The organism is Acinetobacter sp. PFS20 (assembly GCF_052261015.1).
In the GTDB taxonomy this organism is placed as follows: Bacteria; Pseudomonadota; Gammaproteobacteria; order Pseudomonadales; family Moraxellaceae; genus Acinetobacter.
Window position 1 is genome coordinate 3,342,816 of record NZ_JBPVZE010000001.1, and the last position, 57,671, is coordinate 3,400,486.

Genomic DNA, 57,671 nt, shown 5'->3' on the forward strand with positions numbered 1-57,671 from the left:
TGCTTATGTGATATCGGGTGATTTTGCTGGCTGGAACTTCGGCATAGCCCAAGGTGGTTGGGGTGGCATGTTTATTGCCACTGCACTCGCTGCAATCATGTATCTATGCCTATGTCTTTCTATGTCAGAAATGTCTACCATGATGCCAACAGCAGGTGGCGGTTATAGTTTTGCCCGTGCTGCCTTTGGACCTTTTGGGGGCTATTTAACAGGAACAGCCATTTTAATTGAATACGCAATTGCCCCTGCGGCGATTGCCGTATTTATTGGCGGTTATTGCGAATCTTTATTTGGCATTAATGGCTGGATGATTTACCTCGCCTGCTACGCCATTTTTATGGGCATACATCTAAAAGGTGCCGGCGAAGCCTTAAAAATTATGTTCGCAATTACACTTGTCGCAGCTGTTGCTTTGGTTGTGTTTATTGTGGCAATGATTCCACATTTTAATACACAAAACCTGTTAGATATTCCTGTTGGCACAGCAGCTGGTGCAAGTCGTTTTCTACCTCATGGCTATTTAGGCATCTGGGCCGCAGTTCCCTTTGCAATCTGGTTTTTCCTTGCAGTTGAAGGTGTGCCATTAGCCGCCGAAGAAGCAAAAGATCCAGCAAAATCTCTCCCACGCGGTTTAATCGGTGCAATGCTCATCTTAACGGCGTTTGCCATGCTCATTTTATTCTTGGGTGCAGGCGCAGCAGGTGCAAGTACTTTGCAAAACTCAGGCGCTCCCCTCGTCGATGCTCTGGTTAAAGTTTATGGTACCAATACTTGGCTTGCGACTTTTGTTAACTTTGTTGGTTTAGCAGGTTTAATCGCGAGTTTCTTTTCAATTATCTATGCCTATTCACGTCAAATTTTTGCACTCTCTCGTGCTGGCTACTTACCTACTTCACTCTCTTTAACCAATAAAAATAAAGCCCCTTATCTTGCGATTATTATTCCGGGCATTATTGGCTTCTTGCTTTCACTGACCAAAGAAGGCGATTCACTCATTTTAATCGCGGTTTTTGGTGCCACTATTTCCTATGTGTTGATTCTTTTATCCCACATCAAACTACGCCTATCTAAACCCGACATGCCTCGTCCTTATAAAACTCCTGGAGGAATCGTTACTTCAAGTATTGCCTTAGTTCTAGCAGTCGCTGCTGTGGTCGCAGGCTTTGTTGTTAATCCAAAAGTTTGGTTTATTGCTGCCGCTATTTATGTCGTATTTATTGCTTACTTTTTACTCTATAGCCGTTATCATTTAGTGAAAGGTACACCAGAAGAAGAGTTTGCAAATATTAAAGCCGCAGAACAAGAACTATAAAAAAGGATGCAACTATGAGTTATCGCAATATTGTCGCCAATCAACAGTATCACTTTGCTGACTTGAAGGCCTTGATGGCAAAAGCAACGCCGTTACGTTCTGGCGATGAATTAGCAGGTGTAGCGGCCAGAGACGCAACCGAACATGTTGCGGCACAAATGACTTTGGCCGATGTACCGCTTAAAACCTTTTTGAACGAAGTTGTGGTCGATTACGAAACTGATGAAATTACACGACTAATTATTGATGAACATGATCTGGCAGCTTTTGCCCCTATTTCACACTTTACAGTTGGCGATTTTCGAAATTGGTTACTTGGAGACGAAGCAACTGCCCAAAGCTTAAAAGCATTAGCATCGGGTTTAACTCCAGAAATGGTGGCTGCTGTCAGCAAAATTATGCGCAATCAAGATTTGATTTATGTCGCCAGCAAATGTGAGGTAATTACCCAGTTTCGCAACACGATTGGTTTAAAAGGCCATCTTTCTACCCGTTTACAACCGAACCACCCCACCGATGATGTGCTTGGTATTTCTGCGAGTATTTTAGATGGTTTAATGTATGGCAATGGTGATGCTGTGATTGGCATTAACCCTGCAACAGATAACCTGCATAATTTGTCAGAGCTACTGAAACTACTTGATCATGTCATTCAGGAATATCAAATTCCAACACAATCTTGTGTACTTACCCATATCAGCTCAGGCATTCAACTTGCTGAAAAAAATGTGCCAATTGATTTAATGTTTCAGTCAATCGCTGGCACCCAACTGGCTAATGAAGGTTTTGGAATTTCACTCGATTTACTACAAGAAGGATATGAAGCCACGCTCGCACTTAAACGCGGAACCATTGGACAAAATGTTATGTACTTTGAAACGGGTCAAGGCAGTGCATTATCCAGCAATGCACATCACGGCGTTGATCAGCAAACATTAGAAACACGTGCTTATGCAGTGGCCCGTAAATACAATCCGCTTTTAGTGAATACAGTCGTTGGCTTTATTGGTCCCGAATATCTTTTTAACGGTAAACAAATTATACGTGCAGGACTAGAAGACCACTTCTGTGGCAAGCTACTCGGAGTACCAATGGGCTGCGACATTTGTTACACCAACCATGCCGATGCGGACCAAAATGATATGGATGTTCTCCTCACTTTATTTGGCGCCGCGGGCATTAATTTTATTATGGGAATTCCAGGTTCAGATGATGTCATGCTCAATTATCAAACGACCTCGTTCCATGATGCCCTCTATTTAAGACAACTCCTCGGTTTAAAACCCGCTCCTGAGTTTTCAGCTTGGCTTGAACAGCAAGGTATTTTTAAACAACAAAACTCTCAAATCTGTTGGGCAGACCACATGCCCGACCAATTCTCTCGTCTGCTCATGAACTAGGGAGAACACCATGAAACTGAACCGTGATATTCAATATCCATCTTCTACTCATCAAGACCAGTGGGAAAAACTTAAACAGTTTACTGATGCCCGTATTGCTCTGGGCCGTGCAGGTTGTAGTATCCCAACACGAGCCTTACTTGAGTTTCAGTTGTCGCATGCACAAGCAAAAGATGCGGTTTATCAAGACATGGATGTTACCTATTTATCTGAACAATTAGCGCAAAGACAGCTGCAAAGTCTTCATGTCCAAAGTAATGCTCCTAATAAGGAAATTTATCTTAAACGTCCTGATTTAGGACGTCAGCTTTCAGATCAATCAAAAGATGTCTTAATTAAGAAGTATGCAGAAGACATTCAACAATACGATGTTTGTATTGTGGTCGGTGATGGACTCTCTGCAAGAGCTATTGAAGCGAATGCTATTCCATTCATTACCGCGCTAACTGAGCAAGTTCAGCAAGAAAACTGGACTCTTGCGCCTATTGCACTGGCAACAGGCAGTCGGGTTGCTTTAGGTGATGAGGTTGCTGAGATCTTTAAGGCACCCATGCTAGTGATGCTCATCGGTGAGCGCCCTGGTCTAAGCTCTCCTGACAGTATGGGAATTTACTACACATGGAATGCATATTCAGGCTGCCTTGATGCTAAACGTAATTGTATTTCTAATGTCCGCTCTGCAGGCTTAAGTATTCCAGTTGCGGTACAACGCTTAATGACATTAATGAAAAAATCAAAACAGCTCGGCTTTTCAGGCGTTAATTTAAAAGATGAACATCAACTTTCAGATTTAGGTCTTGAGGGAACTCAAAAGCTATTATTTTAAACAGTAGAATATGTTTAGGGATTTATTGATAAATAGATAATCCTTTGCATAACAACATCATTTTAACGAAAAATATCAATTTTCAGGTATTGACGATTTATACAGATATTTTCTTCTTTATATTTATCGCTATACTCCACCTATTGATCTTCTATGAATCATTTGTATGAGCACAACAAACGCCTTCCCAAAAACTATTTATGCCATTCAGCATCTTGCTTTCGAAGACTTAGGTTCATTAGAAGATGTCTTTTATCAACTCGGATTTCGCGTCCGTTATTTTGAGGCAGGTGTTGATGATTTAACCCCTGCTTTTTCACATGAAGGTTTAACTATTATTTTAGGCGGTCCAATCGGAGTTTATGAAACTGACGATTATCCATTCTTAAAAGATGAAATCGCTTTACTCAAACAACGTTTAGCGGCTGACAAGCCTACACTTGGTATTTGCCTAGGTGCACAGCTTATTGCTTATGCACTTGGCGCAAAAGTATATGCAGGACATCAAAAAGAAATTGGCTGGGGTCCACTCAGCTTAAGCTTACGTGCTAATCAGGTTTTATCTGGTTTGCTTAACAATGTTCATGTTCTACATTGGCACGGTGACACTTTCGATCTTCCTGAAAATGCGGTGCTATTAGCCAGTTCCGATGTTTATACCAATCAGGCATTTGAAGTCGGTAATAATATTCTTGCCTTGCAGTTCCACATTGAAACGACTGAAGAACATTTTGAAAAATGGCTCATTGGCCATACATGTGAACTTCGCCATGCAAATATTTCAATTCCAAAACTTCGCGAAGAAAATCAGCAATATGCTCAAAATCTCGAACATGCTGCTTTTGATGTTATTCAAAAATTTCTTAAACGAATTGGATATAGTGGTTAATCTTTAATTCAATATATTAGTTAAATTATACTTAGAAAGCCAAATGCTCATTTTTTACCCAGAGATGGATTATTAATCCGTCTTTGGGAACCTTTATAATTAATTTCCGTGTATTATTAATTTATTAACTTTGTAACATAAAATAAACGCTGATTTACTATGGAAATCCTGAAATTTATTAAAAGCTTTAATACAGTGAACACTTATTTATTGCTAGCATCTATTCTTCTTATCATCATTGTTCTTTATTTCTACGTGGTTAATCCAGCTTAGCTTATTTGCCAAAGCACTATAAAGCATAATATATGTAAGAAAATAGATATAAAAAAGCCCAACTGAGTTGGGCTTTTTTATATCTGCTATTTGATCAAAAACATTTTACGCGTCTTACTTTTTCTCAGGCTTAAAACTATCTTTTAAATCGAGAATACGGTTAAACACTGGTTTTTCAGGAGTGTGATCGTGTTGATCAGCAACAAAATAACCTTCGCGTTCAAACTGGAAACGATCTTCTGGATTCGCTTGTGCCAAAGCAGGTTCAATTACAGCTTCTAACACTTGTAATGAATCCGGATTTAAGTTCGCCAAGAAATCATCACCTGTTTCAGGATCTGCTTCCGTGAACAAACGATCATAAATACGTACTTCAGCAGGAATACCTTTTGTTGCAGATACCCAGTGAATTACGCCTTTCACTTTACGGCCTTCAGGGTTTTTACCTAAGGTTTCTGGGTCAATTGAACATTTAAGCTCAATGACTTCACCATTAGCATCCTTAATAACTTCATCACATTTAATGACATAAGCATGGCGTAAACGCACTTCGCCATCCGGAACTAAACGCTTGAAGCCTTTTGGTGGTACTTCTTCAAAGTCTTTACGATCAATATAGATTTCCTTAGTTAAAGGAATTACACGGTCACCCATATCCACGTTTGGATGGCGAGCATGTGTAAGATCCATATCTTCAGGTAAATTAGTTAAAGTCACTTTAAGTGGACTTAAAACAGCCATTCCACGCGCAGCTGTATTTTCCAAAGATTGACGAATACAGAACTCAAGCATTGCAACATCTACAATACCGTCAGTTTTTGATACACCTACACGCTTACAAAACTCACGTAAGCCTTCTGGTGTGAAACCACGACGACGCATACCTACTACAGTCGGCATACGCGGGTCATCCCAACCATTCACATGGCCACCTTCCACCAATTTACGTAATTTACGTTTTGATGTAATGGTGTAGTCCACATTTAAGCGTGAAGATTCATATTGATGTGGAACCGCTTGAGATTTTACCTTTTCTACAATCCAGTCATAAAACGGACGGTGATCTTGGAACTCTAATGTACAAAGCGAATGAGTAATCCCCTCGATCGCATCAGACAATGGATGAGCATAGTCATACATTGGATAGATTTTCCATTTATCACCTGTTTGGTGATGTTCTGAATGCAATACACGGTATAAAATTGGATCACGCATGTGTACGTTTGGACTTGCCATATCAATTTTGGCACGTAAAACAGCTTCACCCTCTTTAAATTCGCCACTACGCATTTTTTCAAAACGCGCAAGATTCTCTTCAACAGATGCATCACGGTATGGTGAGTTTTTACCCGGTTCAACAAAACTACCGCGGTTTAACTTAATTTCTTCTGGAGATTGTAAATCAACATAAGCATCGCCTTGTTCAATAAGTTGAACAGCCCATGCATATAATTGATCAAAATAACCCGATGCATAACGCGGCTCACCATTCCAGTTAAAACCGAGCCACTTCACATCATTAGCAATACCGTCAACATACTCTTGTTCTTCAGCATCAGGGTTCGTATCGTCAAAACGTAAATTACATAACCCATCAAATTCTTCAGCCACACCAAAGTTTAGGCAAATTGCTTTTACATGACCAATATGTAAATAGCCATTTGGTTCTGGTGGAAAACGCGTTACGATCTGCTTTGCACGCCCAGCAGCCAAGTCTTCTGTAATGACTTGGCGAACGAAATCTAAGCCAGCCTGTTGTTCTTGCTGCGCAGAATCGACAGAGGCATGAGTATTCGGTGTCGGGTTATTTGGCAGGCTCGAGACAACATCATTAGGCTTCATAGTGTATCAATCACTTCTTTGTAGATAAAATTTCGAAAAATTTAAACGCTATCTTCATTTTTCACAAAGATTTTAACGTTTTTTACTTGCCTTGTAGTTTACAGTTTGCTTATGCTTCTCTCAACCAAAAACCCATGGTCATAAGCCCATGTTTAGGAGATTAATGTAATGAGTTTTCCTCAAGTCGAATTAAACACCAATAAAGGTCGTATTGTTCTTGAACTGAATGCTGAAAAAGCACCTAAAACAGTAGCAAACTTTTTAGAATATGTACGTGACGGTTTTTATGACGGCGTTATTTTCCACCGCGTCATTGATGGTTTCATGATCCAAGGTGGCGGTATGGATGAAAACTTCAAAGAAAAAGCGACACGCGATTCAATTGAAAACGAAGCTGATAACGGTTTAAGCAACGACGAAGGTACGATTGCAATGGCGCGTACTCAAGCTCCTCACTCAGCGTCTGCTCAATTCTTCATCAATGTAAAAAATAACTCTTTCTTGAACCATACTTCTAAAACTGCTCAAGGTTGGGGTTATGCTGTATTTGGTAAAGTTGTTGAAGGTTTAGATGTTGTTGAAGCGATCAAAGGTGTTCGCACTGGCAACCGCGGTTATCACGCTGACGTTCCTTTAGAAAATGTAGTAATCGAATCTGCTAAAATTATTTCTGAATAATTTTAGGATAAAGCTGTGACTTATCTGTTTATCTCAGATTTACATTTGTCACCTGAACACCCTCGACTCGTTCGAGGGTTTTTAGACTTATTGGTGCATTACCAACATAAAAATACTCAACTCTACATCTTAGGCGATTGGTTTAATGCCTGGATTGGAGATGACTATTCAGCACCATGGCTTGATGAAATTGTTGAGGCCTTAAAAGATTTTAATCAAAAAGGGAATCGGGTTTACTTTCAAGTCGGTAATCGTGATTTTGCGCTTAATCAAGTTTTCCTCAATAAATTTAATGGCGTCTTACTCCCTGACATTTATTCTCTCAATATCGCAGGACATCAATATCGTCTAGAACACGGCGATGCATTATGTACAGATGATATTTCTTATCAAAGATTTAAAAAGATTATTCGAAATCCGCTCTTAGTTGCTCTTTTACGCCGGACTCCTCTCAGTTTTCGCACTAAACTAGTAAATGGCTTTCGCAAAAGAAGTTCCGCTGATAAACAGCAAAAAAGCTATGAAATTATGGATGTAAATGAACAAGCTGTTATTTCTGCTTTAGAAGATGTAGATATACTGATTCATGGGCATACTCACCGCCCTTCAATTCATCAGGTAAAAGCGAAACAACGAATTGTTCTTGGCGATTGGCGTGAAGATCAGGCTTATATTTTGGAAATTGATCCATCCTCAAATACGCAACAGCTCGAATTGATTGTCTGGAATTATTAACTAGTAATTAGTCATTTTTTATTTCAACTTTCAATTCTTTAATTTTTTTATTTAAATCAGAATCGTAAATCACACACATGCTGGCAATAAATATAAATCTCCAGCTTATTTGTGCATGATCGTGATAATCAATGTATAAAATAAGAAGACTCAATACAAATGCAAAAATTAGAAAGGCTTTAACAATTCTAATTTCTCGTAACTTACTCTTTGCATTTGTTGGCATTAAATCAATCATTTTCAATAAATTACTAAACTTTTATATAAACATTATATTTCTTTATCAAATTACATAGGAAATGTTTTTGAATAAAATAGCGTATGATGGCAAAGATTAAATTCTCTCAATTGCCATAAGATTGATATGGAGCACACCTATGGACCTATTGAATTCTGTTAAAAGTCGCTATACAACAAAAGCGTATGATTCTGAAAAGAAAATTCCTCAAGAAAAATTTAATAAATTATTAGAAATTTTACGTTTTACCCCTTCTTCAGTAAATATTCAGCCTTGGCATTTCGTAGTTGCAGATAATGAGGCAGCTAAAGAACGAATTGCGAAAGCCTTAACAGGTAAATATGCCTACAACGCTCCAAAAGTACTCGAGTCATCACACACACTTATCTTTTGCACAAGAACAGATATTTCAGCTGAATACTTAAATCAATTGCTTGAACAAGATGATTTGAGCGGTCGTTTTAAAGATGAAAAAGCAAAGCTCGGCCAAAAAGATACTCGCCATGGCTATGTTGAATTCTATCGAAATGAGCAGAAAAATTTATTTGGTTGGATGGAAAATCAAACATTCATTGCTTTAGGGCAACTACTTTTTGCTGCGGGTTTAGAAGGAATTGATGCTACGCCAATGGGCGGCTTTGATGAAGATATTTTAAATACTGAGCTTGGGTTAACTGAAAAAGGCCTGCGTAGTTCAGTCATTGTTTCTCTAGGTTATCGCAGTGAAAACGATTTCAATGCAAAACTTCCTAAATCGCGTCTCCCAGATGAAGTTATTTTTACCTATTTATAAAATGAAAATAGTTCAAGAGATTCAACTCTCTTGAACTATAAACTCATTGCCCTAGCTAAACAAAGTACGCCACTGATCCCCAATAAAATACCCAAAGTGGTAGGCCATTTTAATTTTTCTTTATATAAAATAACGCCACTTGCAATTCCTAATAACACAACGAGTATATTCATACTTGCAAAAACAATTGCAGGTGAATCCTTTAAAAAGATATGAGCCTTCACATATAAAGCAATATTTGAAAAATTAAGCACACCTAATACTAATCCAGCTATAGCACTTTTAAGCTGCCATTTTTGGGTTTTCTGCACCAATAAATATGAAATTGATAATATAAAAGATGTAATAAAAATAAGATTCAACGTGAGTGTAAATTGAAGACCTAAACTACTCGTATATTTTAAGAGAATGTCTACCGCGGCATACCCACACCAAACACTTAATAGAGCAACAATTGCTTTTCGAGATTGATGATTCGAAGAAGTATTCATTTGTCCCAATAAGACGAGTAAGACTGCAAAAACTCCTAAACCTATTCCCCACAGCTTTAATGCATTAAATTGCTCATTAAAAATGAAATAAGCTGCGAGTAAAGAAAGTACCACGGAAAGACGTTGTGCAACCTCAGTTTTAACAATTCCTGCATATTCTAATGATTTAGCTAAACATAGAAAAATACTGGGCAAAATCATTCCTAATGCAACAATTAACCACCAAGGCGTCTTTTCTATTGAAATATGTTGAATATCCGGCTGAAACCACCAAAAGCAAAGAAGACTCGCACTCGCATAATTCCATGCAATCATTTGTAGCGGCTGGTAACCTTTTTTCTTTAAGTTTTTTAATAGGATGGACACCAAAACACTGCTTAAAGCAGCAGCTAATATTAATAGCATCGATTAAAACTCTATTTATTTAGATATATCAGCCATAATGATCAAATTACGACTACTGTTGAATCAAATATTTTAAATTAATTTATAAATAAACATAAAAAAAGCCAGTCATTATCTGACTGGCTTCTTTTTAGATTTCAATTAACGATTATTTTCGTCTTCTTGACCATCTTCAAATTTAGTATCGTTGTCAAAACCACCTTGATGACCACCGAAACCGCCTTGACCACCGAAACCGCCTTGACCACCGAAGCCACCTTGACCACCGAAGCCGCCGCCTTGACCACCGAAGCCGCCTTGACCGCCGAAGCCGCCTTGACTACCACCAAAGCCACCGCCTTGACCGCCACCAAAGCCACCGCCTTGACCGCCACCGAAACCACCAGTAGGTTGACCACCGAAGCCGCCTTGTGTACCACCTTGTGCTGGGAAGCCTGTACCTTGCGCGCCTGCTGGGCGTGGGTTACGAGCTGGAACAACAGTTGAAATAGCGTGTTTGTAAACCATTTGACTTACTGTATTTTTTAATAAAACAACATATTGGTCAAAAGATTCAATATGACCCTGTAATTTAATACCGTTCACAAGGAAAATAGAAACAGGGATACGTTCTTTACGGAGAGAATTTAAGAACGGATCTTGTAAAGTTTGACCTTTAGACATTTTTAACTCCAAAAAAAAATTTTTAAATCAGCGCAAAAAAACTATCTTTATTTTTCAACTAAAAATTATAAAAAGACAGTGTGCAAATTTTGCTTTATCCATAAGAGTTTCGCAAGTCTTCTTTCGCCTGCTTTATCGTCAAGTAAGTTTTAAAATCGTGTATTTCTTGCAAAGAACGTAACCACGTATATTGACGTTTGGCAAGTTGTCGTGTTGCAAATAAAGCTTTATCCTCCATTTCACGTTTACTTTTGAGACTTAAGTCACTTTTTAATAGAAATTCTAGTGCTTGTCGATAACCCACTGAACGCATTGAGGGTAAATTTTCATCTAAATCGTATTTTTCAATTAGAGCTTCAACTTCACTCAAAAAACCGATATCCCACATTTTGCTTAATCTTTGCTCAATGCGTTGATGTAATTCTACCCGATCTGGAAGTAAAGCATAATTATGAAATATGTATCGATATGGTACGTTTTTTGGTTGTTCTGCCTGCAATTTAGTAATTGGTTCACCCGTAATCTTATAAACTTCTAATGCTCGAATAATCCTTTGCTTATCAGTCACATTAAATTTTATAGCTGCAGCAGGATCTACAGAAACCAACTCATCATAAACGGCTTGCCAGCCTTCATTTAAACCTTTTTCTTCAATTGCTGCGCGAACTTGAGCATCAGCACTCGGCAAATTACCAGACAACCCTTCTAATAATGCCTTAAAGTACAACATCGTGCCTCCTACCAAAATAGGAGTCTTACCACGTGAATGCATATCATCAATTAACTTACATGCATCTTCAACAAACTGAGCAGCTGAATAAACTTCAAGAGGCGTAATAATATCAATCAGATGATGAGGATAGAGCGCTTGCTCTTCACGCGTTGGTTTAGCGGTGCCAATATCCATATCTTTATAGACGAGTGCAGAATCAACAGAAATTAGTTCAAAATTTCCACGCTCATATAATTCACATGCCAAAGCGGTTTTTCCGCTCGCAGTTGGTCCCATTAAATTGATGACGGGCAATTGATTTGACATGTAAAACTACTCTCCTCGAGCAAATAATTTATCTAATTGAGATAATGGAAATGCACGCCAAGTTGGCCGCCCATGGTTACATTGGCTCGCAAATTCAGTTTGTTCCATTTGACGGAGTAAAGCATTCATTTCTGACAGGCTGAGTTGTCGATGTGCACGCACTGCTCCATGACATGCCATTCCAGCTAATAACTCGTCTCTCTTTTGAAGTAACCCTTGGGCTTCATCATTTGGATCTAAATCATTTAAAAGTTCTGGAATAAGATTTTCAAAATCTGCTTTTTGTAATATGGCAGGCACACCGCGAACAATAACTTGCTCATCACCACATAAATCAATTTCCAAACCTAAGCGCTCAAGTTGAGGTTTTAACTCCTCTACCCTGACGGCCTGCATACGGCTAATAGAAATGACTTTAGGTATAAGTAACTGCTGAGATGTCCAAAATTCAGGTTTATCCCAAGCATTTTTCATTTGTTGTAATAAAATACGCTCATGTGCCGCATGCATATCAACAATAATAAGGCCTTCGGTATTCTGCGCTAGAATATAAATTCCATGAAGTTGAGCAATTGCGATACCTAAAGGAAACTCATCAACTTTAGTTACTGGTTCAATATTTTCATTTACTGAAAAAGTAGCAGGTTGGTCACGTAGAGGCGCCAAGTATGTCTTTAACGCATTATTTAATTGAGCAGAACCATTATATTTTGGTGCTTGATCTGCATAGTGAACAGCTTGCGGACGACTAGCATTAAAATCAGTTAATAATTCAGTGGGTGCATGCTGAGTTCGTACTTCACTATCTGCATTTAAAGTTTCATTTGCTCTGTGCAATGAAAATTGTTCTTGATATTTCGGCTGCGGCTGTACTGAATAATCTGATTGTTCATCTACCTTCATCGCTTGAGCTAAATCAGCACTCGCTGTCTGAAATTGCGATAGAGTTTCTTTTGCATAATGCCTTACAAACTCATGCACTTCTCTTTGATTTAAAAAGCGAATTTCATGTTTTGTAGGATGAACATTGACATCAATATTTTCAGGATCGACTTCTAAGAAAAGTAGATAAGATGAATGTTGATGGCCATGTAAAATACCGTCATATGCCATACGTAATGCATGTGAAATTGTTTTATCTTTGACAATACGTCCATTTACATAGACATATTGCATATCAGCCTGCGCACGTGCATCAGAAGGATGACCAAGCCAACCCGATAAACGCATGCTAATACTTTCAGCATCCATCCAATATGCATTTTGTACGAATTGCGAACCTAATAATTGCTGTACTCGCTGAAAACGCAGCTCGCCGCTATCCGCTATAGGTAGATTAATTCTAATATTATCATTATGCTCAAGCACAAAACGTATATCGAAATGTGTTAGAGCTAGACGGCGAACAATCTCTTCGATATGGCCAAATTCAGTGGTTGGTTTTTTTAAGAATTTACGTCGTGCAGGGACATTAAAAAATAAGTCCTGAACACGTATATGGGTTCCTTTTTGAGCAGCAACAGCTTGTACTTGTTGGTGGTCAAAGGCTGTACCATTCACTTCAACCTGATGACCAATTCCGCTTTCATCTTGGCTACTCGTCAATGTCAATCTTGAAACAGCAGCAATCGAAGCAAGTGCCTCTCCACGAAATCCTAAACTTACAATAGCGTGTAAATCTTCTGCCGTTTTAATTTTACTTGTGGCATGACGCATAACAGCTAATGCTAAATCTTCAGAATGAATGCCATGCCCATTATCAATAATTTCTATTAGGGTCGAACCACCTTGAGCAATTCGCACAATGAGTTCAGTTGCACCGGCATCGATAGAGTTTTCTAATAATTCTTTAACAACAGATGAAGGACGCTCAATCACCTCACCAGCAGCAATCTGGTTGGCTAACGCTGCGTCTAATGTATGGATACGACGTTGTGTTAGCTTTTCATCAGTCATGAAGCTGTTCCTGCAAAGTCTGATACAAATGTTCTGTAGGTAAAGTTAGGGTTACCAAACGGCTCAACTCATCATCTGACTTTTGAATATCAATAATGATATCGGCCTCTGGAATTTCATCGCCACCTTTTGATGGCCATTCAAATAAAAATAATGCGTCTGTGATATCTAAATAATCACGGATTCCCATTAATTCAAGTTCATAAGGGTCATTCAAACGATATAAGTCAAAATGAAAAATTTCTTTATCATTAATTTTATATGGCTCAACGAGTGTATAAGTTGGACTTTTAACAGAGCCTTTGTGGCCCAAAGCCTGTAAGAAATAGCGCGTAAGTGTGGTTTTACCCGCACCTAGATCCCCAATTAAATAAATTACACCCGACTGAACATGCTGCGCCAAAGCTTGAGCTAAACGCTCAGTATCTTCTTCATGATTTAAGACCAATTTCAATGAATACGACATAGCACACATAACATGATTCGAAATAATCGATATGATAACATTGCCCTGCCTTAAAAGCCTACTTAAGCCCTAGAAGTTGGCTTTTTTTATATCAATTTTCTTACATATTTACACTTTTTTATGTCTAGTCCGAACGATTTTTTGCCACCTATGATTGATGGTGTAAGCGCAAGCCAAGTCTATCTTCCTGCACACACAAATACTCAAACTATTTATGAGTATCTATGCCAACATTTCCAACATATTAAAACGCAAGAGTGGCAACAACGATTTCAAGATGGACTTATTTATGCAGCAAATGGACAAAAACTAACATTAGACAGTCCATACCAAAGTAATACCCATATTTTTTATTATCGATTTCTGGCTTATGAAGCCCACGTTCCGTTTGAACATCGGATTTTATTTGAGAATGATGATTTACTGGTTGTCGATAAACCCCATTTTCTAACGATCAGCCCGACTGGACAATATGTTCAAGAAACGCTTTTAGTCCGATTAAAAAAACAAACAGGCAATGAATTTTTAACACCTATTCATCGTCTAGACCGTGAAACTGCTGGTGTTGTTCTATTTTGCAAACGGGTTGAGTCGCGTGGTATTTACCAACAATTATTTGCAGAGCGCCAAGTCAATAAAATTTACTACGCTGTTGCACCTTATAAAAAAGATTTAAATTTTCCTCAAACCTTACATTTGCATTTAGATAAAGGTCATCCTTTTTATACTATGCAGGTTATAGAAAATGCTAAAGCCAATACTCAGACTTATATCGAGCTGATCGAGCACAATCAGATTTGGGCAAAATATCGCTTAACCCCAACAACAGGTAAACAGCACCAGCTTCGCGTGCATCTTAATTACTTAGAAATTCCGATTAAAAATGATCCATTTTATCCATTAGTTCAACACAAGGCTGAAGATGATTTCTCTGAACCATTACAGCTGCTAGCTAAGCACATTTCATTTATAGACCCTCTCACAAAAGAGGGAATGTCTTTTAATTCTGAGTTTGAATTGACATTGTAATGTAACCGTAATTACAAAAAGATTATTTTTTATGCCAAAAAGCATTGAAATTACATTGCGATGGTTTAAAATAAATTCCTAAAAATTAAAATCATTTGGTTTTGTTATTCATGCGAAAAACAGAAGTTTATCAGGTTCGACTTGACTCCCAAGAAAAAAAGCAGGCTTTTGCTGTTTTTAAACAACTGGGAATTACCCCTGCCCAAGCAGTACGACTTTTTTTTAAACAGGTCGTATTAACTAAATCTATTCCTTTTGCTATCGAAAATCAGAATATTAATATGGAACAATTATTAAAGTTAAGAAAAGCCAAAGCATCTTCATTGAACCAAAATCCATCAACTTTAGCTGAAGATGATGACCATGAAGATTTATTTGAAGAACTTAATGCACTTCTTGGTGAAAGCGACAAAACTTAACACTGTTGCATTTATAAACAAGTTTTAACGTCAAAAAGCTCTTTTTTTCGTTATGCTCTCTTTGTAAAAACATAATGATAAGTTACAAGGAGTGCCAAATGATCGTTAGACGAGCGACTTTTGAAGATTTAGAGCAACTCGCCGTTTTATTTGATGAATACCGCCAATTTTATGGGGCCTCTTCTAATTTTAATGAATCCCTTCACTTCCTTAAACAACGTTTTGAGAATAGAGAAAGTGTGTTCTTCATTCATATTAAAGACGATAAAATTACGGGTTTTGTTTTACTCTATTTAGGTTTTTCTTCGGTTGCTTGTTCAACTTACTATATCCTAGATGATGTCTATGTTACACCCGTTTTCCGTCGCCAAGGTTCAGCTAAACAGCTCATCGATACAGCAATCTTATTTGCAAAACAAGAGAATGCTTTGCGGATTAGTTTGGAAACTCAAGGCAACAACCATGAATCTCATCGCTTATATGAAAAAATGGGATTCATTCGAGATAGTGAGTTCCAAACTTTCCATTGCTTTCTTAAGTAAGATTTTGAGCGAGCTGTTTTTGTTGTTCAGATAAATAAACCCACTCACCATCTTCAAGTTCAGGTAAAACCAATTGCCCTACTTGATGGCGATGTAATGCTTCTACCTTATTTCCTACCGCTGCAATCATTCTTTTTACTTGATGATAAACACCTTGATGAATCGTCATAGTTAATTGATGCGTTTCTAATATCTCCACATCTGTTGCAGCAAAAACACCTTTTTCTTGATGCAAACTCACACCTTGGCTCAACATCTCAATTTGCTCAGTTGTAACCGGATCTATAGTCGAAACATGATAAACCTTGGGCACATGTTTACGAGGATGAGTTAAAGCTTGAAGGTATTTACCGTCATCGGTCAGTAAAAGTAAGCCTGTGGTATCTTGATCTAAACGACCAATGGCTTGCACACCCCGTTGAATCAATATTTCCGGTAAAAGACTAAACACGCTTTGATGATGATGAGGCTGATGTGAACACTCAAAACCTTTTGGCTTTTTTAGAGCAAGGTAAACTTTTTCTCGATATTGATAAGTTTCCCCAAAAAGAGAAAACTCTAAATTTTCTGGAGAGAATTGCTTCTTGAGATCATCTGCAACCTCTCCATCAATACTTACAGATCCGTTTTTTATTAACTGCTGACAATATTTACGTGAACCAAACCCTTGTGATTGTAAAATTTTTTCCAGCAGCATGAAGTTTTCTCTTTAGAACTAAGCTGTTATTTTAACGTAGTTTCCACTTTTTACTAAACGCTACGAGCAGCTCTTTACACTTACTTCATTCAACTTACACTTTATTCTTCAACTACTCGATAAATATTTTCGTTCTGTTCACTTTCAAATAATAATTCGGTAGTAGGCAAAATAATTTCATTATCAACAATAATATGTTCAATACGTTGGCTTAGCTTTAATGATTCATTTTCATGTTCAACTAAGTTTTTCTTTAGTTGCGCTTTTGCATCATGAATCTGATCAAACTGATCTTTGATTTTGATATCAATAATGTCCATAAATCTATCCTGTACTCATGAGTAATGACTATTTTTATATCACACCTTTAAGAAACTAAAACTTTTAACTTGTTAATTTATATAACATTGTTTCCAAGCGTAACCAGAAATTAAAAATCTTTATCATTTATAGATATACAATGATTTTTTATCAAAAATTAGTTTTAAAATCGGCTATATCTTTTAAAGCATTCACATTACTACTCTTAAATATTATACAATTCCATTTATTTACTTTCTCCGCACTCCCCATGCTTGCCCAATTTGATGTTAATTTAGTTGTTCTACTCGTTCTGTTGATCTGCGGCTTATTAAGTCAAAATGCAGCTGTAACAATTGCAGCTGGTGTGCTCATTGTCGTTAAAATTACGCCATTAAATGAATTTTTCCCCTATATTCAAGCTCACGGTCTTAATTTAGGAATTCTTATTTTAACGATTGGTGTACTTACTCCAATTGCCAGTGGGAAGCTCAGTGGGGAGAGTATTTTAAAGTCATTTGTTAGTTTTAAATCACTTTTGGCTATTGCAATTGGCTTATTAGTCGCTTGGTTGGGTGGTCGTGGAGTAAAACTAATGTCAAGCCAACCTGACGTGGTTGCGGGTTTACTTATTGGTACGGTTGCTGGTGTTGCTCTACTTCGTGGTGTACCGGTCGGCCCTCTGATTGCAGCAGGCTTACTCTCTTTATTTATTGGTAAATAAGAAGTCGATATTAAAAAAGGTGCAATTAAGCACCTTTTTAACACTTAGGCTAAATTATTTGTTTTAGCCAGAATAATAGGCATTTCGTTTTAAAGAAAACTTTTCTAACTGCTTTAAAAATCCTTCAAAATAACTTTTCTCTTTTTCTTCAGTTCGATAACCCGCATATAAAGTTCGTCTTAAGCCTGTAAGAGAAACACAATCTAAACGGCGGCTTGTGACCCAACCCTTTTGTTCATATTCATTTACCACCCAATCAGGTAAAGCAGCAATACCTCGTCCACTTGCTACAAGCTGAATAAGCATTTGAGTTAAATCAGTTGTTCGTATTTGTTTAGGCTGAATATTCGCAGGGATAAAAAGTTTAGACATGATATCTAAACGGTGCTTATCAACTGGATAAGTAATTAAAACCTCTTCGGCCAACTCTTGAACTGTAATATTCTCAGCCCGCACCAAAGGATGAGTATTTGATAAGACTAAACGTGATTCATATTCAAAAATCGGAAAATACTCAATTCCTTTTAATGCAATTGGGTCTGCTGTAATCAGCAAATCAAATTCAGCATTTTGTAAGAGTTCATGCGGATTGGCTTCAAAACCTGAAGCGAAGTCTAAATCTACATCTGGGTATTGCTGGCGATACTGATTTAATAAAGGCATTAACCAGTCAAAACAACTATGGCATTCCGATGAAAAAATAATTCTGCCGGTCTGTCCATGCACAATACGCGTGATATCACTGTGGGTAATCTGAATTTGTGGCAAAACATCATCAGCTAACTTTAATAAGCGCTGTCCAACATTAGAAAAACTAACAGGTCTACTTCGACGATTAACAACCTCTACCCCATACCAATGATCTAATTCTTTTAATTGATGGGAAATGGCAGATGGCGTTAAACAAAGGTCATTTGCTGCCGAAACTAATGAACCATGCTCGCGTAAAGCAACTAAAGTTTTAAGGTGACGAATTTCTAACATGGGCCAAGCCTAAAAAAGAGATTTATCTACAAATGGATAAAGCTCATCTTTACTTTTCCATAAAACTTTCGATAAATCTGCATTAATGAATTTTATTCACTTTAACACAAAATTAGTTAGTTTGTCTCAACATGAATTTTATTTCACTATTTTTGCTTGGGATGAATTTAGGTATCTTTAAAAATGAAGGGAAATTAAAACGATCTCATAAAGTTTTTAAAGTGATTAAAAAAAGTATGAAAAACAAAAATAGACCTCATAAAGGTCTATTTTTTAAAACATTAAAAATTACTGTGCTAATACATTTAAGCTAATAATCGTATAACTCTGGTTTTTAGGTTTTACTTTCAAGTTTAGGGGAGCTGTTACTTCTACTAAGTACTCTCCAGCTTTTGGAAAGCTAAGCTCAACCTGACCATTCTTTTCTGCCTTAAACTGCTTTACTTGTTTGTCAGTTGCACCCTTTTCTCTTAAATTAACTTCAGCATAAGCTAAAGGCTGGCCCTTTTCAGTTATAGCTAATTTAACTGGTTGAGCAGCTTTAATTTGGTTTGGATGTACGGAGAAACTAACTTTAATCGGTGTATTAGGAAGCTGAATATCTGAAACTTTTCCCTTAGAAAGATAACTCTGCAATATCCACTCACGTGTTACTTGCTCTGGTTTAATTGTTTTTGTTTCAAGGTCAGTCGGAATCAAATATTCACGTTCTGCTTTCGGTGGAGCTTTATCAGCTGGCATATCAACAAATAGATGCCATTCTTTTTGGTCATATACATATTTTAAAGGATAACTCGCCTGAGTTTGAACAATGTATGTGCCTTCTTCAGGTAGGTCTATATCAAAAACAGTTACAGACTTATGTACAGCTTCTGAGTTGATGGTTTTAAGCTCATTTTTAGGTGTAATTACAGTAAGCTTGGCATCCTTTAAAGCATATTCACTATTTAATGCTTCTTCAGCATAACCAGCAATTACAGGTACTTGAGTCTGTTCAGTTTTATAAGCTACAGGTGCTACATAAGGTTCGTGAGCAAAGCCTGTTGTACATATCAATGCAAGTGACGTCATTAGAAATCTATTCATTATTACAAAATCCTGTTGTATGCAAAGTGAAAAAATCAGACAAAATATAAGCGGATACAGTATACACAAATAAAAATAATTCTTATTATCATTCGTTATTTTTTATTATTTATAGATCAAAACGTGAAAATTTAAATTTACCTCATTTAAATATGTAATCATTTTCTCATTAATTTAGTTTTTTATTATTCTGTTCTCTTTTCCCTTATACTTCTCTTTTTTGTGTCTTTCCTCAACTTATTATGGCGTCCCCACAATCTCCTCTTTCTACACATCAACACTATTCACTCTTTTTAGCAATTTTCTCTCTCGCTGTAGGTGGTTTTTGTATTGGAACTACCGAATTCGTCGCAATGGGACTGATTCAAGAAATTGCAAATAACTTAAATATTACTGTACCTGAAGCTGGTCACTTTATTAGTGCTTACGCATTAGGTGTAGTTATTGGCGCTCCTATCATTGCTATTCTTGGAGCCAAAGTTCCGAGAAAAACTTTATTACTTTGCTTAATGCTTTTTTATGGTGTAGCTAATGCCTTTACCGCTTTAGCTCATACCCCCGAAACTGTTTTAATCTCACGTTTCATTGCAGGTTTACCACACGGAGCATATTTTGGAGTTGGTGCATTAGTTGCAGCAGAACTCGCTGGCCCATCAAGAAGAGCTTCTGCAGTTGCCCAAATGATGATGGGTCTTACAGTCGCAACTGTAATTGGCGTTCCTCTCGCGACGTGGTTAGGTCAAAATTTTGGCTGGAGAGCTGGTTTTGAGTTTTCAGCAACCTTTGCTTTCGTCACTTTAATTGCTGTTGGCTTTTTTGTACCCAATATTCCAGTCCAAGCTACTGCCAGTATAAAAACAGAATTAGCTGGTCTTAAAAATATCAACATGTGGTTAACACTAGCAGTAGGTGCTATCGGTTTTGGAGGCATGTTTTCTGTTTATAGCTATGTCTCACCAATTTTGACTGAATATACAAAAGTTAATATCCAAATTGTCCCTATCGCTTTAGCTATCTGGGGTATCGGTATGGTTATTGGTGGCTTAGCAGCGGGATGGCTTGCAGATAAAAACCTAAACAAAACGATTGTAGGTGTATTAATTAGTTCAGCAATCGCTTTTGTTGTTGCCAGTTTCTTAATGAGTAATATCTATAGTGCTATCGCTTCATTATTTTTGATTGGTCTCACCGTAATGGGATTAGGCGGAGCATTACAGACTCGTTTAATGGATGTAGCAGGTGATGCTCAAACACTAGCAGCGTCACTCAACCACTCTGCCTTTAATATGGCCAATGCATTAGGTGCATTTTTAGGTGGATGGGTACTCAGCCACCAAATGGGTTGGATCGCGCCAATCTGGGTAGGCTTTGTTTTGAGTCTCGGTGGTCTTATCATTTTACTTATTGCATTTGCTGTTGAAAAAGCCAGTAAGTAAATTTAATCAAAGAAAATGCTAACTTATTATTTCTAATCAGTTAGCTTTCCACCACAGTGTGGGCAATAACATTTTTTCTCTCTAACAGACTCTTCCTGTTCTAATACTTTTTCTCGCATAATTTGAACAATCAGGTTATGCGCCTGCTCTTTGGGTAGACCAACTTTTTGACGGATTCGTTCTATTTCAACTTCATCATGTAAAATATCAATACCTCGTACTTGAAGTAATTCACGAAATTCTTGCTCTAGCCTTTGATTACGCTGGTTAAGTTCATTTGCAAGCCCCGATGCCAAAATACCAGCTGGTAAAGCCGCAATACCAACACCCAAAATTGTAATGAGTGCCCCCAATAACTTTCCTAAACTTGTCACTGGTGTTACATCGCCATAACCCACTGTGGTTAAAGTCACTACAGCCCACCACATAGATTTAGGTATTGAACTAAAAGCTTCTGGCTGAGCCTTGTTTTCAACCACATAAATTCCAGAAGCGGTCATAATAATCATGATAATTAAAATAAAGATAACTGCTTGAAAAGAACCCTTTTCACGTTTAATCACACATAACAATATCTGTAGTGAGATAAAATACCGTGTTAATTTTAATAGGCGAAGTAAACGTAAGATTCTTAGCATACGAAGATCAATTCGTACAAAGAAATTGAGATAGGCAGGTAAAATTGCCATCAAATCAATAATTGCTTCCCCACTTTTCATCCAATTCAAGCGGGTTTTCCATGCGGATTGTGTCGTATCTCGATCTGCAATACTCCACAATCTTAATAAATATTCAATACTAAAAATTGCAATTGAAATAACTTCAAAATAGTCGAACCAAACACGATAGCTTGTGTACAAATCATTTACTGTTTCTAATAAAACGGCAGCGACATTACCAATAATTAAAACAACTAAAAAATAATTAATACATCTACTTAACGTAGTTTCATAGTCATGATTATGAAGATTATTATAGAAAAACTTACGCAATCCCTTCAACGCTGAATTTTGCATATTGATCTGACCACTTGATATTGAAGATATAGTAAGCTCTCACTGCTTATTCACCAATATAGTCTTTAATAAATTTTCCTTAACACGCTTCGGTAATTAAAATTTTATATTTTTCTACTTCAGCTCGCCGCTACACATCGGAATTCATTTTCTTTCCACCACATCACATCATAGATTCCCGGATGTGATTTTAAGATAATATTTATATAATTTTGCAGCACCATAATATGATGGGTAATATCAATTTTTCGAAATAAAAATTTTCTTAAAATAGGTGTATTGGGTGAAATAAAAATTGCGAATCCATTTCTATATTCTTCATAGACACTTATTCCAAGATACATCGTTATTTCAGGCAATGGAATTTCAATTTGCCATCCCCAATTTTCACTATATAGTTCTACATTTAAATGATATCTATTTCTCAATATACTAAAAATATATTGCGCAATGTCTTCAGTTTTTTGAACTAAAATCCCTCCTTCGTTAGAGTGCATTTTTTGTTCACATAGTTGATAATCATCAAATTTAAATTCAACTATTGTCTTTAGCATTCTCAAATTCCCTATATAAAATACCCATATTTTTTTTAATTATTTTTAAGTTCGTTTAATTATTTTAAAACAAAAAACCAGTTAATTACTACTATTATATTCAATTTTATATACATAAAATTTTAAAATGATATATTTAACATTTTTAAATAAACTCATGACTCATTTCACGCTTTCAATAAAATTAATAATTCAGAAAGACCAATTTTTATCCAATATTATATCTAAGTTATTTTATTTAATAATTTTTTACACCTTTTATACATTAATCTAAATATATAATTTATTTTTTGATCATTAACATTTTCTAAAAATTAGTATTAGAATATATTAATTCAATTAGAAGTCTTTATCGCTTTTTTTAAATTAACCATACTAAGTACTATTTATTAGACTGATATCTATACAGAGAATTTATCAATCTGGCATCCATTTCAGAGTTAAAATTTCAGAAAAACTTAACAAATTAGATTTAAATTAAGAAATATTTAACTTAAAAGAATAACTTTTTCATAGAAATGAAAGTTAGTACTTATTGCTTGTGATTTTTTGAATTCTTGAATCATTTAATCGATAATAGAACTTTAATACTTATGTCTTTAGCGATTTACTCATAAAGAGCTTTAATTTTTAATCATATGAAAACAAGGGGAAATTACATGGGATTTAAAGCCCTCCCTACACTTATTTCTTTATTTATTACATTGTTAATCTGGTTCGTAATTCCTGTACCAAATGGTGTTGATCCTGATGCATGGCATTTGTTAGCGATGTTTGTCGGTGTAATTGCCGCAATCATCGGTAAAGCGATGCCAATTGGTGCCATTGCCGTAATTGCAATAACTTTAGTCGCTATCACTGGGGTGACTAACACAAGCCCAAGCGGTGCAATTCAAGATGCTCTTAGTAGCTTTGCTAACCCACTCATCTGGTTGATTGGTATTTCCATTATGATCTCTAAAGGTTTGCAAAAAACCGGATTGGGTGCACGGTTAGGGTATTTATTTATCGCAGTTTGGGGCAAGAAAACCATTGGGATTGGCTATAGCATGGTACTTTCAGAACTCATTCTCGCCCCTGTAACGCCAAGTAATACGGCTCGTGGTGGCGGAATAATTCATCCGATTGTACTGGCAATTTCTACTAGTTATGATTCTGATCCTGCTAAAGGTACCGAAGGTCGGATGGGAAAATATCTGTCATTGGTTAACTACCAAGCCAACCCGATTACCTCTGCAATGTTTATTACGGCAACTGCCCCTAACCCATTAGTCGTTGATTTAGTGGCAAAGGCGACCAATAGTGAAATTTCTTTAAGTTGGAGTACTTGGGCACTGGCAATGTTACTGCCGGGTTTGATTGCATTAATTATTATGCCTTTGATTATGTATTTGATGTATCCACCCGAAGTCAAAGAAACGCCTAATGCAGCTCAGCTTGCTAAAAGTAAATTAAAAGAAATGGGCCCAGTCAGTAAAAATGAAATTATCATGCTTGGTGTATTCGGTATTTTATTGATGCTATGGGCTGGTATTCCTGCCATGATTTTTGGCTCCGCTTGGGCGGTTGACCCAACGACGACTGCTTTTATTGGTTTAGGATTATTGCTACTTACAGGTGTTTTAACTTGGGATGATATTCTGACGCAAAAGAACGCATGGGATACGATTACTTGGTTCGCAGCTTTAGTCATGATGGCAACTTATTTAAATAAGCTTGGTTTAATCACGTGGTTCTCGAGTGTGTTAGAAACCAGTATTGGTCATTTAGGTCTAAGCTGGATGCCTGCTTGTCTATTATTAATGCTCGCCTATTTGTATGCACATTATATGTTTGCTAGCACTACGGCACATATTACTGCCATGTTTGCAGCCTTTTATACGGCAGGACTTGCACTTGGTGCACCGCCAATGCTCTTTGCTTTAATGATGGCAGCAGCTTCTAGCATTATGATGACATTAACCCATTATGCGACTGGCACTTCCCCTGTAGTGTTCGGTTCGGGTTACACCACACTTGGTGAATGGTGGAAAGCTGGCTTTGTCATGAGCGTGGTTAATATCATTATTTTTGTGGTGATTGGCGGACTTTGGTGGAAAGTGTTGGGTTATTGGTAGAATTTTTTTAGTTTTAAAAAGCCCCCTTATAATGGGGCTTTTTCATATATTTATTTTAAGAAGTACAAAATTATATCTGCTGAATTAATCGGGTTTGATATCATAAACCCAATTTCGTGCTTGTTGGTCTGTTGTAGTTTCACAGACATAGTACTCTTGATCCCACGAATCCTGATGGAAGATTTCCTTTTTGTGATAGGTTACATGTTTGTCATTTTCAACACAAACAAAGCTGTCCCCTTGGTCTTTAACCGCTGAACCGTTAAGGAATCCACCAATACATAAGAAACGTGATTGTTTAGCCATTTAGTTACATCAACGTTTAAATCATTAACTGTGTTTTATAAAGCTTTAATTTCCGGTTTTCCATCTAAATATGACAAATAATATTTATTAGATGTAATTAACTTTAATAAAAACTTATTAAATAATTCTCTTAATACTAGTGTATTTTTCCAAGCTTGATTAACATCAGTTATAGCATTTCCGTGAGCAGCATCATTTCGCTGTTGCCAAGCTGTTTTTTCAATATTAGATAGAGACAATGAGATGTCATTACAAAAAAAATCCATCTTATCTTTTTGAGAATAAGTATTCAAATTCCCTATTTTATCTAAAAAAATTTTCTTTTGCTTAGACGTTAGCTCAAACTCATCTAATTGTTGTTGTAATCGCTCCCGCATTTTTTTAAAAATTGATTTATCTAAAATTTTACTATAACTAACTTCATGAATTTTCATATATGTAGCTTGTAGCTTTTCAATAAGTGCTCCATAGTGGACAGCAGCAGTAATTGAATTAGAATTTACTGCTACCCAATACGTAAAAAATATATTGCTAAGATCATATTCTTCATATTTAACATAGAGTTCTTGCATCAAATTTTCAAAAATATCAACTTCTATGATATTTAAAGCACTTAAACTAAGTGGTGTAGGTACTTGAACATTGATAGCCAATTGTCCTCTCTCATTATCATGAATATTTCTTAAATAGCTATAAGAAGGTGTCATATATTTATTTACAAGAGTATACCCATAAAAAACCAATGGACAACCGAAAATATAGGAGATTATTTTTCTAATTTTATCTCTTTTAAATAATTCTAAATTTTTTCTATATAAAATTAAGCCTCTATTTCCAATACCTAATTTTATTATATATACTTCATCATCTTCAATTTTAATTCTGATACCATTTTTAGTGAAACTGTTTTTATTAATTATTTTCTCTATAAGTTCAAGATTTTCGCCCAATAATTCATATCTTTTTTCATGAGTTTCATTGATTTCCATTGAATGTGGAAAAATATGATCAATCTTTAAGCCATCTAAAAACTCTATTAAATACTCAGCTTCTATCGAACAATCATTATCAGTAAACTCAAACTCATCCACTACATAAATATCAATATAGCTATTTTTTCCATGTATTTGATTTATTTTTCTACTTTCAGGAATAGCAAGCATTAATATCTTTTGTTCAAAATAATGATGTTTAAATTCAAGCTGAAATTCCTCCCTTGGAATTTCGCCTTCTCTATCATTAAAATTAAAATCTTTTACTGTTGCTTCACCTACAACCTTTAATAATAACCGAGATTCTTTATCTCGAAAAAAAGATATTTCACCGTGATTATTTCTCAAAAAACCCTTTTTAATACATTCATATTCCTTGAAGTTTAAATGATCAATATTTTCCCAAATGCTAACTGACATTATAAATCTCCAAAAAATAAGGGCTGATTACTCAGCCCTTATTTTTAGCAAAAACAATCGATTAGGTCAATTGAGCTGCTTGGATTTTCTTAGTATCAACTTGATCAGCTTCTTTAGTATATTCGCTCATCTTGTCGAAGTTTAAGTATTTGTAGATGTCAGCAGAAGCGCTGTCGATTTGCGACGCGTACTGTTGATATTCTTCTGGGCTTGGTAATTTACCAAGAACCGCAGCTACAGATGCAAGCTCAGCAGACGCTAAGTAAACGTTTGCACCTTGACCTAAACGGTTAGGGAAGTTACGAGTAGAAGTAGATACACATGTTGTGTTCGGCGCTACACGTGCTTGGTTACCCATACATAATGAACAGCCTGGCATCTCTGTACGCGCACCAGCACGACCATAGATATTATACAAGCCTTCTTCCATTAATTGGTGCTCGTCCATACGAGTTGGTGGAGCCAACCATAAACGAGTAGACAATGAACCACCAGGTACTTTATCAAGTAACTGACCAGCTGCACGGAAGTGACCAATGTTCGTCATACAAGAACCGATGAATACTTCATCAATTTTGTCGCCTTGAACGTCAGAAAGAAGTTTCGCGTCATCTGGATCGTTCGGGCAGCAAAGAATTGGTTCTTTGATGTCAGCAAGATCGATTTCGTAAACTTTTAAGTATTCTGCATCAGCATCCGCTTTTAACAAGCTTGGGTTGTCTAACCACTTCTGCATGTTTTCAGCACGGCGCGCCATAGTACGAGCATCGCCATAACCTTCTGCGATCATCCACTTCAACATGGTGATGTTAGAACGTAAGTATTCAGCAACTTTCTCTTCAGAAAGTGTGATTGAACAGCCAGCAGCAGAACGTTCAGCAGAAGCATCAGAAAGTTCGAACGCTTGCTCAACAGTCAAGTCATTTTCCATTTCTGATAAATCGATCTCAAGGATACGACCAGAGAAGATGTTTTTCTTACCTTTCTTCTCTACAGTTAAGTCACCCGCTTGAATTGCGTAGTAAGGAATTGCATGTACAAGGTCACGTAAAGTGATACCAGGTTGCATTTTACCTTTGAACTTAACAAGTACAGACTCTGGCATATCAAGTGGCATAACACCAGTTGCAGCTGCGAACGCAACAAGACCAGAACCCGCTGGGAATGAAATACCGATTGGGAAACGAGTATGTGAGTCACCACCAGTACCTACTGTATCTGGAAGTAACATACGGTTTAACCAAGAGTGGATAATACCGTCACCTGGACGTAAAGATACACCACCACGGTTCATGATGAAGTCAGGTAATGTATGGTGAGTTGTTACGTCAACTGGTTTTGGATACGCAGCAGTGTGACAGAAAGACTGCATCACTAAGTCAGCTGAGAAGCCCAAACACGCTAAGTCTTTTAACTCATCACGAGTCATTGGACCTGTTGTATCTTGAGAACCAACAGTTGTCATTTTAGGTTCACAATAAGTACCCGGACGGATACCTTGACCTTCAGCTAAACCACATGCACGACCAACCATTTTCTGAGCTTGCGTGAAGCCTTTGCCAGTGTCAGCAGGTTGTACAGGTGTACGGAACAATGTAGAAGGTGCAAGACCTAATTCTTCACGTGCTTTAGTTGTCAAACCACGACCAATGATCAAGTTAATACGACCACCAGCACGTACTTCGTCTAAAAGTACTGGAGTTTTAAGTTCTGCTTCTGAAATTTGTACGCCATCTTTAAAAGCAGTAACTTTTGCAGCAGCGTGGTCAATTTTCAATACAACTTCGTCGCCCATGTTCATGTTAGCAACGTCGATTTCTACAGGTAATGCACCTGCGTCTTCCATTGTATTAAAGAAAATTGGAGCGATTTTAGAACCTAAACACACACCACCATCTTTTTTGTTTGGAATGTGTGGAAGTTCGTCACCGAAGAACCAAAGTACAGAGTTAGTTGCAGATTTACGAGAAGAACCTGTACCAACAACGTCACCAACATAAGCAACTTGGTTGCCTTTCGCGATGAGTTCTTTGATTTGGCTTAATGGACCAACTTCACCTGGTTTTTCAGGGTTGATACCATCACGCTCATTTTTCAACATTGCATTTGCATGTAATGGGATATCTGGACGGCTCCAAGCATCTTGAGCTGGAGACAAGTCATCAGTATTTGTTTCACCAGTTACTTTGAACACAGTGATTTTGATTTCTTCTGGAACATCAGGACGGCTAGTGAACCATTCTGCTTCTGCCCAAGATTGTAAAACAGCTTTAGCCGCAGCGTTACCAGCTTTAGCTTTATCTGCTACGTCGTGGAATGCATCAAATACAAGAAGTGTTTTCTTTAATGCTTCAGCAGCTAGGTTTGCAAGTTCAGCATCGTCAAGAAGCTCAACAAGTGGTGCTACGTTGTAACCACCAAGCATTGTGCCAAGTAAGTAAACTGCACGTTCTTTAGAAACGAGTGGTGAAGTTGCTTCGCCTTTTGCAATCGCTGCCAAGAACGCTGCCTTTACGTAAGCTGCTTGGTCAACACCTGCAGGAACACGGTTTTCAAGCAAATCAACCAAGAACGCTTCTTCGCCTGCTGGTGGATTTTTTAATAGTTCAACAAGCTGAGCTGTTTGAGCATCATCAAGTGGCTTCGGTGGGACTCCGAGTGCGGCACGTTCTTCAACGTGTTGGCGGTAAGCTTCTAGCACGGTGTTCATTCCTCTTTTTTTGAAAAATTACTTGCAAATTCCAGCTTTCTTTAAAAGCTTCACAAGTAATATGGACTACAAAAGTTTACTAGAGTTCAAGGTAAAAGTTAATGAAAACGGGGTGTTTCTCCGTGATGCCCATTATTTTGTATCTAAATACCTATGTATAAATAACGAACAAATTAGCCAAATTTGGATTATTTTTGAGCAAAAACACCCCTTAAGAGAGGAAATTCAATAACCTTACATAATTAGAACGATTTATATTTTGGCATTTTGTCATGAGGCGTTATCAAACATTCATCCATCGCTTGCTTTCTAACTTTTTCTTGGAGTGCTTGAGAATCTTGAGTTAGTTCTTCTTTTGGAATTGCATAGACTTTGTCAATAATATTAAGAATGAACTTTTTGGTAATGTCATCTTCAATTTTATTTGCATGCTCAACGGCCTGAGTTTTTTCAATTGCTTGCTGACGATCAAAAACAATGCTTCTAGCCGCATTTCCTACGCTAGTACAAAAGCCATGCCATTGCTCTTCAGGTGTTAATGGCTTCTTTTCTGAACAACCAACAAAAAATAAACTCACTGCAATCAATAAAATCTTTTTCATCATTTCACTACACTAATTATTGCTTCCCATATCATACGGAAAATCATCATTTTTGCAAAAACAGTCAAAAAAACCGAGATGATTTCCCCTCGGTCTTTTTATATCAAGCATTAGAAATGCTAGTTTGAGTTAATTAAAAAATTTGATATCAGTCGGTGTTGATATTTTTGCAGCATCACCAACGGGTTTTAAGGTACCTTTATTGGCATCAAAGCGGAACAAGCTAATGTTATTACTATAAACATTGGTTACATACAGATATATACCCGATGCATCGAATGAGAAAGCACGTGGTTCAATTCCATTGGCTTTATAAACTACTGGTTTAGCTAGCAATCCATTCTGCTGAATTTTAAATACCAAAAGTTTATTATCTGCCCCTCTGTTAGCAGCAATCACATATTTACCATTTGGACTGAGGATAATTCCACTCGCGCTTTTAAATTCAGGTGTTTTGTCTTCGTGAATTAGTTTTAGCTCAGCCACTTTTTTCAAATGACCATCTTGCACATTAAATGTCACAATTTCGCTTCGCATTTCTGCGGTAACGTACGCATGTTTGCCATTTGGTGAAAAGACCATATGACGCGGGCCAGAACCATGCCTAAAAGTCACATCTCGGCTATTGTCTGCTTGAAGTGGTTGAGGTTTATTCGGGTTATAGTGAAAAGTATAGACTTTGTCATTTCCAAGATCGCTCGCATATAGATACTTACCATCTGGACTAAATGTGGTCGAATGTGCATGACCACTGTCCTGCCGACCTTTGACGTGACCAGAACCCTCGCTAAAAACAATATTTTGTACTTTTTCACCTAAATGGCCGTTTGGCAAAATTGGAAAAACAGCTACCCCACCACGACCTTTATCAAAAGCCGAATAGTTCGACACAAATAGGAATTTGCCATCTAAACTGATTGATGCGTGTGTTGGATGTCCACCATGGCTATCCACTGTGTTCAATACATTCACCTTTCCATTTTGAATGGATAATGCAGTCACCGCTCCTTCATTTTCTTCATTAGTGGTATAGGCAAAGCGGCCATCTTTCGATTTCACAATCCAAGAAGGACTTTTCATTTTCAAGACATTAACAGGAGTTAAGGTTCCATCGCTATTCACTTTAAGCTGATACAAACCATCACTGGCTTGCTTTGGTTTTTGCGCAAGTGGTGCGTTAGGGATCGATGTCCATGTTCCTACTAAAGCAATTTGTTGTTGTGCAGCATTTACGGTAGAGCCCCATCCAAATGACAAAAGCGTCATCGACAATGTTGCTGTTAGCTTTTGAATTAACCCACGATATTTAGTATTTGTATCGTTTTCCTTGTCATATTTAATTTCAACAGAAGTATCTATTTTCACTGCTATATCCTTGGAAAAAACCACCTTATTTGCACTTATCAACAAGGTATTATCAATTTAGTTTCATTTAATGATTCTGAAAACTAATTTATAAAATAGTAATTTTCAAGTGAGTTTTCTTTAATTAAAAGCCTCTGCAAGCTTTGGTTCTCTTTAAGAGAATTAAGACTCTATATTGATAAATATTCAATTTTTTTAAATCCTATAGAAATACTGAAAATAAAAGCCCACTAAGAAGTGAGCTTTTATTTCGTTATTACTTGAGATTAATCAAATCATTATAGGTACAAAGGTACTTTCTAATGTTTAATTTCCATCTACTAGAAACGCCAGTTATAGAAAAGATCGATCGCTCTTTCTAAAGACTGACTTGCTTCTAAGTATAAACGGCGATTCATTTGATAACGTAAAGTCAGTTTGTTCACTGGGGTGAATACTCCAACACCATAACGAATAAATAGATCAGGTGTGATATAGCCCGTTAAGCTCACCTGCGTATCTTCACCAGTACCTTGTGCATCTAGAGCTAAGCCACTCAGACCGAAAGTACGTCCAATCTGATTCGTTAAAGCACGTGTACCACCCAAGCCCATACTAATCCCTGCGGCAGCAATGGTGTTATTTACATCGGACTTAAATCCTTCTGCATTACTTAAACCACTTGAACCTTCATTAATACGACCTGTAACGAGCGCATTCAATGCTTCTTGCTCAGATAGTCCGGCATCATTGTAAACCTGAATGTTTGGCGATGTTGCAGTACCTGTAACACGTACCCCAACCATACTGCCCTGAACATTTTTGTTGGCATCGATATCTAAAGTAGGATTTGCCAATGGACCATTAAAACGCGCAATTGCTCGATTCAAATCTAGACTTTGTCCGTAGGCTTCGATTTTCACTTTTTGACTGACACCAATTGCCCCATTCGCTCGCATTGCAGTTTCGTAGCCACGTTGGCTTAAATTTAAACGACCAACTAATGGAATATTACTGTTGAAGCCTTGGAATATCACTTGATTTCCAATATTAACAGCAATATCAGCTCGAATATCCCAAGGTTTAGCAGCTCGTAAAATTGCAAGCGGATCTTGGCCTTGTCGAACTATGCGGACATCTGATGAGGTGTTAATGACTGGAGCAGTTGTTTCTGGCATTGAAATACGTGCACGAGGAACATCTACCGATCCTTTTAAGCTTAAACGCTTATCGAAAGGATACATATCAAGTGTAAGGTTTGGATTAGCAATTGCAGTAATTAACGGAGCCTGACGTACAAGTAAATTATCACCTTTGAGGTTTAATTGAAGACGCGGCGAATCTTTCCATTCAAAACTACCTTTTAAAAGTCCTACACCTTGACCACTGTTAAACGCGCCATCAATTGTTGCCATGTCCTGACGAATTGATGAGTAAACTTGAACATTCGTTAAATTAACTGGAAGTGAAATCATACTGATTGCACCATTTTTCAAACGCATTTCACCAGTAAATTGTGGCTGAGTTAATGTACCGTTGACTTTACCAGCCAAGGCTAAGGTCCCGCTCAGTTTACGGACATCTTGAATAAATGGTTTTAATACTTTTAATTGAACATCATTAAAAGCGACTTCACCATGCATTGGCATTGATGGCTGGAATGGATTGATAATGACGTTCGCATAACCCGTACCAATATCAGGTGTTTTCACATCAACACGGAATAACAATCCTTCAGATACACTTTTTGCAATAACACCCAGCTCATCATAAGCCAGAGTGGTTGCAGGGTCTTGTGGATCTTCAGCAGCTAAACCAATTTCACCTTTACGCGTAATTAAACGTGCATCAAGTTTTGGATTACCTCCATTTACCCACGCTGCCTTGGCATAACCATTTAGTTGCCCAGTCATCGCCAAGCCTTCTGGCATAAATGCCGCGAAGTCACTTAAATCCATGTTTTGAGTTACAAACGAAATATTACCGCGAGCCTTACTTACGCGTACTGGCTGATCAAAACAGAGCTGGCTATTCGCACTTTGCCAACAATGTTGACCTACATATAGCTCAGATCTTGCAGAAGAATAAATCACTGGAGCATTTTGATTTTGTGCCAGACGAATACGTCGTGAATCAAAACTTCCTTTTTGGATTTGACCTAACCAATCATTGTTCTGGTTAAACCCACCTGCCAACTGAACATAGAACTTTGAAATACTATTATTGCCAAGTACTTTCAATAAATGCGCTTTTCTCGTTCCTGTCAAATTCACTTCAGCAGACTGAATTTGTCTATTTCCACTACGCAAATTATCTAATTTTGCGGTTAATTGAGTTGGCGTTGTTTCCGATGTTGGAAGTTCACCCTGAATACTCAATCTCTTCACGCTTACTAAAGTATTAAAAGCAAAATCATCTACGGCGATATTTGCTGTTGCTTTTAATCGTGGCTGTGATTGTACATTCAGATCACCATAAGCTCGACCGCGTAATCCTGGGTATAACTCGTAAAGTGCTGGTGCATTGAGCTTAATTTTTAGATTTTGAGCATTACCTGTCGCCTGTAGCTGATTCTGCCCATAGACTAAAAATAAATTATTTGCTTCAAATTGCTGAGGTAAAAAGCCGTTTTGGTTAGAGTCCATCAATAAAGATAGATTACCCTTACCTCGAACAGGTTTATTATTTATAAAACCAGCAAGATTCAATTGTTGAATATTAATTCGTTTTAAATGATCTGACCAAACCCCTTGGGTTTTCAGATTACCTGAAAGTTCACCTTTTACAGCTGAGGTAAAATATTGAGGTTTAAAGCGCACTAATGAACTATTAATATCCCATGCAATGCGATCTTTCAAATTTACAGAACCTGTTGCATAGATTTTCCCAGCGACACCATCATGTTGTAACTGGTTAATTCGAATAAAATCTGGTGTACCCGCTATAGAAAACTTCAATAAACCATTTGCCTGTTTTAGGGCTTTTAAAGATCCATCATAATTAACTGCAAAACCTTTAAAGCCACCACCAGCTTTTACATCATGGAATAATAATGCTGCGGTACTTTTCCCACCTAGACTTACAGTCTCTTGACCAGCTTGAGCTAGTCGACCAGTTAAATCAATTTTCTCAAATTGAATGATTTGTTGATTTGGTTTAGCAAAACCATTCGCTTTAATCGAACCATTTAAAAGATTAACAGGTGCTGCCGCATGAATACTTTGTGGATTAAAATCTTTTGCATTTAATAATGCATTCCAGACCAACTGACGTTTTTCTGTCGGAAGAAATACTTTAGCCTGACCAGTTAAGCTACCTTTTTCAGCAGCAAAACTAAAATTGGGAACATTTAAAACGTTATCTTTAACATTCAGATTGGCTAGATATTGTCCTGCTGGCAATAAAGTTTTTTCATGCTGATATACTTTTGTCGCAACTTTAATATCTTGCTGGCCATCACGTAACGTTAAATCGACCTGACCATTATCACTACTTAACCACCCAATATAAGGCATTGCACGATCTATTTTCGTCCAAGCTACATTCATGAGCATTGGTTGAGGTTTATTATTTTTTTCAGGAGCCTGATTAAACTTAAGCTTCCAAGATTCATAACGGTCAAAATCAACGTTAGCAAATAATTCAGTACCTTTTTCTAAAGAACCGGTTGAGGCAACAGCGGCATCTAAACTTGGTGGTAAAAAGTCTTGTACAACCTGAGGAATGGCTTTGTCTTTAGGGTTAATATGGTCTAAACGGCCTTTAATATTCCAAGTAACATGATCTTTCCAGCTGACTAATCCTTTTAGGTTAACAGCACCTTTCATGACTTGGCCATTAAAATCAGTGATATTCAACTGATGAACCAAATCAGTATTCATTAAAGCGTTGTATTGACCTTCAGGTAAGTTCTCACCTTTTAAATCTGTATCAACGGCTAAATTAAGTTGTTTGATATCACCTTGAAACTTGATTGCACCATTTTTTGCAAATAATTTTTGTTCAACCAATAAAGGTAAGTGATAATTTTTTAGTAGTAACTCACCTTGCATTGGAACTTCATCACGAACAGGATGCAATACCACCCAACCCGTTAACAAATCGGGAGTTGTTGTTGCAACCCCAGCTTTTAAAGTATCTAAACTTCCGCGTGCAACGACTTTAATATTTTGAATATTTAAACTTTTTAAAGATGGGATTCTTAAATCTGCTGTAGCATCTAATGGATATTTACCACTGAAATCCATTTTTCCTGTGGCATTGTGGACTGAAAGATAGCCCATATCCATACTGGATTTTTCAAATTCCAGTTTAGTCTCTGACCAAAGTGCATCTTGCAAATGTACATCATGAAAATTTACATCTGAGGTTGCTAGCTTAATTTCTAAATGATCAACATCAGCTTCATCGACACGTAGAACAAATGGTAATTTAATTGGCTTAAATTCGAATGCCTTACCAGACGGCGGAGTTTTATTAATAATACGTAAATTACGCACATCTGCATGGCTTAAATGCACTTCTTTTTCTAATAATAAAGAGCGCCAACCTAAGCCTACGTCAGCTCTGTCTAATGAAACATCAACTTCCGTTAATTGCACCAAGACATTCTTAAGAATAATTCCGCGCAGTAAGTTTCCGCCTTCGTATTCATATTTAATTATTTTCTGAGCTTCTAAAACCCGATCTAATAAAAAACGACTTCCGCGATCTGTCGACATCATGATGACTAACGAAGACGCTAATAATAAAAATATGATCAATATCGTCAGCAGGAAACTACGCAAAATGCGCCGCTTCTTAGGTGAGCGAGGTGCCGAAGTTGGCTGCTGTTCTACATCCGCCATAAAATAAACCTAATAAAATTTTATTTTTAAAGTTGTGGGCCTATAAAGAAATGTAAACGAATCGGATGGTTTTCATCTGAAATACCCGATGCGACATCTAAACGGATTGGTCCGATTGGAGACTTCCAGCGAATTCCAACTCCAACGCTATAAGCTGCTGGATTATTAAAGTCTTTATCATAGGCATTACCAAAGTCTGAGAAAACAGCAGCACGCCAACCATCCTTAAACTGATAGTTATATTCTAAAGAACCTACAGCCAAAGCTTGTCCCCCAATTTTATATCCATCTACTTCTGGGGAAAGACTCTTATAGTCAAAACCACGAATTGTCTGGTCACCACCAGTAAAGAATCGAAGATTGTACGGAACTTTGTCAAAATCGTCGGTAAAAATGTAGCTAAGGTCAGATCTTCCAACGAATTGATGATCATCATTTTCACCAAGAGAATAAATAAATCTCCAACCTGCACTTGCAATAGCCATATTGGCATCAGACAGTAAGCTCTCGCTACCTAATTCTAGTTTATAGGTTTGTTTAAAAGCTTTCGTTGGGTTTAACCGTGTGTTACTCGAAGTTTTAGAGGTTTCATAACTAAATAATAATGCTTCTTGCTCAGATGCAGCTGTTTTAAACGCATCCGGTAACTCAGAAATATCAACATCCCCTTGTTGAGTTAAACGATCTAAGCGATAGCGCACACCAATAGTATGTTGCCAGTTCCCTAGTGGACGTTTGATTACCCGTTCACCACCTACAACAGCAGATTCGGTTAACAGACTTACATCTGGACCAATATCATCACGAGTTTCACGCTCATATCCACCCACGATGTTAAAATAGTCATTTAACGGATGCTTATAGGGAATACTATATCGGCCATCAATAGATTGACGAATTTGTGAGACTTCTAAGTTGGCATCAAAAGAATGACCGTATTTATTGACAATAGAGCGGCGATACTGACTACGTAAACGTGCACCGGTATCGGTCCCATAACCAATACCCGTTTCTAAACTATTTAGCTTATCTGCATTTAAAGTCACAATGACTGGAATTCTTTTCGTTTCACGGGCTTGAGCTTGTAAACGATCTTGTTCAGCTTCTTTGTCATCCTGCTGACTTGGAGCACTTTGCAACATTGCTGTTTGAGGTTCTCCCTCTTTTACTTTTTGTGTTCCAGCAAACTGTTTTTCATCTACTACATTTTGTGTAACTTCTTTATTAGATGTGGCTAATTGACGTGCTTTAGCAAGTTGTCTTTCTTCAGGTGAAAGTAAATTAGATTCATCCACATCGATATTTTGCTCATCGACTAAAGCTTGCAAATCTGGTGGTAGTTCAAGTGGCTTTTCAATTGGATCGGGTTTGATGCTATCAACTAAGGTGTAGTTAAAATAACGAGAGTTGGTTAGGTTATTTGCTAAAGTATTTACACGCCAAAATGCATAGTCATCACCCTCTTTCCAAGGGGCCATACTTTCTAAAATATTTTGGTTCAAAGGTAAGGGTTTCGATGGATCGCTCATGCGAAACTCAACCTTATCTAATTTATAGCGCTCACCTGTTTCGTAGCGCAAATTGATATCAGCCTTGTTTTCTGGCTGACTCACTTTCACATCGTGCAGTCGCCAATAAGCATCAAAATAACCGTTATCAGTGGCTGCGTTAACAATTCTGGTTTTAGTGGTTTCATATAAACCATGGTTAAAGATATCCCCAACATCCTGATCAGGAATTAAGCGAATAACCTGAAACTGAGGGCGTTTTTCACCAGCACCAGTAAATTCGATATTTTGCTCATTAATTCGTACTGGTTCATTGGGGGTAACCTTAACGCGAACCCGGCTCGGACTTAATTTTTCAAATTTAAACTCAGCATTATAATAACCCACTGCTTGAGCAGCCTGATTACTTAATGTTCTGAGCTGAGGTAAAGCCGCATTAAAATCTTCGAATGATTCTTGGGTGAAGGTTGATAATTTCCCTTTAATATTTTTAGCCAGTGCATCTGAAGCACCGTCCACATCTGCACTAATACGCGGCACTTGTTCCATCGGAATTGCACGTGGTGGGCGGACTTTATTTAAAATACGTTTAAAGAAACCAGCTTGCTCAGGTGGCTGCTCAGCCTCCGGAGTTAACTCAGGTAAAGTTTTTCCCGTTTCATTTGCTTCGACTACAATCTGACTATCAGATTTAATCTCTTGCATAAGCTGATCAATATTTACAGGCGCTTGATTAATCTGATTTAACTCAGACTGAGTTGCATCACTGACTGTAACTTCGGGTAGCTTCTGAGTACCATTTTGGAAGTTTTGCGCCTCACTTTTAGCTTCTTCAGCGACTTTATAAATCTCGTTTGCCATGTTTTGATCAACAGGCATTTCCGGTAAATCATCAAGATTATCAAGCGTAATTGGCTTAAATTCGTCAATTTGATTTGGAAATTGTTCTTGTTGTTGCAATATAGCCAAGCTATCTTGTTGTTGCTGCGCTTGAGTCACAAGTGTAGCAATATCTGTTATAGGAGCAGTTGTTTGCTGATTCATTGGAACTAATTGTTCAGTCGACGCATCAGGCACCGTTTGATTTAAAGTTGAAGTGTTACTCTCAACTGCGGTTTGAGCAAAACTTGGCGTTACACAAACACTTAACAACAAGCTGCTACAAATAAGTTTAGGAATCCCCTGCATTTTTAAAATTAAATGCATAGAATGAGAGAGAGTTGACTGTTTAAACTTAATTTTAGAAGGCATAGAAAACTCTAGACTTATTTTTTAATAAAACGCACCAAGGTAAGTGTAAAACTCACTCAAAACCATTGATTTTTCATTTAATCAAGCGTTAAAAATATCATACATGGTTTTCGATGCAAATTAACACTCGGTCACATTTTTTTATAAAACACAATGAAGTTTGCACATGATGAAACAAGATGAGCACCTGATGACCTCACGTCGGTTTGTACCGATGTTTTTTACCCAGTTTTTTGGCGCATTAAATGATAACGTTTTTAAGCAAGCTTTATTATTGGTGATTACTTATGGATGGATTCAGCAACAATCTGCTCCTGTAAGCACACTTAATAATTTGGCAGCCCTCTTATTTATTTTGCCGTATTTCTTTTTTTCGGCAACTGCTGGGCAAATTGCAGATAAATATGAGCGTTCTCAACTCGTCCGTGGCATTAAAATTTTAGAAATCATCATTATGCTCATCGGTACTGCTGGTTTCATGTTGGGTCACTTATGGCTACTTCTTTTCGCTTTATTTTTAATGGGTACACATTCGACATTCTTCGGTCCCATTAAATACGCAATTTTGCCTGAAATTTTAAAACCACAAGAATTAATGTCTGGTAATGCTCTGTTTCAGTCGGGCACATCAATGGCAATTTTATTCGGGATGATTTTAGGTGGTGCTGTAATTGCATCATCACATGGGAACTTATTGTGGATTAGTCTTACTGTTGTAATTATTGCTTGCATTGGCTATTTATGTAGTCGCTTCATCTTGCCACAGAAAGTTGCCGCGCCTGACTTAGATATTGATTGGAATTTCATTCGTACCAGTTTCCAAACGATCAAATATGCCAAAAGCTTACCGTTAGTATTTACTATTTTGCTAGGCAACTCATGGTACTGGTTTTATGGAGCGACTTATTTAACGCAAATTCCACAGCTGACCCAACAAAATCTGCATGCATCAGAAAATGTCGTTAGCCTCTTACTGACTTTCTTCTCAGTAGGAATTGGTATTGGTTCACTGCTTTGCCGAAAGATTGGCGGTTCGGAAATTAATATTAAAATGGTACCGATCGGTGCAATTGGTCTTACTGTTTTTGCGCTTTACCTTGCCGCCAGTTTAGCTTTTGTACCTGAACGAACTGGCGCATTACTCACATTAAAAGATATTTTTACCCAAGGTTGGGTTTACTATCACGTCATGTTAGCGGTGACTTTACTGGGAATTAGCGGTGGTTTTTATATTGTTCCTTTATATGCCATGATGCAGGCTTATTCACCACGTTCACATCGCGCTCGTGTTGTAGCAGCAAACAACATTTTAAATGCCGTTTTTATGGTTTCATCTGCAATTTTTTCAATCTTAATCTTAAGTGTTTTAAAAATTGATATTAAAATACTATTTATTATTACAGCTGTACTTAGTGCAATCTTTAGTATTTGGCTTCTAGCACGTCTAAAACCAATGCTTGCCACAGCACATCTTTCTTTGGAGGACTAATTTATGCGCCACTATACTGGAATTGATCAACTTATTAACTCCTTTGATCAGGCATTACGTAGTCTTGTTCCGGGTGCAACCGCAGCACAGCGCCAAAATCCGGCCGAATCGGTTGAAGCAAAACTAGGAGTAGAAGATGCTCGCCATGTCGCAGGTTTAATGCGTGTTAACCATAGTGGTGAAGTGTGTGCACAAGCCCTTTATCACGGACAAGCATTAACGGCGAAATTGCCAAATGTACGCAAAGAAATGCAACAAGCAGCAATTGAAGAACAAGATCATTTAGCGTGGTGTGAAGTTCGTTTAAAAGAGCTAAATAGTCATACTAGTTTATTAAACCCAATTTGGTATGGGCTTTCGTATGGCATGGGCGCACTTGCGGGTATTGCTGGTGACAAATATAGCTTAGGTTTTGTGGCCGAAACTGAACGTCAAGTCAGCCTTCATTTACAAGATCATTTAAACCAGTTACCTGCTCAAGATGATCGTTCTCGTAAAATTTTAGAGCAAATGAATGAAGATGAGTTACATCATCGCCATACAGCGCTTGAGGCAGGTGGTGTTGAATTACCATATGCAGTAAAAATTACGATGACTGCTATTTCAAAGCTAATGACAAAAACTAGTTATTATCTTTAAAAAACAAAGGATTGATCTAATTCGGATCAATCCTTTTTAAATATTATTTTAAGCCGTGATCATATTTGAAACGTTCAATATCTCGAATTGAGTTCCAATAGTTTCGATTAATACGGTCACGATCATTTTGTAATTCTCTTAAAAGCTTACGATAACGTTCACGCTCTTCGGGCTTTAATTTTTCGTTATAAGCACTGTCAGAATATTGCTTAAACTTTTCGTCATAACGGTCATATTCATTTTTTGCATTATAGTAGTCGGAAGCTGCCTGATAATACGGTCTTAAACGATTACGCTGCTCAACTGGGCACACATTGATATTACCACTACCCTCTAAAGCGCTATAAAAAATATTTGTTGGCTGGCAATAATACCCTAGCCCTTCTTTATACCCGCGTTCATATGACTTTTGATCTGGAACAATATTGGCTTTTCCACATGCTTTGTAATATTGATCTAAACGTGGTGACGAACCTTTTGAACCATCTTTCTCACCCACTAATGACCAATTCGCAGTCTTACATTCTTCTACGCTCATTGCAGCACAACCTGAAAGGCTGATTGCTAGAATGGCTAAACCGATATTTTTCATATTAAGAGAACTCAAAAATAAATTAAAAAAACGCAAAAATAAAATTCCAGTAAACACCCTAAAAGGTCCTGCTCTATTCAAGACTTCAAAAATAAGTGATTCACTGGATAAGTCTTAAGTTTAAATCAGTTTGACTATCTCACCAAATTGAAAGGTCATAATTCTTAATATTGTTTAATTAAAAAAAGCAAATTCGCAGAAATTTACTCGCTCTTAAACGACCTTTATACACTAATTTTACTTAAAATAATTACCTTAAAAATTAATTGCAAGATTTTGATTATTAAAACAAAAAACCAAAACCATTCATGAATTACGGTTTAATCATTTTACTCTTTTTTTACGCGATTAAATTCAAACGCTACGGTAGGATTTTAGTTAAATAACCACCAAGGTTTTTTATAATGAGTACGCATATTTACCCAAGTTTAAACTTACAAAATCCTTACTTTAAGGCATTTAAAATATCAGATGATTTTATTCCTCCAACACAAACTCACATTTTCAACTCCGAGCTTTTTTTAAAAGAGATTGATGAATATTTAAACTTATATCCTCATACCCAGCACATTGATATTTGTCTGCACGACTTGAACGGACATATTCGTGGCAAACGGATTGATGTTAAAAGTTTAAAGAATCTCTCCAACGGATGTTATTTTCCACTTTCTGTGTACGCTATGAGCCTAGATGGAAAAGTGATTGAAGAGACAGGCTTAGGAAAATATATTGGTGAACCAGACAGGCTTTGCCTACCCATTTTAGGCAGCTTACAACCAAGTGCATTATCTCCTGAATTGAATGCTCAGCTTTACCTATCCATGCAAGAAGAAGATGGTTCAGATTGTCACTATGAACCACGCAACATATTAAAAAAACTATTAAATCAATTACATGCTACCAATTATTTTCCTGTCATGGCTGCCGAACTAGAGTTTTATCTTTTCTCACCTCAGCATCAGTCTGAAACCTGCATAGAAAACCAATGTTTCGATATAGATGCGCCAAATAACTATCAGCAAGTCCTAGATGAAGTTGAGAAAGCAGCCCTACTTCAATCTATTGAAATTACCGCTATTGTTGCGGAGTCATCACCTGGACAATACGAGTTAAACCTCCAACATAGCCATGATATTTTAAAGCTCTGCGATCAAATTAATGCTTTAAAAAGAATTGTAAAGCAAGTCGCAAGAAAGCATGACTTAACTGCTTGTTTCATGGCAAAGCCCAACTTAGCAAAAGCTGGTAGTGGCATGCATTTTCATATGAGCATGCTTAATCAATACCATGAAAATATATTTAGCTCAGAAGAAGAAAAAGATGAGCTTTCCGTCAAATTACTAAACTCACTTAGCGGACTCATTGAGTTAATGCCTGCATCTATGGCGATTTTAGCGCCTAATATTAATTCTTATAGACGTTTTAAAATTGGTCATCATGTGCCATTAGAAGCCAACTGGGATACCAATAATCGTAATGTCGCAATTCGCATTCCATGCTCAGATTTAAAAAATCAACGTTTAGAGTATCGGGTTGCTGGAGCTGACTGTAACCCCTATCTGGTTGCAGCGACTATTTTAGCTGGCGTGTCTTATGGCTTATCTCATAAGTTACCGCTACCAAAACCTGCACATCTTTTAAAATTTCCAGACGAGCACATTTTATTAACCAACAACCAACCAGAAGCGTTAAAAATATTTAAAGGAAGTCTTATTTTAAAAGGATATTTAGGGGCCGACTTTGTAGAGCATTGGTACACAGTTAAGTTGGCTGAATATCAAAATATTTACAGCCAAATGACTGAAGCAGAACAACATTGGGATATTTAAATAAAAAAAGCTAAAAGATAAAAACCACTTTGCAATCCCTTAGGGAGAAATACCCTAAGGTTTTTTTATATCTCATTAATGATTTTTCTGTTGAGCTAAAAAACGTAATCCAACACCAGGTTCAGTAGCAATATAGCGTGGTTGAATCGCGTTATCCCCCAACTTACTACGTAACTTCCCCACTAAAATACGTAAATAGTGAGTATCTTCCTGATGGGTTGGCCCCCAAAGTTCTTTTAAAAGTTGTGGCTGTGTTAAAAGCTGACCTTGGTAGCGCATTAATAACGTCAAAAGTTGAAATTCTTTTCGAGTTAAAGTAATTGGCTGTTGCTCGACCCACACTAAACGTTGTGTGACATCGACTTTAAGATAGCCATCGTCATACACATGTGCTTCTTGTTGGATTGGTTGATTTCTTAAGATGACGCGAATGCGCGCCAAAAGCTCTTGCACACTAAAAGGCTTGGTCATGTAGTCATTTGCACCAGCATCTAGCAAAGCAACTTTTTCGTATTCATCAGCGCGTACAGATAACACAATAACGGGAACATTCGACCAACTACGTAATTCTTGAAGGACTTCTTTACCATCTAAATCGGGTAAGCCTAGGTCAAGAATAACTAAGTCGGCACCTTGGGTCGCCAAAGTTTCTAAGCCTTTGTAACCCGTTTCGCAGAGCGTGGTTTTGTATTTTTGTGTTCTTAAGGCGATGTCTAAAAATTTACGGATTTGAGGCTCATCATCAATAATCACAATACGTGTTTCTACAGGTGATGTTTCTGAAGTTATCATGACTTTACAACTTATTCTTTTACTGGATGAATGGGTAATCTGATTTGAATTAAAGTACCTTTATTTTGGCGCCCTGAAAATGCTTCTATTGTACCCATATGAGCACCAATAATCGCTTTTACGATTGTTAAGCCTAAACCTGTACCAAACTTTCCACGGTCTCCGCGCTCCATGGTGTAAAACATATCAAAAATGCGGTTTCTTTCGTCTTCAGGAATTCCTACACCTCTATCTTCAATTTCTATTTTTACTTCATTCTCTGATGAAAGATGAGCACGAATCATGACTGGTTCATCTGGAGGTGAAAAGTTTGCGGCATTTTCTAAAACATTAAAAATTGCTTGCTCTACCAGTGCTGGGTGTACATATAAACTAATCGCTTGTTCAGGTAATTCAACCGACACTTGAGTATCTGGTTTATAGCGCTTTAAACGGCGAGTTGCAGAACCAATTAATTCATCCACACCAATCCAGTCTCTTTTTAAAGATAGACCTTCATGCCCTAAACGTGTCATATCAAGTAGGTTTTGAATATAACGGTCTAAGCGTTCGCCCTCTAAATGAATGGTTTCGAGTAAATCCTGTTGGTCTTGTTCTGACATATCAGCTTTAAAATGGGCAAGTGTGTCTGCTGCGCCAATAATAGAAGCAAGCGGTGAACGTAAATCATGCGATACCGAAGATAATAAAGCAGAACGTAATCGCTCTGTTTCACTGGTGACTTTTGCTTGTTCTAGCTCATTGACCAATTGGGTTCGAAGTGCTGCCTGTGCAATATACTCAATTACACTTTCCGTCAGTTTCTTTTGCTCAAAATTTAGAGAAGCCACATCATCCTTAAAATAAATTCCCACAATACCTAGGCTATTTTTTTGTTCTAAAAGAGGTAAAAACCACCAGTTTGACTGACTCAGAGTATCGGTAAAACGCCCACATGGCTGCTTGTGTTTCAAACACCATTCTGCGGCTACTTTTTCTTTATCATTTAGCTCAATATCAGATGAAATTACCTTATCTCGAATAGAAATCCACACTTTAGTTTGAAGTTGGGTTTCTAAAGTCATACGTCCTGTTTGCATGACTTCTTCAAGGTTTACTGCACTAGAAAGCTTACGTGCCAAGTCTTGCATTACCGTAGTGTAGGCATTCGCAGCTTTTAAGGATAAAACTTGCTGGCGTAACTGAGAAGCCAAACGCCCGGCAATTAAAGCTGCTGCAAAAAAAGCCACAACGGTGACTACCCCTTGGTGTGCTGAAATCTGAAAGGTATAACGTGGTGCAATAAAGAAAAAATTATAGGCCAAGAAACATATTAAGGCTGCCACTACGGCAGCTAACATTCGAGTCTTAGTTGCAACAATTAAAACAGAAATAATAAAAATGACAGAGAAGTCTTCAATACCAAATAGAACTTCGGCGAAGTGAGCTAGAAAAATGCTACCGCACGTCACAGCTAAAACAAAAATACTTTCTTTTAATGATAAAAATGAAGGTTTTTCGAGCTGATTAATCTTTTTAGTACCCTGTTCTGGGTGCAAAATGGTTAAAGCAATCGAGTTTTCTTGATTTAATAATTGCTGAGCTAAATTTTTCTTAAATAACTTTAACCACCATGGTGAAATACTTTTACCAATGACTAGATTCGAAATTCCTCGGTCAACGGCGGCATCCATTAACACTGACGCAACTCGATGCCCATATAAAACCTCGGTTCGACCACCGAGTTGTCGAGCCAACTCAAAGGCGCGGTCAATCTCAATGTATTCTTTTTTATAAGAACTAACTGAACTCTGTCCAAAGTCCAGACTTTTAGCAACATTCACTACAGTCCATGTAGCACCATTACGTTCTGCTAAACGACAGCCTGCTCGCACTAAATATTCAGAAGAGCCTTGCCCATCTATCGCAATCATCAATTCATTTTGTAAAGATATAGATTTCAAACCCTTTGAGGCATAACTCTCTTTTAAGTCTGAATCGACATGCTCAGCAACGCATTGCATTGCGAGTTCACGTAATGCTGTTAAATTTGAAATGCTAAAAAAGCCTTGTAATGCCAGATTTGCTTGCTCTGGCACATAGACTTTTCCTTGATGGAGCCTTTCAATGAGTTCACTGACGGGTAAATCAATTAAGCGAATGTCTCGAATACGATCAAATACCCGATCTGGTACCGTTTCATTTACTCGAACGCCCGTAATCTGGTACACCACATCATTTAAACTTTCTAAATGCTGAATATTAATAGTCGTAAATACATCTATACCTGCGTCTAGCAATTCATTGACATCTTGCCACCGTCGCTCATGACGACTATTTGGGACGTTACGATGAGCCAACTCATCAACCAACACAATTTCTGGATGCCGAAGCAAAATAGCATCGAGGTCCATTTCTTCTAAAGTATGCCCCTGATATTGCATTTCCTTTCTAGCAATCTGAGGCAACCCTTCCAAAATTTTTAGAGTTTCTGTTCTGCCATGGGTTTCAACAATGCCAACAACAACGTCTGTACCTTGTTGAAATAACTCTTTGGCGCGGGCGAGCATGGCATAGGTTTTTCCCACACCAGGTGCCGCACCGAGAAAGACCGTTAGTCGCCCGGCTTGATATCTGTTGACATGATTTAATAAGGCCTCAGCCTGATTTTCGCGATTGCTTTGCACTTGATATCATCCGGTAAACTAACAACTTTATTTTTAAGTTAATGTGTAGATTGTAATTGATCTAAAGCAATATTGAGCTGTAATACATTAACACGAGCTTGCCCCAAAACCCCAAACTGCATAGGTTCAATATACTTTTGCAAAAGCTCTTCCACAACCTTAGGGTCTAAATGACGAGCTTGAGCCACTCGAGCAACCTGTAACTGAGCAGATTCAGGACTAATATGCGGATCGATACCACTACCAGATTTAGTCACCAAATCACTTGGAATTGGTGTATTACCTGTGTGATCTTGTTTTTTCACCGCAAGAATCTGAGCATCAATTTGTTGCTGTAGCTCAGGATTAGTACGCGCTAAGTTTGTACCTGCCATAGCCATCGGGTCATAAGCGACTGCTGAAGGACGTGGGTGAAAATAAGCCTCTCCAACAAATGGCTGAGCAACTAACTTTGACCCTAAAGTTTTATGGTCTATTTCAATCAAACTACCATTGGCCTGATTATTAAATAAAACCTGTCCCGCGCCTGTAGCGATAGCACTATAAACTGCACCGCAACCCACCAGAGCAAAAATTAATAAACCCAAAGATGCTCTTAAGGTCTGACCCAAATTTGCTTCTGAATTTTGTACATAAGTTTTCATTTCAAACTCCAGATTACAAACCAAATAATTGAACAATCACTACATCAATTGCCTTAATGGCAATGAATGGTAGAACCACACCACCCACCCCATAAATCAACATATTTCGACGTAGTAACTGAGTTGCAGTTGAAGGTTTAAATTTCACGCCTCGAAGTGCAATTGGAATTAATAGCGGAATAATAATCGCGTTAAAAATTAGTGCAGATAAAATCGCGCTGCTTGGACTTGCTAAGTGCATCACATTCAATACTTGCATTTGTGGAATCGCAGCTGCGAACAATGCAGGCAAGATGGCAAAGTATTTAGAGACGTCGTTTGCTAACGAAAATGTTGTTAAAGCACCACGGGTAATCAGCTGCTGTTTCCCAATTTCAACCACAGCGAGTAGTTTGGTTGGGTCAGAGTCTAAATCGACCATATTGCCAGCTTCTTTTGCAGCTTGTGTACCTGAGTTCATGGCTAAGCCAATATCGGCTTGTGCTAGTGCTGGTGCATCGTTGGTTCCGTCACCGACCATCGCAACTAAACGGCCTTGTTGTTGTTCTGTGCGAATACAAGCCAATTTGTCTTCTGGTTTTGCTTCGGCAATATAGTCATCTACACCAGCTTCAGCAGCAATGGCGGCCGCAGTTAATGGGTTATCACCTGTAACCATAACGGTTTTGATGCCCATTTCTCTTAAGCGTGCAAAACGTTCTTTAATGCCGTGTTTAATCACATCGGAAAGTTCAATCACACCCAGTACATGATGTTGATTTGCGACAACCAATGGTGTTGCACCTTTTTTAGCAACTTGTTCAACACGTGCTTTTAACTCTAAATCTTGAGAATAATCTTCATCTACAAACTTTAAGATTGCATCTAAAGCACCTTTACGAATTTGGTCACCATTCGGTAAATTCACACCAGAAATTCGAGTCGAAGCACTAAAAGAGATAAATTCGGCTTGCTCAGGTTCTTGCTGTTTTAAACCTTGCTCTTTTGCTAACTTAACAATCGACTTCCCTTCTGGTGTTGGGTCAGCAAGTGAACTTACCCAAGCAGCAGTTCTCAACTCAGACTCAGTTACCGAAGTTAAAGGATAAAAAGAAGTCGCTTGACGGTCACCATAAGTAATGGTTCCTGTTTTATCGAGTAAAAGCACATCAATGTCACCCGCAACTTCTACCGCTTTACCTGATTTTGCCAAAACATTGGCTTTGAGTGCACGGTTCATCCCCGCAATACCAATCGCAGGTAACAAGCCACCAATCGTTGTAGGAATTAAGCAGACCAATAATGCCACGAGCACAACTGGATCAAGTTCAATATGCAAATACTTGGCAATAAATGGCAAGCTAATCACAACAATTAAAAATGTGATTGTCATCACCATTAACAGGAAGCCAAGCGCGATCTCATTCGGAGTTTTCTGGCGATTTGAGCCTTCCACCAAAGCAATCATACGGTCTAAGAAACTTTGACCAGATTCAGCAGTCACTTGCACAACAATACGATCTGTAAGTACTTTGGTTCCGCCAATAACACCTGAACGGTCTGTTCCAGCTTCACGTAACACAGGTGCTGACTCACCTGTAACAGCCGATTCATTAATGGTGGCAAACCCTTCTACAATTTCACCGTCGGCTGGAACAAGCTCACCTGCATGTACTTCAATAAAATCATTTAAGTGAAGTTCAGTAGCTGCAACTTGAGTCGCTTGACGATCTGTCAAAGAGTTGAGTCTTCGAGCCGTTAAATTTTCTCTTGCTGCACGTAATGAAGATGCCTGTCCACGGCCTCTGGCCTCTGCAACCGCTTCAGCATAGTTAGCAAATAAAATGGTAATAAACAGAATTGCTGTAACCGCGAAACCAAATAACAGCGTGGTGTAACCTAAGACTGTACTCATTGCGGTAACGACTGTTCCAAGCCATACGATTGCCATTACAGGATTTTTAATTGCATGCTGCGGTAGCAGTTTCACAAATGCATTTTTCCAAACTTCAAAATTTGGCACTGCCATGGTTTGTTTATGGCTATTTACATGAGTTTGTGTATTCATTTTCACTCGCCTCCTTAGCCTTTAACCAACAAAAGTTGATCGGCAATAGGCCCAAGGACAAGAACTGGCATAAATTGTAATAAGGTAAGCAACACAACAATCGTAATCAGCGTTAAAGCAAAGGTTGGCGTTTCAACTTGAAGACTACCTGCTGTTTCGGGTGCTTTTCTTTTTGCTGCTAAATGTGTCGCAATCATTAATGGCAAAATTAATGTCGGAAAACGTCCTAATAATAGAGCGATACTACAAGTGACATTCCACCATACAGTGTTGTCTCCAAGACCTTCAAAACCTGAACCATTGTTGGCAAATGCAGAGACATATTCGTAGAACACTTGGCTAATACCATGTGGTCCTGGATTACTAATTCCAGATATGTCTGGAAGGCTAAGACTTAATGCGGTAAATGCAAGAATGACTAAAGGTTGAATCAAGATAATAATCGCGAGCAATTTAATTTCTACCGCTTCAATCTTACGTCCAAACAATTCAGGAGTACGGCCTGTCATTAAACCTGCAATAAATACTGCAAGTAACAGATAAATCATAAACTGTTGCAGACCACAGCCCACACCACCCCAAATCGCATTAATCAACATGTTGATGAGTTCGACTAAACCAGTAAGCGGCGCAGAAGAATCATGCATCATATTGACCGAACCGTTATTCACCTGTGTAGTAAGCGCTGCCCAAACTGCTGATGCAGCTGGTCCAAATCGTTGTTCTTTACCTTCCATTACGGCAAGTTGAGATGCTGTCGATGACATACTCTCAGACCAGACAGCCGCTGCACCTGAAATAATCGACATGAAAAGCATGCTGCCAAACACAAAGTAAGCAAACTTTTTACGCTGGGTAAAATGCCCAACCATAAAAATCACGGTAAGCGGAATGAGTAAGATGGCAATCATTTCTAATAAATTAGAAAGTGGTGTCGGATTTTCTAAAGGCACACTACTATTTGGACCATACCAACCACCACCATTACTACCCAATTGCTTAATCGCTACCATTGGTGCAACTGGCCCTAAAGGAATTTTTTGGGTTTGAACTGTATTGGCTTTATCAATCAGCTGTACTTCTGGCCCACCTTGGAAAGTCGCTGGTACGCCTTGGCTGTTGAGCAATAAAGACCAGACAAAACAGAGAGGAAGCAAGAATCGGACTGTAGGGCGAATTACATCTGCCCAATAGTTCCCAATTAAAATTTGGTCTGGCTGCTCGGCAACATCGGCTGCAATATGGCTTGGGCGCTGATAAAAGAAAGCTCTTAAGGTCGCGACCACCAAAGCCAGCCCCATCATTGGAGTAATGACTTGCAAGCCCACAATACCTGTCATTTGCGACAAATAAGATAATTGAGCTTGCCCAGAATAATGCTGTTGATTGGTATTAGTTAAAAATGAAATAACCGTGTGTAATGCTAAATCCCAACTCATATTTGGTGCATGATTTGGATTTAATGGTAGCCATGCTTGTGTCATAAAAATAGCAAAAACGGCTACAGCTAGAAAAACACAGCTAACAACAAATGCTAGAGAATATTGTTTCCAGTTCATTTGTTGTTGTGGAGATATACCTAACAAGCGATAAACAGGATCTTCAATCCAGTGAAATAATCCATCGCCCACCATCGGCTGATTTGTCATCACTTTGGATAAATATTTACCGAGGCACCATGCTAGAAAAATAGCAATAAATAAAACAAGTATAAGTTCTAACATGGCTATTCTCCTCTATACCCCTTGGCTTGATTTGCCAAACTGGAAATAAGGAGAGATGAAGAAATATCATTTGTTTTAAGTCCGCATAAAACAATGCCAGACTGATGCAAGATGCGCATTTGAGAATTTATAAGCATCTTTATTGTCCTGAAATAACACTAATTTAGTGAATTTCAGTATGGATAAAATGCCCGTAAATTCTCTATTGAGGAAATTAAAGACCGCGTAAAGTTTGCGTAAAATTTAGTTTGAAAGCCTTTAAACTTTAAAATTAACAACTGGATAAAGCATGCTATCAGCCTTTAAGGTTTCACAATGCCAAAGTTCATATAAAGGAATTTTTACATCGAGTGCCAAAGGTAGCTTTTTAGAATTAAATTGCATATGGTCCAGATCACTTCCCCATGCAATCAAATCTACGTCTAAAGAAATATGATGCGACGGACGAACGCGCCCCGAATCTGACTCAAGTTTCTTTAGAAAAGATTCAATTTGGTCACACGATAAAGTGCTTTTTAATAGACATGCTGAATTCCAATAATCATCTCCAATACCATCTCGGCATGGAATTTGATAAACAGATGAAAACTGCACTTTCCCCAAAGTTGCTAATTGCGTATACGCAAAAGTAAAGTGCTGATCTGCGTCTAAATTACTCGCTAGGGCGAGCGCAAAAATTGTTTCTGGTGCGTTCAAGACGAATTCCTACAGCATTAGCTTCTGCAATGATGGCGGGCTTACGGATGGTTATGGTAATTTTTTCAATTGTTGGAAAGGTTTCAAACAAACATTTCAAAACAAGATGTGCTGCATGTTCAATTAATTCAGGTTTAGCTTGTTGAATGGTTTGAGCCGATAACTCACAAATCTGGGCATAGTTGAGTGTGTCCTCAAGTTTGTCAGACTCTGCTGCTCGGCTCAAATCATTATGGATGGTTAAATCCAACATTAAAGGTTGAATAATTTGTCTTTCCCAGTTGAAACAGCCAATCACTGTCTCAACCTTCAAGCCTTCAATAATAATGGCATCCATAAATTTAAACTGACCTTAGTGCTTTAACAACGAAGCAGGTTCCATATTTTGAACCATTTTCAAACGTTGGTCTGCATAAATATCAGTATATGGTGCGAGTACGCGCATAAAACGATCGAAATAAAGCATTTGCTTAAATAACAAGGCAAAATCTCGAGGGAATTTAATGCCGTGGCGCTCACCAACCCCTACCATATCCATCATGATATCGTTTAAATCAGCTGGATTTGAAGCGAGAATTTGTTGAGGGTCAGACATTAATACGCCATTAAATAAGCGCTCTAAATCTTGTGCCAATACATCAACATCAACTTTGTTATGAGTCATACCCATTTTCAGCATATTTTCAGCCATTGCCTGATAATCAGTTTTTTGCAATGCATCCATAAAGGCCATACATGCTGTCCAAACTTCTGGCTTTAACTGCCCCACAATACCGAAATCGATAAAACCAATTCGACCATCTTCAAGCAACATTAGGTTTCCAGCATGTAAATCTGCATGGAAGCTCTTGCATAGCATTAAACTACCAAACCATGTATTCATGGCAGTAATCAGTACTTGCGATGGATCTTTAGCATATTGTTTTACAACACTAAAGTCAGTCAATGACACACCGTATAGGCGTTGCATGGTCAAGACACGGCGCGTAGAAAACTGATGATAAACTTTAGGTGCAGTCGCAGCTTTATTTTGTGAAATGTTCAGATATTCCACAAAATCATCTAAGTTTTGTGCTTCTTCAATGAAATCGACTTCACGCACCATACGGCTTTTAATTTCATCAACAATTTCGGAAAGAGCAGCAAATTTGATTTTTGGTACTGCACGTTCAAGTAGCTTGGCAGCCCAATGCACCACACTTAAATCTGTATATAAAATAGTTTCAACGCCAGGCTTTTGTACTTTAATAACAACATCTTCACCTGTGGTCAGCTTAGCGGCATGAACCTGAGCAATTGAAGCAGAAGCTAATGGCTTTTCATCGATATAGCTAAAAATCTGGCTTAAATCACGCTCTTCAAACTCAGATGCAAGCACACCTTGAATATAACTAAATGGGAGTGTTGGGGTCTGGTCTAAACAACCTTGAAATTCTTCTACATATTCTCGTGGGAAAAGCGATGGAGTACTCGCAATAAACTGACCAAGCTTAATATAAGTTGAACCAAGCGACTCAAAAGTCTCTCGCATGAGTTTGGCATTACTTGGTTTTTCAGTTGCGTATTTAATTCCAGCTTTGGCCGCAACCACTGCTGTTTCACCAATGCGGGCGACGGAACGTAACCCATCAAACAAAATATTTTTTTTCATATTTCTTCAAAACCAAATCATTCAGGTTGAGTGTAGCAAATTTTGTTTCATTTACTGATTAGCTTGCCTGACAAAGTGGGCAATTTACATCTTTATCAAAACTAACAATACGTTGTGTCATATTTAAACCATCCCACAATAATAGTTTCTGTTTTAAAGGTACACGATTTAAACCTAAATACAGCAATGTGTGATGTGCTTGTAATGACGCTATCATTACAGGAGTAGTTGCAAGCACCCCTGACTCTGCACAGCGCAGTCCTTCATTACTATGTTGTTCTTTCGGAAAAAGGCATTCATAACACGCTGAATCTCCTTCAACCATAAACATTTGTGCCTGAAAACCAATTGCTGAAGCACTAATTAAAGCGACCTGATGCTTCTTACAAGCTGCATTTACTAAATAGCGAGTTGTAAAATTATCACATCCATCTAAAACCACATCTTGGTGTTCAACGAGTCTATCAATGTTATGTTCATCTAAACGTTCGTTGTAGTATTCGACACAGATATAAGGGTTAATTTTCTGTAAACGTTTAGCCAAAATTTCTGCTTTATAACGTCCGATATCTTCATGACCAAATGCAATTTGACGCTGTAAATTACTTATCTCAATCGTATCTGCATCAATCAGTGTAATTTTCCCAACTCCTGCTCGCGCAAGTAGCTCTGCACTGCTACAGCCTATTCCACCCGCACCTACAATCAGCACATTAGCAAGTTTGAGTTTTTCCTGAGCTTCAATATCCCATCCATCAAGTAAAATCTGACGGCTATAGAGATGCATTTCTTCATCACTTAACTCTACAAAATCGATATCTTGAAGCTCGGTCACGCGTTAATCCTTTCACTTAGAAGCGAAATGATTTTATGACTAAGTTCGTTATTATGAAAGCTATAAAATAGAAACAAGTTTTTATTCTTATAAAGCTTGTTTAATAACATTGCATCTATAAAGCTTTCTGCAACAATAGAAATATCTATTTTCTTTATTACTTAGGCTAAATATGACGCAATCATATATTGCACCTGTAGAGTTAGAAAAAGCTTATCGTTTATTAAATCATGGCCCAACTGTCCTAGTTTCTGCACAACATGGTGACGATCGCAATGTGATGGCTGCCGCTTGGGCATGTGCCTTAGAGTTCAAACCAGCCAAAGTGTCCGTGGTTCTTGATAAAAGTACTAAAACCCGACAGCTCGTTGAGCAAAGTGGCTATTTCACACTACAAGTTCCCTGCTATGCACAGCTGGATATGACCAAGCAACTTGGAACCATTAGTAAGTTGGATGACGCTGAAAAGCTTGAACATTGTGGTACTGAACTATTTTACCAAGAAGGTCTTACCAGTCCGCTTGTATCAGGATGTATTGCATGGCTCGTATGTAAACTTATTCCAGAACCCCATAATCAGTCAGCACATGATTTATTTATTGGTTCTGTTGTAGGTGCCTGGGCAGATAGTCGCGTTTTTAGAGATGGGCACTGGTATTTTCAAGATGCACCTAAAGAACTTCGAAGTCTGCATTATATTGCAGGAGGAACGTTTTATTTAATTGGTGAAGAAGTCAAAGCTCAGCTTTAATCATCAAAAAGCTAGCTTTAACTTTCTAAATTTCATTGAAATAAGTTAAAACTAAACAGTTTTAATTGCAAAAGACCGCATAACAATTGCGGTCTTTTGCATTCAGTCACTATTTTTTTAAATCTCATATTTAAACTTGAGCAACTTCACGAGCAATCACTAAACGTTGAATGTCAGAAGCGCCTTCATAAATCTGGCTTACACGAACATCCCGATAAATTCTCTCAACAGGGAAATCACTTACGTAGCCATAACCGCCATGAATCTGAATCGCATCCGAACATACTCGTTCAGCCATAGTAGACGCAAATAGCTTTGCCATTGAAGCTTCTTTTAAACAAGGCAATCCCGCATCTTTTAAAGTTGCAGCATGTAAAACGAGCTGATGTGCAGCTTCAATCGGGGTTGCCATATCGGCTAAACGGAAACTCACTGCCTGATGTTGGACTAACTCTACACCAAATGCTTTACGTTCATTTGCGTATTGGACAGCAGCATTAAAAGCCGCTCTTGCCATACCGACAGACTGAGCAGCAATACCAATACGCCCAGCTGCTAAATTAGAAAGTGCAATTTTATAACCTTCACCTTGTTGCCCTACCAAATTTTCTAACGGAATTCGACAGTCCTCAAAAGTAATGGTCGCTGTGTCTGAAGCATGTTGGCCCATTTTGTCTTCAATTCGAGTCACAAAATAACCTTGTGTGTTCGTCGGTACAAGAAAACACGAAATGCCTTTTTTGCCAGCTTGTTTATCTGTGACCGCAAATACCAAAGCCACTTGGGCATTTTTACCGCTGGTAATAAATTGCTTTACGCCATTGAGTACCCAACAGTCACCATCGCGCTCAGCTTTACATAAAATTGAGCTCGCATCGGAACCGACATGAGGCTCAGTTAAACAAAAACATCCTAGCCATTCACCAGATGCAAATTTTGGCAAATAGGTTTGTTTTTGCTGCTCTGAACCGTACGCGAGCGTAATACCGCAAATCAATGAATTTTGAACACTTACGATAGTCGAAATAGCACCATCACCTGCGGCAATTTCTTCGATTGCAAGCACCAAAGATACATAATCCATTCCCGCACCGCCCCATTCATTTGGAACGGTCATCCCCATAGCACCTAGTGCACCTAAATCTTTTAATTCCTGAGCAGGAAACTCATGGGTTTTATCGCGATGTGCGGCTGTTGGTTTTAACTGATTCTGCGAGTAGTTACGCATCATTTCCTGAACCATACTTTGCTCAGCATTTAGAATCATTTCAACATCCTTATTTTTATTATTTTGCTGCCATACGAATTGCACCATCCAAACGAATAACTTCACCATTTAAGTAAGAGTTTTCAGCAATGTGTGCGACCAAACGAGCAAATTCTTCTGGCTTTCCTAACCGCGATGGATATGGCACCATTTGCCCCAAAGCATCTTGTACATTTTGTGGCATACCCTTAAGCATTGGAGTTTCCATAATTCCCGGTGCAATGGTCATAATACGAATGGCATGACGCGCTAACTCACGAGCAATCGGCAATGTCATGGCAACAATAGCGCCTTTAGAGGCTGAATAAGCTGCCTGACCAATTTGACCGTCAAATGCCGCAACGGAAGCGGTGTTTACAATTACACCACGGTCTTCTTCACCTGTTTCAACCGTGTTTTTACTCATTGCATCTGCTGCAAAACGCAGCATATTAAATGTACCTGTGACATTAATATTTAAAGTCTTTGCAAATAACCCCAAATCATGAACACCCTCACGGCCAACCACTTTAGCAGAAGGTCCAATCCCAGCACAGTTCACTAAACCATGCAAATGACCATGTTTGGCCAACACATCTTTAAAGAACTGTTCAGCAGCAACTTCATCTGTTACATCAAGTTTTACGAAGTCCGCTTGTGGCCCTAGTTGTTTCGCCTGCTGCTCGCCTGCTTCTACATTCATGTCAACCAACGTGACTGAGGCCCCTTGTTGAACTAGATATTCAGCTGTAGCAGCACCTAAGCCAGAGCCACCACCAGTAATCACGAAATGTTTTCCTTGAATTTTCATTATTTACGATCCTATAGAAATACTCTTTAAACTTAGTAGTGAGAGTAAAAGTTGTTGTTTTCCGATACAATTTCAAAAAGCCTCAAAATGCTTGCAGCTTTTGATCAATCCAAATTTTAAATATGAAATATTTCACTTGAAATACATGAAGAAAATATGAGTCTTTGACATGGTTGTCCAATCTTCTTTAAGTAAAGGCACAATTTCGATTGCACTAGTACATGAAGCACTGAGTGCGGCTTATGCCAAAGGCCTAAATACACAAATAATTCTCAATAAAGCAGGCATCCCCACTGAATTACTGATGTCTCCCAAGGCTCGTGTGCCTGTTACAACATATGCCCAATTGTGGATAGAGCTTGCCAATGC

At 37.9% G+C, this 57,671-nt stretch carries 51 protein-coding genes (2 of these 51 cut by a window edge); 19 read left to right on the forward strand and 32 right to left on the reverse strand.

Annotated features, from left to right (window positions below; genetic code table 11):
- The 5 genes from eat to ACS125_RS15860 form a co-directional block, all read left to right on the forward strand.
- Positions 1–1,312, forward strand: the 3' portion of a protein-coding gene (eat, locus tag ACS125_RS15840; protein ID WP_274569142.1) for an ethanolamine permease. 125 nt of this gene lie to the left of the window's left edge; the window shows 1,312 of its 1,437 coding nt (coding positions 126–1,437); the start codon falls outside the window, past its left edge; it ends in the stop codon at positions 1,310–1,312.
- A gap of 14 nt (positions 1,313–1,326) precedes the next feature.
- Positions 1,327–2,712, forward strand: a complete 1,386-nt coding sequence (locus ACS125_RS15845; RefSeq protein ID WP_443273251.1) for an ethanolamine ammonia-lyase subunit EutB — start codon at positions 1,327–1,329, stop codon at positions 2,710–2,712.
- Positions 2,713–2,722: 10 nt separating this feature from the next.
- A complete protein-coding gene (gene eutC / locus ACS125_RS15850; protein ID WP_443273253.1) occupies positions 2,723–3,538 on the forward strand; it encodes an ethanolamine ammonia-lyase subunit EutC in 816 nt (271 codons plus the stop codon).
- Positions 3,539–3,704: 166 nt separating this feature from the next.
- Positions 3,705–4,427 (forward strand): glutamine amidotransferase, encoded by a 723-nt coding sequence (locus ACS125_RS15855; protein WP_144731399.1) that lies wholly within the window; start codon positions 3,705–3,707, stop codon positions 4,425–4,427.
- 159 nt (positions 4,428–4,586) lie between these two features.
- The gene (locus ACS125_RS15860) at positions 4,587–4,700 is read left to right on the forward strand and encodes a hypothetical protein (protein ID WP_081325758.1); all 114 of its coding nucleotides are present in this window, start codon (positions 4,587–4,589) and stop codon (positions 4,698–4,700) included.
- A gap of 114 nt (positions 4,701–4,814) precedes the next feature.
- Here ACS125_RS15860 and ACS125_RS15865 read toward each other — a convergent pair whose 3' ends face one another.
- On the reverse strand, positions 4,815–6,542 hold the full coding sequence (locus tag ACS125_RS15865; protein WP_443273256.1) for a glutamine--tRNA ligase/YqeY domain fusion protein: 1,728 nt from the start codon (positions 6,540–6,542) through the stop codon (positions 4,815–4,817).
- A gap of 168 nt (positions 6,543–6,710) precedes the next feature.
- Between ACS125_RS15865 and ACS125_RS15870 the strand changes: the two genes are divergently transcribed.
- Together ACS125_RS15870 and ACS125_RS15875 are read left to right on the forward strand one after the other, a co-directional pair.
- Positions 6,711–7,220, forward strand: a complete 510-nt coding sequence (locus tag ACS125_RS15870; RefSeq protein WP_004791583.1) for a peptidylprolyl isomerase — start codon at positions 6,711–6,713, stop codon at positions 7,218–7,220.
- A gap of 15 nt (positions 7,221–7,235) precedes the next feature.
- The gene (locus ACS125_RS15875) at positions 7,236–7,955 is read left to right on the forward strand and encodes a UDP-2,3-diacylglucosamine diphosphatase (RefSeq protein WP_174746467.1); all 720 of its coding nucleotides are present in this window, start codon (positions 7,236–7,238) and stop codon (positions 7,953–7,955) included.
- 7 nt (positions 7,956–7,962) lie between these two features.
- Here ACS125_RS15875 and ACS125_RS15880 read toward each other — a convergent pair whose 3' ends face one another.
- Positions 7,963–8,193 carry a hypothetical protein gene (locus ACS125_RS15880; protein ID WP_238611602.1) on the reverse strand — a complete coding sequence of 77 codons (231 nt, stop codon included), beginning with the start codon at positions 8,191–8,193 and terminating at the stop codon, positions 7,963–7,965.
- Positions 8,194–8,332: 139 nt separating this feature from the next.
- Here ACS125_RS15880 and nfsB point away from each other — a divergent pair, with 139 nt between their 5' ends.
- Positions 8,333–8,986, forward strand: coding sequence for an oxygen-insensitive NAD(P)H nitroreductase (gene nfsB, locus ACS125_RS15885; RefSeq protein ID WP_238611603.1), 654 nt, complete (start codon positions 8,333–8,335; stop codon positions 8,984–8,986).
- Positions 8,987–9,021: 35 nt separating this feature from the next.
- On the opposite strand, the gene ACS125_RS15890 is transcribed toward nfsB, so the two are convergent.
- The 5 genes from ACS125_RS15890 to tsaE form a co-directional block, all read right to left on the reverse strand.
- Entirely contained in the window at positions 9,022–9,882 is an 861-nt protein-coding gene (locus tag ACS125_RS15890; protein ID WP_238611604.1) for a DMT family transporter, read from the reverse strand.
- Between the two features lie 141 nt (positions 9,883–10,023).
- Positions 10,024–10,545: an RNA chaperone Hfq gene (gene hfq, locus ACS125_RS15895; RefSeq protein WP_004791573.1), complete on the reverse strand. Its 522-nt coding sequence runs from the start codon at positions 10,543–10,545 to the stop codon at positions 10,024–10,026.
- 94 nt (positions 10,546–10,639) lie between these two features.
- Positions 10,640–11,584: a tRNA (adenosine(37)-N6)-dimethylallyltransferase MiaA gene (gene miaA, locus ACS125_RS15900; RefSeq protein WP_049836982.1), complete on the reverse strand. Its 945-nt coding sequence runs from the start codon at positions 11,582–11,584 to the stop codon at positions 10,640–10,642.
- Between the two features lie 6 nt (positions 11,585–11,590).
- A complete protein-coding gene (mutL, locus tag ACS125_RS15905; RefSeq protein ID WP_443273261.1) occupies positions 11,591–13,540 on the reverse strand; it encodes a DNA mismatch repair endonuclease MutL in 1,950 nt (649 codons plus the stop codon).
- Positions 13,533–14,006, reverse strand: a complete 474-nt coding sequence (gene tsaE / locus ACS125_RS15910) for a tRNA (adenosine(37)-N6)-threonylcarbamoyltransferase complex ATPase subunit type 1 TsaE (protein ID WP_049836984.1) — start codon at positions 14,004–14,006, stop codon at positions 13,533–13,535. The genes mutL and tsaE overlap by 8 nt, the downstream gene beginning before the upstream one ends.
- 120 nt (positions 14,007–14,126) lie before the next feature.
- Between tsaE and ACS125_RS15915 the strand changes: the two genes are divergently transcribed.
- The 3 genes from ACS125_RS15915 (at position 14,127) to ACS125_RS15925 (ending at position 15,996) form a co-directional block, all read left to right on the forward strand.
- Positions 14,127–15,035, forward strand: a complete 909-nt coding sequence (locus tag ACS125_RS15915) for a pseudouridine synthase (protein WP_443273264.1) — start codon at positions 14,127–14,129, stop codon at positions 15,033–15,035.
- Between the two features lie 110 nt (positions 15,036–15,145).
- Positions 15,146–15,454, forward strand: a complete 309-nt coding sequence (locus ACS125_RS15920; protein ID WP_174745849.1) for a type II toxin-antitoxin system RelB/DinJ family antitoxin — start codon at positions 15,146–15,148, stop codon at positions 15,452–15,454.
- A gap of 98 nt (positions 15,455–15,552) precedes the next feature.
- Positions 15,553–15,996, forward strand: a complete 444-nt coding sequence (locus ACS125_RS15925) for a GNAT family N-acetyltransferase (protein WP_174732695.1) — start codon at positions 15,553–15,555, stop codon at positions 15,994–15,996.
- Here the strand turns inward: ACS125_RS15925 and ACS125_RS15930 are convergent.
- Together ACS125_RS15930 and ACS125_RS15935 are read right to left on the reverse strand one after the other, a co-directional pair.
- Entirely contained in the window at positions 15,989–16,693 is a 705-nt protein-coding gene (locus ACS125_RS15930) for a pseudouridine synthase (RefSeq protein WP_174732693.1), read from the reverse strand. The two genes, ACS125_RS15925 and ACS125_RS15930, sit on opposite strands and share 8 nt — an antisense overlap.
- Before the next feature lie 101 nt (positions 16,694–16,794).
- The gene (locus ACS125_RS15935) at positions 16,795–17,013 is read right to left on the reverse strand and encodes a hypothetical protein (protein WP_004791556.1); all 219 of its coding nucleotides are present in this window, start codon (positions 17,011–17,013) and stop codon (positions 16,795–16,797) included.
- Positions 17,014–17,264: 251 nt separating this feature from the next.
- Here ACS125_RS15935 and ACS125_RS15940 point away from each other — a divergent pair, with 251 nt between their 5' ends.
- On the forward strand, positions 17,265–17,717 hold the full coding sequence (locus tag ACS125_RS15940) for a DUF441 domain-containing protein (RefSeq protein WP_004791554.1): 453 nt from the start codon (positions 17,265–17,267) through the stop codon (positions 17,715–17,717).
- A gap of 63 nt (positions 17,718–17,780) precedes the next feature.
- Here the strand turns inward: ACS125_RS15940 and ACS125_RS15945 are convergent, their stop codons facing one another.
- On the reverse strand, positions 17,781–18,701 hold the full coding sequence (locus ACS125_RS15945) for a LysR family transcriptional regulator (protein ID WP_443273268.1): 921 nt from the start codon (positions 18,699–18,701) through the stop codon (positions 17,781–17,783).
- A gap of 288 nt (positions 18,702–18,989) precedes the next feature.
- Positions 18,990–19,787: a DUF4198 domain-containing protein gene (locus tag ACS125_RS15950; RefSeq protein ID WP_443273270.1), complete on the reverse strand. Its 798-nt coding sequence runs from the start codon at positions 19,785–19,787 to the stop codon at positions 18,990–18,992.
- Between the two features lie 242 nt (positions 19,788–20,029).
- On the opposite strand from ACS125_RS15950, the gene ACS125_RS15955 reads away from it, so the two are divergent.
- Positions 20,030–21,223, forward strand: a complete 1,194-nt coding sequence (locus ACS125_RS15955; RefSeq protein WP_151963110.1) for an MFS transporter — start codon at positions 20,030–20,032, stop codon at positions 21,221–21,223.
- Between the two features lie 32 nt (positions 21,224–21,255).
- On the opposite strand, the gene ACS125_RS15960 is transcribed toward ACS125_RS15955, so the two are convergent.
- Positions 21,256–22,239: an ion transporter gene (locus ACS125_RS15960; protein WP_443273272.1), complete on the reverse strand. Its 984-nt coding sequence runs from the start codon at positions 22,237–22,239 to the stop codon at positions 21,256–21,258.
- A gap of 119 nt (positions 22,240–22,358) precedes the next feature.
- On the reverse strand, positions 22,359–22,793 hold the full coding sequence (locus ACS125_RS15965) for a hypothetical protein (RefSeq protein ID WP_353156193.1): 435 nt from the start codon (positions 22,791–22,793) through the stop codon (positions 22,359–22,361).
- Positions 22,794–23,452: 659 nt separating this feature from the next.
- Between ACS125_RS15965 and ACS125_RS15970 the strand changes: the two genes are divergently transcribed.
- Positions 23,453–24,910 carry a DASS family sodium-coupled anion symporter gene (locus ACS125_RS15970; protein WP_443273275.1) on the forward strand — a complete coding sequence of 486 codons (1,458 nt, stop codon included), beginning with the start codon at positions 23,453–23,455 and terminating at the stop codon, positions 24,908–24,910.
- An 84-nt stretch (positions 24,911–24,994) separates the two neighbouring features.
- Here ACS125_RS15970 and ACS125_RS15975 read toward each other — a convergent pair whose 3' ends face one another.
- The 7 genes from ACS125_RS15975 to ACS125_RS16005 all read right to left on the reverse strand — a co-directional run bounded on the left by ACS125_RS15975 (position 24,995) and on the right by ACS125_RS16005 (position 38,890).
- On the reverse strand, positions 24,995–25,216 hold the full coding sequence (locus ACS125_RS15975) for a hypothetical protein (RefSeq protein ID WP_443273278.1): 222 nt from the start codon (positions 25,214–25,216) through the stop codon (positions 24,995–24,997).
- A 35-nt stretch (positions 25,217–25,251) separates the two neighbouring features.
- Positions 25,252–26,628, reverse strand: coding sequence for a hypothetical protein (locus ACS125_RS15980; RefSeq protein WP_443273280.1), 1,377 nt, complete (start codon positions 26,626–26,628; stop codon positions 25,252–25,254).
- A 61-nt stretch (positions 26,629–26,689) separates the two neighbouring features.
- Positions 26,690–29,329 (reverse strand): bifunctional aconitate hydratase 2/2-methylisocitrate dehydratase, encoded by a 2,640-nt coding sequence (locus ACS125_RS15985; protein ID WP_004791533.1) that lies wholly within the window; start codon positions 29,327–29,329, stop codon positions 26,690–26,692.
- Between the two features lie 251 nt (positions 29,330–29,580).
- The gene (locus ACS125_RS15990; RefSeq protein ID WP_004791531.1) at positions 29,581–29,943 is read right to left on the reverse strand and encodes a hypothetical protein; all 363 of its coding nucleotides are present in this window, start codon (positions 29,941–29,943) and stop codon (positions 29,581–29,583) included.
- Positions 29,944–30,069: 126 nt separating this feature from the next.
- A complete protein-coding gene (locus ACS125_RS15995; RefSeq protein ID WP_443273283.1) occupies positions 30,070–31,305 on the reverse strand; it encodes a lactonase family protein in 1,236 nt (411 codons plus the stop codon).
- A gap of 320 nt (positions 31,306–31,625) precedes the next feature.
- On the reverse strand, positions 31,626–36,131 hold the full coding sequence (locus tag ACS125_RS16000) for a translocation/assembly module TamB domain-containing protein (RefSeq protein ID WP_443273285.1): 4,506 nt from the start codon (positions 36,129–36,131) through the stop codon (positions 31,626–31,628).
- Between the two features lie 26 nt (positions 36,132–36,157).
- Entirely contained in the window at positions 36,158–38,890 is a 2,733-nt protein-coding gene (locus ACS125_RS16005) for an autotransporter assembly complex protein TamA (RefSeq protein ID WP_443273287.1), read from the reverse strand.
- A 166-nt stretch (positions 38,891–39,056) separates the two neighbouring features.
- On the opposite strand from ACS125_RS16005, the gene ACS125_RS16010 reads away from it, so the two are divergent.
- Positions 39,057–40,379, forward strand: a complete 1,323-nt coding sequence (locus tag ACS125_RS16010) for an MFS transporter (protein WP_443273289.1) — start codon at positions 39,057–39,059, stop codon at positions 40,377–40,379.
- A gap of 3 nt (positions 40,380–40,382) precedes the next feature.
- Positions 40,383–41,018 (forward strand): 2-polyprenyl-3-methyl-6-methoxy-1,4-benzoquinone monooxygenase, encoded by a 636-nt coding sequence (gene coq7 / locus ACS125_RS16015; RefSeq protein WP_004791519.1) that lies wholly within the window; start codon positions 40,383–40,385, stop codon positions 41,016–41,018.
- A gap of 43 nt (positions 41,019–41,061) precedes the next feature.
- Here the strand turns inward: coq7 and ACS125_RS16020 are convergent, their stop codons facing one another.
- On the reverse strand, positions 41,062–41,610 hold the full coding sequence (locus tag ACS125_RS16020; protein WP_004791516.1) for a DUF2799 domain-containing protein: 549 nt from the start codon (positions 41,608–41,610) through the stop codon (positions 41,062–41,064).
- 404 nt (positions 41,611–42,014) lie between these two features.
- Between ACS125_RS16020 and ACS125_RS16025 the strand changes: the two genes are divergently transcribed.
- Complete coding sequence (locus ACS125_RS16025; RefSeq protein ID WP_443273292.1) at positions 42,015–43,439, forward strand: glutamine synthetase family protein; 1,425 nt, start codon at positions 42,015–42,017, stop codon at positions 43,437–43,439.
- A 75-nt stretch (positions 43,440–43,514) separates the two neighbouring features.
- On the opposite strand, the gene ACS125_RS16030 is transcribed toward ACS125_RS16025, so the two are convergent.
- The 9 genes from ACS125_RS16030 to ACS125_RS16070 form a co-directional block, all read right to left on the reverse strand.
- Positions 43,515–44,231, reverse strand: a complete 717-nt coding sequence (locus ACS125_RS16030; RefSeq protein WP_004791511.1) for a response regulator — start codon at positions 44,229–44,231, stop codon at positions 43,515–43,517.
- An 11-nt stretch (positions 44,232–44,242) separates the two neighbouring features.
- Positions 44,243–46,897, reverse strand: a complete 2,655-nt coding sequence (locus tag ACS125_RS16035; protein ID WP_443273295.1) for an ATP-binding protein — start codon at positions 46,895–46,897, stop codon at positions 44,243–44,245.
- A gap of 38 nt (positions 46,898–46,935) precedes the next feature.
- Positions 46,936–47,541, reverse strand: coding sequence for a potassium-transporting ATPase subunit KdpC (kdpC, locus tag ACS125_RS16040; protein ID WP_296522440.1), 606 nt, complete (start codon positions 47,539–47,541; stop codon positions 46,936–46,938).
- A gap of 13 nt (positions 47,542–47,554) precedes the next feature.
- Positions 47,555–49,594, reverse strand: a complete 2,040-nt coding sequence (gene kdpB, locus ACS125_RS16045; protein ID WP_443273297.1) for a potassium-transporting ATPase subunit KdpB — start codon at positions 49,592–49,594, stop codon at positions 47,555–47,557.
- Positions 49,595–49,602: 8 nt separating this feature from the next.
- Positions 49,603–51,312: a potassium-transporting ATPase subunit KdpA gene (kdpA, locus tag ACS125_RS16050; protein WP_443273299.1), complete on the reverse strand. Its 1,710-nt coding sequence runs from the start codon at positions 51,310–51,312 to the stop codon at positions 49,603–49,605.
- Between the two features lie 258 nt (positions 51,313–51,570).
- Complete coding sequence (locus ACS125_RS16055) at positions 51,571–52,008, reverse strand: 2-amino-4-hydroxy-6-hydroxymethyldihydropteridine diphosphokinase (protein ID WP_443273301.1); 438 nt, start codon at positions 52,006–52,008, stop codon at positions 51,571–51,573.
- Complete coding sequence (folB, locus tag ACS125_RS16060) at positions 51,965–52,345, reverse strand: dihydroneopterin aldolase (RefSeq protein WP_004791498.1); 381 nt, start codon at positions 52,343–52,345, stop codon at positions 51,965–51,967. The genes ACS125_RS16055 and folB overlap by 44 nt, the downstream gene beginning before the upstream one ends.
- Positions 52,346–52,360: 15 nt before the next feature.
- Entirely contained in the window at positions 52,361–53,659 is a 1,299-nt protein-coding gene (locus tag ACS125_RS16065) for an ABC1 kinase family protein (RefSeq protein ID WP_443273304.1), read from the reverse strand.
- A gap of 58 nt (positions 53,660–53,717) precedes the next feature.
- Entirely contained in the window at positions 53,718–54,494 is a 777-nt protein-coding gene (locus ACS125_RS16070) for a HesA/MoeB/ThiF family protein (protein WP_002119624.1), read from the reverse strand.
- A 172-nt stretch (positions 54,495–54,666) separates the two neighbouring features.
- On the opposite strand from ACS125_RS16070, the gene ACS125_RS16075 reads away from it, so the two are divergent.
- Positions 54,667–55,245 (forward strand): flavin reductase family protein, encoded by a 579-nt coding sequence (locus tag ACS125_RS16075; protein ID WP_016140581.1) that lies wholly within the window; start codon positions 54,667–54,669, stop codon positions 55,243–55,245.
- 130 nt (positions 55,246–55,375) lie between these two features.
- Here ACS125_RS16075 and ACS125_RS16080 read toward each other — a convergent pair whose 3' ends face one another.
- Positions 55,376–56,512: an acyl-CoA dehydrogenase family protein gene (locus tag ACS125_RS16080; protein ID WP_296522455.1), complete on the reverse strand. Its 1,137-nt coding sequence runs from the start codon at positions 56,510–56,512 to the stop codon at positions 55,376–55,378.
- A gap of 19 nt (positions 56,513–56,531) precedes the next feature.
- Positions 56,532–57,302, reverse strand: a complete 771-nt coding sequence (locus ACS125_RS16085) for a 3-hydroxyacyl-CoA dehydrogenase (RefSeq protein WP_296522456.1) — start codon at positions 57,300–57,302, stop codon at positions 56,532–56,534.
- A gap of 169 nt (positions 57,303–57,471) precedes the next feature.
- Here ACS125_RS16085 and ACS125_RS16090 point away from each other — a divergent pair, with 169 nt between their 5' ends.
- Positions 57,472–57,671 carry the start of an AraC family transcriptional regulator gene (locus ACS125_RS16090; RefSeq protein WP_296522458.1) on the forward strand. It continues 829 nt past the right edge of the window, so the window shows 200 of its 1,029 coding nt (coding positions 1–200); the start codon lies at positions 57,472–57,474; its stop codon lies beyond the right edge, outside the window.

Bases quoted from the DNA above. Each gene is read 5' to 3' on its own strand.
- ACS125_RS15880 (WP_238611602.1), bottom strand. From the start codon at position 8,193: ATGATTGATTTAATGCCAACAAATGCAAAGAGTAAGTTACGAGAAATT.
- ACS125_RS15865 (WP_443273256.1), bottom strand. From the start codon at position 6,542: ATGAAGCCTAATGATGTTGTCTCGAGCCTGCCAAATAACCCGACACCG.
- ACS125_RS16080 (WP_296522455.1), bottom strand. From the start codon at position 56,512: ATGATTCTAAATGCTGAGCAAAGTATGGTTCAGGAAATGATGCGTAAC.
- coq7 (WP_004791519.1), top strand. From the start codon at position 40,383: ATGCGCCACTATACTGGAATTGATCAACTTATTAACTCCTTTGATCAG.
- folB (WP_004791498.1), bottom strand. From the start codon at position 52,345: ATGGATGCCATTATTATTGAAGGCTTGAAGGTTGAGACAGTGATTGGC.
- ACS125_RS15915 (WP_443273264.1), top strand. From the start codon at position 14,127: ATGTCTAGTCCGAACGATTTTTTGCCACCTATGATTGATGGTGTAAGC.
- ACS125_RS15935 (WP_004791556.1), bottom strand. From the start codon at position 17,013: ATGGACATTATTGATATCAAAATCAAAGATCAGTTTGATCAGATTCAT.
- ACS125_RS15970 (WP_443273275.1), top strand. From the start codon at position 23,453: ATGGGATTTAAAGCCCTCCCTACACTTATTTCTTTATTTATTACATTG.
- ACS125_RS15845 (WP_443273251.1), top strand. From the start codon at position 1,327: ATGAGTTATCGCAATATTGTCGCCAATCAACAGTATCACTTTGCTGAC.
- nfsB (WP_238611603.1), top strand. From the start codon at position 8,333: ATGGACCTATTGAATTCTGTTAAAAGTCGCTATACAACAAAAGCGTAT.
- ACS125_RS15860 (WP_081325758.1), top strand. From the start codon at position 4,587: ATGGAAATCCTGAAATTTATTAAAAGCTTTAATACAGTGAACACTTAT.
- ACS125_RS15930 (WP_174732693.1), bottom strand. From the start codon at position 16,693: ATGCTGCTGGAAAAAATTTTACAATCACAAGGGTTTGGTTCACGTAAA.
- ACS125_RS15990 (WP_004791531.1), bottom strand. From the start codon at position 29,943: ATGATGAAAAAGATTTTATTGATTGCAGTGAGTTTATTTTTTGTTGGT.
- ACS125_RS15890 (WP_238611604.1), bottom strand. From the start codon at position 9,882: ATGCTATTAATATTAGCTGCTGCTTTAAGCAGTGTTTTGGTGTCCATC.
- ACS125_RS16005 (WP_443273287.1), bottom strand. From the start codon at position 38,890: ATGCCTTCTAAAATTAAGTTTAAACAGTCAACTCTCTCTCATTCTATG.
- ACS125_RS16000 (WP_443273285.1), bottom strand. From the start codon at position 36,131: ATGGCGGATGTAGAACAGCAGCCAACTTCGGCACCTCGCTCACCTAAG.
- ACS125_RS15855 (WP_144731399.1), top strand. From the start codon at position 3,705: ATGAGCACAACAAACGCCTTCCCAAAAACTATTTATGCCATTCAGCAT.
- miaA (WP_049836982.1), bottom strand. From the start codon at position 11,584: ATGTCAAATCAATTGCCCGTCATCAATTTAATGGGACCAACTGCGAGC.
- ACS125_RS15960 (WP_443273272.1), bottom strand. From the start codon at position 22,239: ATGCAAAATTCAGCGTTGAAGGGATTGCGTAAGTTTTTCTATAATAAT.
- ACS125_RS16085 (WP_296522456.1), bottom strand. From the start codon at position 57,302: ATGAAAATTCAAGGAAAACATTTCGTGATTACTGGTGGTGGCTCTGGC.
- ACS125_RS16020 (WP_004791516.1), bottom strand. From the start codon at position 41,610: ATGAAAAATATCGGTTTAGCCATTCTAGCAATCAGCCTTTCAGGTTGT.
- ACS125_RS15920 (WP_174745849.1), top strand. From the start codon at position 15,146: ATGCGAAAAACAGAAGTTTATCAGGTTCGACTTGACTCCCAAGAAAAA.
- ACS125_RS16075 (WP_016140581.1), top strand. From the start codon at position 54,667: ATGACGCAATCATATATTGCACCTGTAGAGTTAGAAAAAGCTTATCGT.
- ACS125_RS15980 (WP_443273280.1), bottom strand. From the start codon at position 26,628: ATGTCAGTTAGCATTTGGGAAAATATTGATCATTTAAACTTCAAGGAA.
- ACS125_RS16030 (WP_004791511.1), bottom strand. From the start codon at position 44,231: ATGATAACTTCAGAAACATCACCTGTAGAAACACGTATTGTGATTATT.
- ACS125_RS15925 (WP_174732695.1), top strand. From the start codon at position 15,553: ATGATCGTTAGACGAGCGACTTTTGAAGATTTAGAGCAACTCGCCGTT.
- kdpA (WP_443273299.1), bottom strand. From the start codon at position 51,312: ATGTTAGAACTTATACTTGTTTTATTTATTGCTATTTTTCTAGCATGG.
- kdpC (WP_296522440.1), bottom strand. From the start codon at position 47,541: ATGAAAACTTATGTACAAAATTCAGAAGCAAATTTGGGTCAGACCTTA.
- ACS125_RS15940 (WP_004791554.1), top strand. From the start codon at position 17,265: ATGCTTGCCCAATTTGATGTTAATTTAGTTGTTCTACTCGTTCTGTTG.
- tsaE (WP_049836984.1), bottom strand. From the start codon at position 14,006: ATGTCGTATTCATTGAAATTGGTCTTAAATCATGAAGAAGATACTGAG.
- ACS125_RS15870 (WP_004791583.1), top strand. From the start codon at position 6,711: ATGAGTTTTCCTCAAGTCGAATTAAACACCAATAAAGGTCGTATTGTT.
- eutC (WP_443273253.1), top strand. From the start codon at position 2,723: ATGAAACTGAACCGTGATATTCAATATCCATCTTCTACTCATCAAGAC.
- ACS125_RS16065 (WP_443273304.1), bottom strand. From the start codon at position 53,659: ATGAAAAAAAATATTTTGTTTGATGGGTTACGTTCCGTCGCCCGCATT.
- ACS125_RS15955 (WP_151963110.1), top strand. From the start codon at position 20,030: ATGGCGTCCCCACAATCTCCTCTTTCTACACATCAACACTATTCACTC.
- ACS125_RS15950 (WP_443273270.1), bottom strand. From the start codon at position 19,787: ATGAATAGATTTCTAATGACGTCACTTGCATTGATATGTACAACAGGC.
- ACS125_RS15965 (WP_353156193.1), bottom strand. From the start codon at position 22,793: ATGCTAAAGACAATAGTTGAATTTAAATTTGATGATTATCAACTATGT.
- hfq (WP_004791573.1), bottom strand. From the start codon at position 10,545: ATGTCTAAAGGTCAAACTTTACAAGATCCGTTCTTAAATTCTCTCCGT.
- mutL (WP_443273261.1), bottom strand. From the start codon at position 13,540: ATGACTGATGAAAAGCTAACACAACGTCGTATCCATACATTAGACGCA.
- ACS125_RS15945 (WP_443273268.1), bottom strand. From the start codon at position 18,701: ATGTTAGAAATTCGTCACCTTAAAACTTTAGTTGCTTTACGCGAGCAT.
- ACS125_RS15975 (WP_443273278.1), bottom strand. From the start codon at position 25,216: ATGGCTAAACAATCACGTTTCTTATGTATTGGTGGATTCCTTAACGGT.
- ACS125_RS16025 (WP_443273292.1), top strand. From the start codon at position 42,015: ATGAGTACGCATATTTACCCAAGTTTAAACTTACAAAATCCTTACTTT.
- ACS125_RS16010 (WP_443273289.1), top strand. From the start codon at position 39,057: ATGATGAAACAAGATGAGCACCTGATGACCTCACGTCGGTTTGTACCG.